The following is a 57671-nucleotide window of genomic DNA, read 5'->3' on the forward strand; positions in this document are numbered from 1 at the left end:
TGCCTTTTTTGAATGGGCCGAAGGGTGGTTGCCAGAAGAGTTTTACCTGTTGTTGTGGGCAACGCCGAACGGTGGACATCGATTCGCAGCCGTGGCCGCAAAACTCAAGGCCGAAGGGGTCAAGGCCGGGGTGCCTGACATTTTTTTTGCGTGGGCGCGGCTTGGATATCATGGCCTGTTCATCGAGATGAAGCGCGTCAAGGGCGGCTCCATATCGCAAGATCAAAAGCGGATGATTGAGATATTGCGGTTTGCCGGGTTCCTCGTTGTGGTCTGCAAGGGGTGTGAGGAGGCCCGGGAAGCCATGCTGAATTACACGATCGGAAACGGGAAGGAGTTCGAAGAGTGACACCCGAAGAAGAATGGCTTGAAAAGAATACTTTTTATTGCCCTGACCTAAAAATCAAACTGATCCCTTCCGCCTGCGATGAGAATAGGAAGAGAAACGAAAATGCTCCTGGTTGGGGAAGCGTAGGCGTGAATACAGGGCGTCCTATTTCAGCGTGTGAAAAATGCACCGAACATGAAGCCCGCAAACTGACTGTGGGCCAGAAGCCAGAGGAGAAAGAGACAATGGCCATTGCAACTTGCAAATGTTGTGGACGGGAACATGCTCGCATTGCCGCAAGGGGGCTATGCAATACTTGCTACAATTATTTCAAAGATGGTGATTTGGAATTGACCCCTGATGGCACATTCAAATGGCTTATCGATGAGCCTGATTATTTTGTTGAGCTCAAGACGGGCAAACCTGTGCCAAAGATTGAAAAGAAAAGAGCGAAAACAGGAACATGCCCATGCTGCAAGCGAGAGGATATCGGCATAGCTTCAATGGGCTTGTGTGCTTCCTGCTACAAATATTTCAACCTTGGCGATCTTGAGAAGAATAACGACGGAACATATACTTGGCAGGTTGATGAACCAAAGTATTTCCGTGAGGCCATGTTGGATCTTGTGTTCCCGCCAAAGGAAGAAGAGCATGTCGAGCCTTGTGAAGTCTACGAGCTCAAGGATGGAAAAGCCGTGCCGATTGAAGAAGATGAAACCACGTCTCAAGAAAGACTGCAGCCAACCTCCGACCTACTCGCCGGGTTCGTCATGCACCAAAATACAGGGAAGCCAGCAGAGAGCCCACAAATTACCATACGCAAAAATGGGGCGTTTGCCTTCTCCCGCTCATCCGCAAAAGAGTTCAGTCTATCCTCATATCAGCACGTTCAGATATACTTCAATTATCAGACCCGCCAGGTGGCTATCGAATTACTTAACAAGAGTTCTGATTCCACGGTGAAGCTCTTCACTACCAATGGAGGAAAAGACTTCCTTTTCGAAGGTATGGCCTTCCTGACTGCCAACAATCTCAAGCACAGTGAATCGAAAAGGTATGAACCAACCGAATTAAAGCCCGGTCTTCTGGTGGTCACGGTTGAAAATATAGAGAAGGTCGCGGCGTAGTGCGGGAAAAAACTCTAGCGACAATACAAGCCCACCTCGACGCGGCCAGGGAGAAACACCCTGTATTCACGCCCGACGGGGATGGGCTTCTTGGAGCCCTGGCAAAAATCTCCGAAGAGCTCGGAGAAGTCTACATGGCCAAGAATGACGATGAAGGGCTAGATAGAATCGTTTCGGAAATTTTTGACCTGATAGCCCCGGCCATCAGAACCGCACAAGGGGAGTACCATGATAATTCGGCCAGTTGAAACGGTCAAAGGGTGGAAGAGAATTGCCAAGCGGTTCGGAAGAGATGAGCGCACCGTGAAAAAATGGCAAAAAGAGGGGGCTCCAATCTTCTTTATCGATGGGTTCTGGATTGCCGAAGTTGCCGAAGTATGGAGTTGGCTGAAAGATCCAGAGTCCTACGCCGCTCAAGCTGTAGCATAAAAAAAAGCCCCCGGTTTTAACCGAGGGCTTACTGTTTTAGCTGCATGTGCAGACTTGAACACCTTTTTTCGGCGTTTGATCGAGCGTTATTCTAACTCCTAGTCCAAGACAGCCAAGCCATCTAAACAGGCGGTCGGTGGTAACTTTGTCGATCTGTCCACGTAAAACCTTTGAAAGAGTTGGTTGGTCTGTTCCACATACTTTCGCGGCTTTTGTTTGAGTGAATTTGTGAAATTTAATTGCGTCTTTAAGAGCCATAACCAGATGTGATTTGTAATGTAGTTCTTCGGCGTTTTCTAAACCGAGGTCTTCAAAAACATTTCCTGAACTTTCTGTAATTGCCATAGTCAGCACCTCCATTCAACTTATCCGCCTTCTGCAAGTCTTGGACTTTTAGGAAGGGGGTTTATCGTTTGTCTGAGTCTAGAGCTTCTGTGTACCGGGCTTTTATTTTAGCAACATCCTTAGGTGGCGTTGCTTTCCCTTTTGATGATTTTTTGTGGAAGGCATGTAAGACATAAATACCTTTTTTGAGCTTGGCGACATACATGGTTCGATACGTTTCTTTGTCGATAGATACCCGTATTTCCATCACACCAGAACCGCCTTCCTTAAACGACACTACGTTCTCTGGTGATCTTCCATTTTGAACTTCAGATAAAGCGGCTCCCATCTCTATGGAGACATCTTTCCCCAATTCTTTAAGGTCTTTTAGGCTACTGCCCACCCAAAACACTTTCCGTTCGTTCAAGCTCATATGGGTAAATTATGGCAAATTGACCATAATGTCAATAGGGTTTTGCAAATTAGTGACCCCTTGTCAACCCCCCGTCAGCATATCGCTACCCCCTCATGAGCATAGCACCAGCGGTTATTGCGCCAAACCGATGTTATCATATGCACTACTAAACGAGGGTCTGTTGTCTGGCCCCGGTCCCGGCTTCACTGGCCACGGCTCGGAGGCTCGTCTTCCATGGTCAGGCCGGATCACTCGTCAAGAAGGGATAGGCAATGGAAACCACGCCGAAGCAAGATGCCCAACACGCACTCAACGAGACGACTATCTATTGCCGTCTCTGCGATGCTGGCATGACCAAGGGCATGGCCCGGCGTGTTTCGAAGTGGTTTGGTCTGATGGTTAACCCATATCTGTACGACGAGAAGGCGAGGGTATGAGCCGTGTCAAAAGGGCTATGTTGCATAGGTATTTTATGGATGAATCCTGCACTCGCGGTGTCCTTACGCTGCCCTGGAATGGCCTCACCATGTATACCCTTGAACGACCATGGCTCGACAACGCTCAGTCCGTATCTTGCATCCCGCCTGGCCTCTATCCGCTCGCTCCCGTCTATTCGAACCACTTCGGAAATATTCTCGCTGTTCAAAACGTCGAAGGGCGGTCGCTTATTCGCGTCCACTCCGGCAACAAGGTTGCCCATTCGAAGGGCTGTATCCTCGTCGGGCAGAGCGCAGGGTTCGTCAAGAAAGTCCCATTCATATTTCAATCAAAAGCAGCATTACGACCGCTCGTCAAAGTTATCACGGCGTCCGGTCTATGCGAGTTGGAGGTAGTCAATGGGGTTTGATCCAACACTTCTCCTTTCCCCCGTCCTGGGTTTGATAGGTGGCGCAATCAGCGCATACCAGACATACAAGACCAAGAAACTTGAGTTCGCGCACGAAAAGGACATGGCGGCGGAAGATCGCAAAACCCGCGTCGTCGAGGCCAAGTGCGAGATAGAAGTCACCCGCGAGAAATTCGACGGCGAGGCATATCTGGAGTCACAGAAGCAGGGCAATCAAAGACTCTTGTCGAGTGAAGCCCTGGAAAAGCTGCTTGAAGGTGGGCGTTGCGCCAGAGCCTTTGGTGGCTTTATTGTTTTCCTCTTCGGCATCGTCGATGTCGTGAATAAAGCCATCCGGCCCGCCATGCTCATTTATATGGGCGTCAAAGCAAACACTCTCCTGGCTCAAGCAATGTTGACCGTTGGTGGAGCATCCATCGCGGCACAGCTTTCGATAGTTGACTACGGGTTCCGCGCAATCTTCTCTCTCTTCTCCACCGCTTTTTGCTGGTTCTTCGCAGATAGAACCACGGCAAAAGCTCTAAACAAAAAACTTTTGGGGTAGTCGTGACTGAAACTCTTTTCGCAAACACCGCTCTCACAGTTTCAGCGACCGTCGGTTCAAGCGGATTCGTTCTATGGCTCCTTAAAAAATTAATCGAAAAACTCTTCGGAGATTTATCGGAGAAGGTGGACGCAACTGCAGCAGATACCAAGGAACAGATAACCCGCGTTCATGAACGTATTGATCGATACGAGGAAGCGCAGCGACTTTGCCAACTCAATCTTCATCAGCACTTCGCATCAAAGAAAGATGTTGAACGGCTGGACATCAAGACGGACCAGAACACCGAACGTTTGGTGGCCGTCGAAACAACCTTGAAGGCAAAATAGAGAAAATTGTCATGCGACAACAGGACAAAAAAATAGACAATTTTTAACCTAAAACCCTGCGGCCACACGAACCCCGGTGGCCGGTCGGCCAGGCATGAGCATTAAGCCCTGGCGTAACGGATAAACGAGCGCGATTTTTAAAAAGGTGCATATGGCGACGACGGCCAGGCACTACCCCGTTTCGGGGTAACGGTCGGATGAACCTCGCAGGCTCGATAAATCGCAGGGCATAGGGACACAAGATCATAGCTCAGAATTTCCCCGTTTGGGGTTTTTACTATGGAGAAAGAAGCGTGAGCAGAACGAGCTACTACAAAACCACGGCAGCGGACTTCAAACTATTCAAGGCAACCTGTCTTGAGTGGGTTGAAAAGTTCAGTCTTGGTCAGTGGCATCATAACTTTGAGCATTGCCATCTCGATGTCGAAGGCCGGTGCGCTCAAGTGGCGTTCACTATCGGTTCAAGGCATACGCTTTTTTCTCTTTCGAAGGTTTGGACGGTCAAGCCAACCAAGCTGGAAATTAAGAAGGCCGCGTTGCACGAAGTAACGCATGTTCTTACAGCACGGCTTTACGATTTTGCTACAGCGCGGTTTGTGAATAAAGACGAGATACTGGAAGAGTTCGAAGCAATTTCAAGGGCGTTGGAACACGCAATTTACGGGCAATAGTTATGGCGAAGAAGAAGGCAACAAAGCTCTCAGAAAAGCAGAAGAAGTTCGTCAGGGAATACCTGGTGGACCTTAATGCAACGCAAGCTGCTGTCCGTGCTGGCTACTCTGAAAAGACCGCTCGAAAGCAAGGCTCTCGCCTGTTGACAAATGTAGACATTCAAAAAGCCATTCAGAGCGGAGTCGTAAAGCGCGAGAAGCGCACCGAGATAGATCAGGATTACGTCATTAACACAATCGTCGAGACGGTCGAGCGATGCAAGCAAGCAAAGCCCGTCATTGGTCGGAATGGCCAGCATCTCAAAGTTGAAAATTCAGATGGCGAAATGGCCCCGGCCTACACGTTCGAACCGAACGCGATTCTCAAAGGAACAAAACAGCTTGGCCAGCATCTTGGCATGTTCACTGAAAGAATTGACCACAATCATAGTGGTTCGGTTGAACTCAAACACGCTTATTCACACATGCTGGCAGAAATCGACGGTAAAACCGCAGACCTGATGAAAGGAAACGAGGCAGAGGATGAGTAGTATTACTCAAGAAGAATTCACAGAGAAATTTCGCTCCCGTTGGTGGCGGCTGAATAATCTCTATTGGATTCAGGATAAGCGCGGTCGCCGCGTGAAGTTCAATCTCAATTGGGGACAGCGTGATTTGCTGGCTCAACTTTGGTTTTTGAACATCATCCTCAAGGCCCGCCAGATTGGTTTTACCACATTTATTTGTATCCTTGGGTTGGATGCTTGCTTGTTCAACTCCAACTTTGAATTTGGTGTCATCGCCCACGCGCTCAAGGAAGCCCAGAAGATTTTCCGCAAGAAGATCAAATATCCCTACGACAATTTGCCCGACTTTGTGAAAGAGGCACACCCGCTTGAAAACAAGACGGGTTCTGAATTCGTCTTTGCCAACGGTTCCAGTATCAGTGTTGGTGTTTCGTATCGTTCTGGCACCGCTCAAATGCTGCTTGTCTCCGAGTTTGGGAAGATATGCGCCAAATATCCACACAAGGCGGAAGAGATTGTTACCGGTGCGTTCCAGGCCGTAGAAGCGGGGCAATACATCTTCATCGAATCCACAGCTGAGGGGCGGCAAGGATATTTCTATGACTACTGTATGGAAGCTCTCAAAGACTTGCTTGAAGGTCGGAAGCTGACAGAACTCGACTTCAAGTTTCACTTCTTCCCTTGGTGGAAGCATCCAACCTATCGCATTGGCGTTGAAGGTGTCGTCTTTACGAAGAAGGATGACGAGTATTTCAATGAGGTTGAGACAGAGTGCAAGACCACTTTGGAGCCCGAACAGCGTGCTTGGTATATCAAAAAGCGTAAGCTTCTCGGTGAGAAGATGAAGCAGGAATACCCGTCTACGCCCAAGGAATCCTTTGAGCAATCCATTCAGGGTGCCTACTTCGCCACTCAATTCCAAGATATCTACAGTGAAGGCCGCATAACCAACGTGCCCGTACTCAAGGGTGTTCCAGTTAACACCTATTGGGACTTGGGCATGAACGACGTTACGGCTATTTGGTTCATTCAGAAGCACGGGCTGACCGTTCGTCTTATTGATTACTACGAGAACAGTGGCGAAGGGCTGGAGCATTACGCGCAAGAGCTCGATAAAATCGCCAAGGAACGCAAGTTTCACTACGGCGAACATTTTGCTCCTCACGATATCGAAGTCAGAGAGCTTGGCACCGGCAAGTCGCGGTTCGAAGTCGGTGGAGAATATGGCATCCATTTCACCACCGTTCCCCGTGTGGAGAAGAAAGCTGACTCCATCGAAGCGGCCCGCAAGCTCTTGCCGACGTGTTGGTTCGATGAGGCTCATACCGGCGATACAGGCGTGCCTCGTTTGGAGAACTATTGCAAAGATTGGAATGATCGGGCCGGGGTTTGGTCTTCCAAGCCTAAACACGACATCAACAGCAATGGCTCAGACGCATTTCAAACATTTGCCCTCGCAGAACAAGAAGCAACCCACGGCGCAATACCTCAGTCTCCCAAGATTGAACGTGTCGGCGCGTGGGCATAACAACAGAAGGTGATTCATGGGCGCACTGAACTACAAGACTCCTGATCAACTCAAACAGGAAGATGACGAGAAAGCACGGCAAGCCGCTGAGAACAGGCAGGCGAGTCCCGCTATCTCCGGGTTGTCTTCTTATGTCGATTTGTGTTGGCAGGCTGCTTTGCAGGCAAAAGCACCTATTGAACGCCGGATGTTCATGTGCTTGCGTGCCAAGCAAGGTCAGTACGAACCGGAGCGGTTGGCAGAGATTGAGAAGCACGGCGGCAGCACGATCTACATGAATATCACGGAAGAGAAGTGCAACGCGGCTGAGTCCTGGCTTGAAGATATCCTTATGCAGCCTGACGCGAACCCTTGGGGTGTTGATCCTACTCCTATTCCTGAGCTTTCCCCTGACAAACAGAAAGAGATTGATCAGGACATTGAACAGCATATCAATGGCATGGTTCAACGACAGATTGCCATGGAAAATCAACAGCACTTTGAGCAAACAGGTCAGAGCCTCGATCTCACCGCTGTAGATATCCAATACAAAATGCAAGAGGCCTATGAAGCACTCAAGGGCAGCATTGAAGAATACCGTTCGTTTGTACTCAAGGAGACAAAGAAGCAGGCCAAGGCCGCTGACGTCGCCATAGAACGCAAGATGGAAGACGAGCTCGAAGAGGCGAGTTGGGAAGATGCTCTACGCGATGCCATACCTGATATTGTTGGTATGCCCGCTGGCTTTGTGAAAGGCCCGATTTTCAAGCGCAAGAAAGAAATGGTGTGGGGCGAAGGACCGGACGGACGCAGTGTCCCGACCGTTGAACACCGTATTGTCAAAGAATTTTACAGCCCTTCGCCGCTCGATATGTATCCGTCTCCCAATTCTAAGGATATTGGCGACGGTTTTCTGTTCGAAGTTCATCGCATGACTCGATTGGACCTCACATCATTGATCGGTGTGCCGGGATACGATGAACAGGCTATTCGTGCTGTACTCACGCAGTATGGTAGCGGCGGGCTCAAGTCCTGGCTCTGGCTGAATAATGACCATGCACGCAATGCTTTGCAGGGACGTCAACACGCAGACCTTGACCCCGAAGGCAAAATTGAAGCTTTGCAGTTTTGGGGCAATGTCCAAGGTAAGCACTTGATTATGTTCGGCGTACCGGCTGAACAGATTCCCGATCCGTTGGAAGAATATGCCGCCGAGCTTTGGAAGATTGGTCCTTACGTCATCAAAGCGGAACTCAACGGAGATCCGCTTGGCCGTCCGCCTTACTACAAGGCCGGTGTTCGTCCTATCAAGGGCTCGTTCTGGTACAAGGGCGTTCCCGAAGTCCTCGAAGACATTCAGGAGATGTGCAACAGCGCAGCGCGTGCCCTGTGCAACAACATGGCCTTAGCTTCCGGCCCCCAGGTCGGTGTTGATATGGGCGCAATTCCGCCCGGTGAGAAGGTAACGGAGATGTACCCGCTCAAGGTTTGGCCATTCAATATGGGCAAGAATCCGGCAAGCGGACGTCAGCCTATTTGGTTCTTCCAACCCAAGCTTTTGGCCGGTGAACTTCTCAATGTTTACGCCAAGTGGTCGGATGAGGCAGACGTTAAGACCGGTATTCCCAAGTACAGCTACGGTGCTTCCTCTTCCGGTGGAGCATTGTCGACCGCTGCAGGCATGTCCATGATGATGACTGCCGCATCTCGCGGCATCAAGCGTATCATTCGTTGCATTGACAAGAACATCATCAAGCCGAGCGTTGTTCGCTTATGGCAATATCTCATGCTGTTTGAGCATGACGAAACGGTCTTGCGTGGTGATATCAAGATCAAGGCAACCGGATCGTCCGCACTTATGGTCAAGGAACAACAAGCCGTCAGACGCAACGAGTTCTTGCAGATCGCCCTTCATCCTTCTGTGCAAAATATCATTGGTCCCACCGGGTTGGCGAACATTCTTCGTCCGACTGTGCAGGGGCTTGATTACGATACTGACAAGATCATCCCCGAAGACGACGAAATCATGAAGCAGATTCAAGAGGCCATGGCTCAACCGGGCGCAATTCCCGGAGAAGGTCAACCCGTTCCCGCCGAGATGGGACAGGGGGTTGACGCGGCTGGTGCGGCTATGGGCGGTGGTGACGCGGCTCTCTTCCAGGGAGGCAACTAGCCATGCCTGGATTCGATAACGACGCACTGACTGAACCTTTCCTTCGCGCAATCATGAGTGCGGGCAGTGGGAACGATGAGCTTGAGAAGGGCTTTCGCGCCTTGGCAGATTGTCACCGCAAAGACTTAGTCTCGGTTCGGGACCATGACGAGATGTTCCGGTTACAGGCCGCAGCCGAAGCCATGGAAGACACCGCTGATCTGTTTGGTGGTGGAGCCTACGAAATCTTGAAGAAGCTCAAGGAAGCGTAATGGGCACTTATACAGGCATACCCCCGACTCCGATGTTGGATCAGATTGAAGTGAACAACAGGCCGTGGAGCCCTACAGGGGCTTTGGTGTTCCAGAAAGATAATAGTGGATGTACTCGTCTTTTGCCTCCTCTTGCCGTGGTCGGCACCGGTCCCGGTTGGGAGTACGAAGCTGAGTCCATTCCTGATGAGTGCGACATTCTCGTTGTCAACCGGGCTGGCTGCGAACTCACATGGCGACCGGTCAAGTGGTGGGCGACCATGCACCCTGAGTTCCTTGCCGATTGGACATTCCAACGGATGGAGAACGGCGGCAACTTGGATATCGAAATCGTCGCACCGTTTCAATCCAAGAACAAAGAACACATGATCCTCAATATTTCCCCGAAAGCCGGAACGTCCGGTCTTTATGGCGTCTTGGTTGGCCTCGTTAATGGCTACCGGGATATTCGATTGTACGGCGTTCCGCTTGAGGGACGCGACGACATGGACGGCGGATTGTCCGTTGTCCACGAACAGTGGGAACGGTTGTTCCCGATACTGACGAAGTATGTAACCGCCCCGTGCCCCGGATGGACGCGACGGTTGTTTCATAAAAAGTGAGGCCCCGAACACGGGTGTGTCCAGAGCCTCGGAGCTCGACAGGCTGATAAGCCTACCGGCGTAGGAACCTACAAGCTTATCAATACCTGTCGAATCCGACAAGCCACATCACACCAGTTCGGAGAACATCAACCCAAACGTGAATACCTTGCACGCTCCAATCGGAATACGTTCAAGGCTCACAGGAGGTTACTGGTATGAGTGACGTAAAATTGCCCAAGCAGGTTGAAGAGCAAGGCAAGCGGGCTGATGAAGCAGCCGAAGCGATGATGGCAGGGAAGACCGACCCGAAGGGCGATGGAACACCGGGCGAACCGGCTCCTGAATCTGAACCGGCAGCGGCTCCCGGACCTGAACCTTCCTCTGAACCGGGAACACCTGAGCCAGAACCGGCTAAGGCTCCCGACGATCTCGCGGCGTTGAGGCATCAACTCGACGTTTTACAGGGCAAATACGACGCTGAGGTTCCGACCCTCAGTAGGGAAAAGCGACGGCTTCAAGGTTTGGTCAATGACCTGACCGGTCAGAACACCGCGCTCCAATCTCAATTGGAGACGGCTCTGGTAGCTGCCAACGCCAACCCCGCAGGCGGAACCGATGTGGCCGAGCCTCACGGCAACATCAATCCCGAAGACATGGCCGATTACGGCGACGAGTTTGTGACCATGGCCAGAGAGAACAATGAACTCAAGGCACAGGTTGAAACCATGTCGAGCAAGTTGGATGAACTGACCGGGCAGGTCGGCAGCGTGGTTCAGACCACTACGCAGACCTCATACGAGAAGTTCACCAATAAGCTCAACGACGAATTGTCAGATTGGGACGCAATCAACAATGATCCTGATTTCATATCCTACTTGGATGATGAAGGGACGTTGACGGTTTTCCAAGCGCACGCACAGAACCACGACGTCGCAAAGACGGTCAAGTTCATGCGTCGATTCGTAGCCGAATCAGGCAAGTCTTACGGGACTGACCCGATGCCCCCGGCGTCTCCCGCCGCTCCCGCACCGACTCCGGTACTGGCACAGGCTCCCACGCCTCAGCCGTCCGTTGAGCCGAGTTCGCAGGGCGCACTTGACGTTGATCCCCAACAGCAAGGTTTGAATTACACCACTTCGCAAGTGAAAGAGTTCTATCAAAAGTTCGCTCTCGCTGGTGCTGGTGGTGCTTTCAGACCGTTCAATGTTGGGAGTCTTGTCGTCAATACCAAGGCGGACGCTGACAGAATAGATTCTGACATCACCCTCGCGGGGATGCAGGGCCGAGTCCTTGAAGGATAAGACCCAAGTCTCTCCATAAGGGGGAGGAGTTATTGATATGATTAGTATGTTTAGTGGCGTTCCCACTCACAGTGGAAACCTTACCCCGGCAGAAGTATACGCGGGCAAATTGCTGCGTAAGTTCTACGAAACAACCGTATTCGCTGCGATTGCATCGACCGACTACGAAGGTGAAATCACCAAGGGGGGAGATAAGATTATCATCCGCACAACCCCTGACATCATCATCCGTGATTATGTCATCGGGCAGCCTCTCAATTACGAGAACCCGGAACCCGGCACTGTTGAACTGTCCATCGATCAGGCCAAGTATTACGCGGTCAAGATCAACAAGGTGCAGCAGAAGCAGGCCGACATTGCCTTTGCCGACGATTGGGCCAAGGACGGTTCCTCGCAGATGAAAATTGCCATCGACGCCAACGGTCTTGCCTCCATGGTCGGTGGCGCAGCCGCAGACAACAAAGGTGTTACCGCAGGCAAGGACTCCGGTTCTGTCAATCTCGGTGCAGCCGGTGCCCCTGTTACCATTACTTCGACTAACGTGGTCACGAAGATTGTTGAAATGGGCCAGGTTCTCGCAGAGCAGAGCGTGGACGAAGACGGTTTGAGTTTGGTTATCCCCGCGTGGATGTCCACCAAGCTCAAGACGTCCGATCTCAAGGACGCTTCAATGACCGGTGACGGCGAGTCCGTTATGCGTAACGGTCGCCTGGGACGCATCGACAACTTCACTATCTACCGTTCCAACCAGTTGACTACTGTCACTGACGCTGCCGCCAGTAACAAGAAATGCACCTACGTGTACGCGCTCCACAAGGCTGCCGTGGCTTTCGCCTCGCAGCTTGTCGAGAACGAGACTTTGCCTAACCCGAACGACTTCGGTTCGCTCATGCGTGGTCTGCAGGTCTTCGGTCGCAAGGTCATCAACCCGGTCGCATTGGCCGAAGGTTACTTCACCCCCGGCGCGTAGCCTAAACCAATAACAAGGAGGGGTGAAATTCCCCTCCCTTTTTTACAAGGATACAATATGAGCAACCCCAAGATGCTTATCAAAGACGGCACTCTTTACCCGCACAACGACACTTTCGCGGCAATGGATGGCTTTGAAGTGGCCACCGCCGAACAGGTGGCAGCACATTCCGCCAAGGTGGAGAAGGTCAAGGGTGCAGAAATGCAGGCCGCAGCCTTTGAAGGTGAACCGGGCGAAGATGGCGAAATCACCGTTGACGATATTCTGACCGCCGCTGAGAGCGAGATTACTGATCTGGAAGGCAAGCTCGTCGTTGCTAATCAGACCATTGCCGAACGTGACCAGACCATCGTTGACCTGAACGTCAAGATCACCAGACTTGAGACTGAAATGGCTCAGGTCAAGACTCCCAATGTCGAAAGTGGTTCCGGTGGTGACGGCAATACAACTGGTGATAACACCCTCGCCGATCCCCTGGAAAACATGTCGCATGACGAACTTGATACTCATGCCTCCGGTCTTGGCATGAACCCTTTCCCGGCCAACAAAAACAAGGCCGAAAAAATCGCCGCTATCAACACGCATCAGGCCGAATAGAAGGGCTTAGACTATGAAAGCGAAAGAGATTTTCCTACTCGTCTCGGCAAAATTGCAGGATCTCGGGATTGCGACCGGCGAACGCTGGCCGTGGAACCCCGTCGCGGGCAAGGCTTCTTTGGTGGACTTCCTGAACAACGGGCTCAGACAAATTGCCTTGAACCGTCCTGATTCAACGTCCACCACCGAATCCGTCAAACTCACCGATGGCGTTGACCAGACTATCCCTGATCCTGCCGTTCATGACGGGGCGAGTAGGAAAGCTCTTAGTTTGATTGAAGTCCTGTGCAACATGGGCACTGATGGCACGACCCCAGGCGACCAAATTTATCAGGTCACAATGGGCGACATCAAAGACACCGACGACGGTACGCTTGGAACTGAGGTCGATAACTACGCATATGATGTGAAGCGCAATGCCTCAATCTACCGCGTATATCCCGGCGTTGAAACCGGGGAGAGCGTCTACGTCAAACTCACATACTCGGCTGAACCTATCCCCATTGCTACGGATGACGACGATATCACCATTCCAGAAACATTCTCTGGACCGCTTATGCATTGGATTCTCTACGAAATATTCGTAGGCGATAATTCCGACGCAAATTTCAACAAGGCACAGCATCACCTTGTTTCGTTCTACCAAGCTCTCGGCGTGAAGCTGAAAGCCGACTTGTTCTTCCCTGTCGAAATCAAAGAGGAAGGGGAATAATCCATGGCTATTTGGAAAGCATTTTTGCCGTTGATCCTACCGGAAGCCCCTGGTTGTCCCAAGGCTCTTGCCGTGAACAAGGTTCGCAGCGCGGCAATCGATTTTTGCAAGGAAACGAATATCTGGCACGAATACATTGACCCGTTGTTCTGGCCTGCTGGTGTGAAAACCGCAGACATTGACCCGCCGCAGCATACCCGGATCGCGCAAATCCTTTCCATAGAAGTGGGCGGGGCTCCACTCGTTACAGGGCAATTTTCCGCGACCAATGACATTGTTACACTCACTGTGACACCACTTTACGACACAATCGGGGCACTGAATGTTGCGCTCAAGCCATCTCTTACCAGCACTGAAATCGCAGATAGTATGTTTGAGGATTGGGGCGAGATTATTGCACAAGGTGCACTTGCCAAGCTTATGGCCATGAAAGGCAAGAAGTGGTCGAACATTCCCGGTGCTGAACTGAATTACAAGCTGTACCGAAGCGGAATTGTAGACGCCAAAACACATGTCGCTAAAAGTGGCACTTCTCAATCTCTTCAAGTCGAACTGAGGAGGGTCTAGTATGTCCGTGCCCACCGTAAACGTCACTGTTCAGGTCAACGACTCCGCTGGTGATCCGGTCAGTGATGCCCACGTTGTTGCCAAGCTGAAAACAGCCGAGAAGTATAACGGGTTTGTGATTCCGACATATGTTGAAGGTGAGACAGACGCTACCGGTTCGGTTGTCTTGGCGATGTTCCCCAATGAGCTCGGAACCGAGGGCAGCGAATACCGTGTGAAGATTATCAGCCCTATTACAGGCAAGAGCCTTATTTCATACGTCACGATCCCGAACGCCGATTGTAATCTGGCCGATGTTGCCGACCTTCCGCCGTATGACAAGCGGTCCATTTCTGTTGTGATGCAAGCTGACATCGACCAGAACTCCACAGATATTTCCACCAATGCTGATGGGATTGCCGCCAATGCCGCAGCTATTACAGCCGGTGCAGACGCGCAGACGGCCCACGAAGCAGACGTAGCAAACCCACACGGCGTCACCAAAACGCAAGTCGGGCTTGGTAACGTATTGGACGTCGAACAGGTTCCGGCCAGTGAGAAGGGCGTAGCAAACGGCGTGGCCGGACTCGACGCGGGCGGCAAGGTTCCAGTGTCTCAGCTTCCTGAAACAGTTGTTGGGGCCATGGAGTACAAAGGGACGTTTGTTCCGGCTTCTGGCTATCCTGCATCGCCTGACAAGGGAGATTATTACGCCGCCTCTGCTGATGGCTCGGTCAATACTACTGACTATGCCGTAGGAGATTGGGCGGTTTTCAACGGAGCGACATGGGATAAGCTCGACCGCACTGTGCAGCTTGCGACGACCGAGATTCCCGGTGAAGTGGAACTCGCCACGGCTGCCGAAGCTATCGCACACACTTTGAGCGATAAAGCCGTCACCCCGGCTGGCTTGCTGGATATTTACACCAAACTGCAAGGCATATTGACAGACAAGTGGCTGTTCGATTCGCTCCGTTTTTTGAACGAGTCGGGCGCGGACCTGATTTCCGGCGCGATGGTTGGGAGTGAGGGGCCGTGGAATACTACATTTATTGGCAGTCTTCCATTTGTCAGCGCGTACAATACAACTCGGACAATCGGCCCTACCAGAGTATGGGTGTTGAGTGATGGGGGCAGCGTGGATGCGTGGCCTAGTGATGCGTATGACCGCGAGACACTGGCAGTAGATAAAAAAATGTTTGCGATTACTAGCAACGGAGTATTCCCCCTTGCCGTGGTGGTAGCGAGTGGCGGCAGCGTCTATGTTGAACTGACGCCAAAAGTAGGGCAAATAATCCCCGACCCAACGGGTGATGTGATGGTTGTTGTTGGAGAAGAGGACACCGCCAACAAAACCCCCGGCCCGATTACGCGGCCTGAAACATTCATCGGCAACGATGTTGACACTCCTGCCGAGATGTACGCCGCGCTTAATGCAAGACGGGATGATAGTGCAAAGTTGAATGCCACACAGAATAAAATAGCAGAGCCGTTTGACTTTACAACAACGTGGGCTGCACAGAATTGTACCATTACAACGACTAGTGAAGTAGCTGCACCGAACAACAGTAAGCCTGTGTCTATAGGAACCGCAGTTACCGCAGACCCGCAGGCTCGTTATACTCTTACTGGTTTAGCTTCTGACATCTACACTGCCTCGATCTGGTTAAGAGGTAAGGGGTCTTCTATTGGAAAGCAGGCATCAATAGCTATTTATGATGGTGGTTATAAATTCTCTGATCCAGTGACTCTAAGTGCTGAATGGCAACGTATATCCGCAACTATGCTAACTGCGGGTATACCGACTCTTGTTCGCGTTGACTTTATTGACTCGGCATCTACTGGAGAAGAGGCTTACTTGTGGGGAGCGGAGCTTGTCCAAGGCTCTACCCCTACCACCATCACTATCGACAACTCAACGCCACTGACCGACGTTGCCCCTGACCCGTACCTACTTGAAGATGGCGCTATCGCCGGTAGAGTGCTTAGTGGTGAGGCTACCGTACTTAACGGCGTAGCCACAGCAGACTATGATGCCACAGGTGCATTGTCATATATCATGTATGAGGCTTTGCCCACATCTGTATCTATCATGGCTGTTGTCAATGTCACCGCGCTTACAGGCACTCCATATATCCGCGAATGGAATGGTATAGACGCTAAACATACCCCACTAACATTAGGTAAAAATACAATCATCATACCCGCAGGAGTAGATGGAGGGTATGTGTATGTTGGTGCTGACGCTGTAGGCGAAAAAGTATCTTATGACCGTATCCACATCTACGAAATCGCAGATATCCCCGGCGTGTTGGACATTGGCTACAAAAGCGATCAAGGTTGGCAGAGTCAGTTGGGCGATGGGGTCCGCAAGACTTTTAAACTTGATCGTCCGGCCAAGGCCGCGCCGAGTGGGGTCTATCGGTTCAATGGCACAACCTACGTCGAGGAAACCGGTTGGACTTTTGATGCTACGGCCAACTCTATCACGTTGACCACAGCTCTTGGCGTTTCCGAAACTCTCAAAATTGTATATACCCACGAAGCCTTAGTACCACGACCCGCTCCGACTCTTGAGGCCGTGGCACGTACTGGAGTCGTCCACTATACGCAGAGCGCAGGCAACGCCGACTTTGTGTCATGGCTGACTGGCAACGTGCCGACTGGCGCAACGGTTGCTATCGACTCGTCGGTGGTCAAGTCCTACCGCGAGGGTAGCGTGGGCCAGTTGGTCGACACCGTTAAGCACGACGCCATTGACCCCACCGCAAGCGGACATGGGGTTATCTGGACTGATGAGTTGGTAGAGTCGGGTGGTGAATATTATGTCCAAATCCATTACGTGGAGGTGGTCGACCTTGCACAGCACAGTGGAGGTATTCCTGTCGTTGACTACGTAGTAACCACCGCGGATAACGACACTCCTCCCAATATCCTTGAAAACGGCACGAAGCATGTTCCTACCGGCGTAGCCGTGCCGGGGGCGTAGAAATGATTATCTACACCAACTCCCGCCGTCTGGTCCCTGAGCAATTCGCGGGTCGTGCAATCGGCCCGGTCGCCTTCATTCTGAAAAAGTGCCGTGATGATACCGGTCTTCGCGCGCATGAGCAGAAGCACATAGACGATTTTAATGCTGCACCTTGGAAAACCTTCTGGTCTTGGCTGAGGGGAGATAAAAAGTGGAAGCTGAGAAGTGAAGTCCGAGCCTATGCGGTTCAATGTCTTGACGAGTCCAAGCCAATCTCCGTCTACAAGGCCGCAGCATTTATTGCCACGCGGTACGGACTCGATATCTCTGAACAGGATGCTTACCTGTTGCTGGCACAGCAAATAGGCAAGATCGAAAGGGGGCTTGCCTGATGCCCGCACCTATTGTGGTCCCTGCCTTTTTTGCAACGAAGCCGCGCATTTCTCCCAAACACTTGGAAGCGGTCAACGCCCAAGTCTCTCAGAATTGCAATACCAAACGCGGGATTCTTTCCCCGCTTATGGACTTGGAAGCTCAGAACCCAAACCCGATTTCGAAAGCGGGTGCTATTCGCTCGATCTACAAACTCAAGGACGGGACTTGGCTGTACTGGTCGAGCGTGGTGGATGTGGTTGAAGCTGCCGTCAACGATGCTGATAGCCGTATCCACTTCACTGGAGACAGCTACCCGAAGCAAACTGACGCAACTTTGGCAACGAGTGGGGCGGCTGACACCTACCCGACCGAGACAAAGCGGCTTGGTCTTCCGAAGCCTTCCGCGCCTTTGAATGTACAACTTTCCCCGGCCAGTGTCGCGGAAGACGCAGAAATTGAACGGTCCACCTCCTACGTTTACACCTACGTCACTTCATGGGGTGAGGAATCAGAGCCTTCCGACCCGACCGGAGTCTTTGAGGTCAAAACGGGACAATCTTGCGTCCTGACGAACTTTACCCCTCCGACCTTGGCCGGGGTGTCTATTTCTCATTATCGTGTCTACAGATTGAATTCTGGTGATTCTTCTGCCGAGTTTCAGCTTGTGCCGTACTCCTCTTCGGCTGACGACATCCCTGCGAGCGATACGAGTTTCACCGACAACGTTGCCGATTCTGATTTGAGTTCCGAGGTTCTGCCTACTGAGAATTGGAACAAACTGCCGGATGATGCTTTTGGCTTGATGCACACAGGCAACGGGCTGTTTTTCGCGTTTAAGGACAAGGAAGTTTATCCTTCAGAGTCGTATATCCCATATGCTTACCCTTGGAATTTTCGTCTTTCTGTACCCCACGACATCGTGACCGGCGGCTACTTCAATCAAACGGTTGTGGTGCTGACCACGGGCCATGCTCATTTAATTGGCGGTCTTGATCCCGAATCCCTGTCCATGGACAAGGTGTCTTACAATCAGGCTTGTATTTCCAAACGGTCGGTGGCCAACTCTCCAGGCGGCGTAATTTATGCCTCGCCTGATGGGTTGGTTATGATTGGTCCTGAAGGTCAAACGGTTTTGACTCGCAGCGTCTACACCAAGAAGCAATGGCGGGATTTGCCGACTTCTTCATTGATCGGGTTCTATCAAGACGGTCAGTATATCGGATTCTTCGAAGGGACCGGAAACGGCATTATCTTCGACTTTGAATCGCAGGACATCGGCAATATTTCCCTTGTGGGGAAAAAGGTCTACGGCGGCTATGTCGATACCGAAGACGACGCGCTGTACCTCCTGACCTACGACGACACGGATTACCGGATCGAGAAGTGGGAAGGCGCGGCCACGGCCATGACCTACACATGGAAGAGCAAGGATTTCTTCTATTCGACCGCGCTGAACCTGGGCGCAGCCCGAATCATGGGTAAGCAGGCCGTCGGTGATCCGGTTTACTTCAAGGTGTACCGCAATGGTGTTCACCAAGAAACCAAGATCATAACCAATGACGAACCGTTCCGTCTGACCAACGGCGTGAAGGGATACGATTGGGAGTTTCAGGTAGAAGGCACGGCGAAAGTGTTTGAAGTCCGTATGGCCGCAAGTATCACGGAGTTGCAGTATGCCGGTTAGAGGCAAGCAATCTCCAAACCTTCCGGCTGTTCCTGCCGGAGTGGACGCTTCAACCAAAGCGTTCCTTACTGCCGTCAAAGAAACAATTGAAACCATGCAGGGCAAGCGCAGGAATACCGCGCTCAAGGCCGTGGTGACGTTTGAAGACTTGCAGAAGATGGGGCTCAAGGTCAGTCAAAAGGGTGTCGGTACGGACGCGGAGTACGACTTCTCTCGCATTGTTCGTGGTGACAGTGTGCCAAACCCGCCGCGTGATCTGGCTGTTACGTCCATGGTCGTGTCCAACAAACTGACTTGGACCAATCCGTCATACAACAGCGACTTGAGCCACGTTGAAATATACTGCGCGTTTGGCTCGCAGAGTATCAGCGACGCAATCCGAGTCGGTATCTACTCGTTCCCGAGCAAAGAGAATTACAAGGCGATCGGGGAGTTCATTCATTCCGGCCTGAATACCAAAGCTTCACATACTTACTGGCTCAGAACACAGAACTGGCCCGGTAATCATTCGCCATGGGAACCGAACAACGGCGGGCGAGTCGTCCCTGCCGATTCCTCGGCCACGATCAACGATTTGTTGTCCTCGCTGACTGACGACAACAAATACGACACTATTCATCGAGTCATTGCCGACTCGTTTCAGGTGTTGCAGCCGAGCGCAGGGCTTGAAAGTCCGGTTCCGGTCTTTGTGGTCGGTACGGTGGACGGTCAGACCGCTATCGGCGTCAACGGTGATATGTTTGTGGATGGCGCGATCCTGACCAAGCATTTGGATGGCAACATTATCAACGGTGCATTTCTGTCTGCCTCTGCTCAGATTGAGCTTGGGGTAGATGGGCTTTTTCGTTTTATGGAAGGGGCCAAAATTTTTGGCGGTGACGGGAATTTCCTGCTTGATACTACTGGTGGCGTTACCCGCTTAATGATGGGGCCGAATGGAGCTCTCGATGTCAACGGGAACGTAGCAGTCGGCAAGGATTATATGCTTATGACCGGCAGCGATATCACCTATTATCGTTGGTTTGGCGGCGCACACCGGGAATACAAGTCTCTAAAAAGGATGGAGCAGGGGTGGGTGTCAAACGGAGTATGGCTGACGTTGCCCGGTTATTGGGTTACGCCGCCCAAGATCCAACTTTCTCCACGGAATTTAAAGACGTTCGATAAGGACAACAACACAGTTCACCAATCGTTAAACATGGAAGTTACTGACATTGAAGAGGTCAGCGGCACCCCTAATGTCTACAGATTTATGAGCAATGCTCGGCTTGTCATCGCAGCCGGGACTGTTGATTTTGATGTGTTGCTTTCTAAATCAGAAGATCAGGATGGAGTTGCTGCACAAACAGCTTCATATACGACACCCCCTTATTGTTCGGCGTGTACCATTGACTATGAGTTTAAGGCGAATAAGCCAACCGATACCGTCGGCATATGGCATAAAAGAACCGCAATTTTGAGTGTCTATGTGGATGGTGTTGTGGAAGATACGAGGTCTATAACAACCTCTTCAACTGGATATTATCCCGGTAGCATTTCCATTTCGGGGCTTACGGCCTCGGCCACAGGTCACTCGGTTTATCTTAAATTGTCAGCAACGGACGACGGGGCGAACACGTTTCCAGCGTCTATGTCATATGACACGCAAGAGGCTTCTTCCCTTAATAACACCCTCTCCGGCGTATGGATCGGGCAGTCTGTTCATAGTGACTCTTTTAGTATCCCGGCAGCTTCTACCCCCTCGGATGGGGCTTGGGAGCTATATCAAATAGATATCTCGGGCAACCTGACGAATACCCACACCGTAACAAATGACTTTGTTGCGAAAGTTTCAATTGGTGGAGTGACCGTGACTTGTTTGGGGGCTGCTGGAACGGCAACTTTTAGTGGGACAGGGACAACCTCGCTAACGTCTTCACCTACATCAGGGTCACTATCCCACAGTACAAACAGCTATATGACTAATACCGCCACGCTGAATAGCGTTGGCTATACTGCGTATTGGCGCAAAGGCACTGACGCGCTTTTGACCAAAGTAGAATTTACTTCCATTTCCGTAACTTTAACCGGGGCGAATACCCTGGCAGAGGGCACGGTCAATTACATGGCGATCAGTGAGGAATAATTAACATGACAGGAAAAGACCAACAGATTGCAGCCGAACAGCGTGAAAGGTGGCTTGGCATTCTTAAGGGTGATCTCGGAGCCGTTCAGTTTGTCAATGACATCGGTTTCATTTCCCATGTTTGGGATGATCTCGTAGATGGCGACTCCCCAACCGTTGACAATGTAAATAAAGCCTTTTGGCTTGCTCTGGTCGGTTTGAAAGAAAACCCGTTCTATCAGCGTCATCGTGCGGAATTGGTTCCGCTCATGCGGTCATATATTAACTGCTGGCTTGATTCGAACATCATGGAACGAGGGAACGACCACGCCAAAAGCGTGGCATTTGTTCTCCGCGACATGGTGTCTGACATCGTTTGTCAGTGCGCATATCTAGTCGGCGGATATGATTGGATGCGTCAAGTCTCGCCACAAATCAGGGAAGTCGTTTTTGATGAACCCCTGAACAACTTTTTGGAGGAAAGAGCATGAGTCTTGGAGGCGACAGCGGTGGGAGCTCCACCAGTTACCAGATTGATCCGGAGTCTTCGCGACGTCTTGCGGCAGTATCAGAACGCCAACAGGACCAATCCGAAAAGATGTTCAACCTCTACGAAGAATCTTTTTTGCCTTATGAAAAGGATATGATTGCCTATAATCAGGCGCTTTTGCCCTTTTCTCAGGAACTTTCTCAAAAACAACTTGAATCAGAAAGTAATCTTCTGCCCTTACGTGAAGAGGCTACGGCCATGGGGTTGCAGGAGATGATGGATGACATTGAGTTGAATAAACCACTCAAAGAACGTCAAGTCCAAGAGCAACTGCGTGATTTGGACGCAAGCGCTCCTGTTCGTGACCAGTTCTTTGCTGAAGCAGCCAAAGGGCCGGATTACGAGGGGGCCATGGGCAGGGCAACCGCAAATGTTGCGAGCGCATATAAAGACGCTGACGCGATAACACGGCGGTCCATATCTCGAATGGGCGCAAATCCGAATTCAGGTCGAACCGAAGGACGTTTGACGGCCATGGGCCTTGGACGTGCAAAAGATACCGCCTTTGGAAAGGAACAGGCCCATATCAATGAAGACGATAAGTCTTTTAACAAAATGACTACGGCCATGCAGATGCGTGCGCCGACCACAGGTGTCAATACTGGTGTGGCCGCAAGTGGCGTGACCGGTCAGACCGGCGCTCAACGTCAAGTTGGTAACTACAGTCTCCAAAATCCGGCGAACCTTGGCTCGCAATTGCTTGCCGGGGCTGGTTCGACCGCAGCCGCAGGGCGCATTACCGGTCAGACCACAACAACCAAAGGCAACGGGTTTTCTGACTTCTTGGGCAAAGCAGGAGGCACCGCGGCAGGCGTTGGCATGACTGCCATGATGATGAGCTCAAAGCGGTGGAAACAGGATATTAGGCCGATTGAATATGGGCCGGATGCAATTGATTCACTGAAGCCTGTTCATTTCGCCTACAAGAAGGCACCTGGTGAGGATCGAATTGGTTTCATTGCAGAAGACCTCGACAAGACTGTGCCTGAAGTCGTCGCTTATGGCGAAGATGGACTGCCGCTTGGCATTCGAATCGGTGAGTTGATGCCGTTGCTGGTGTCTTCGATTCAAGACCTGAGAAAACGGGTTGAAACCATGGAGGTACAATAGCATGGGTTTCTGGGACGGTGCGACTCAAGGATTAGATAAGGGTACGGCCATGGGCTTTAAGAAAGCCGAAATAAACGAAAGCAACCGGCGTTTCGATGAGAATATGGCTATGGCAAATAAACGTCTCGGCATGGATGAAAAGCGCCTTGCCATGGCTGAAAATGCCGACAACAGAGCGGCGGAGAGTCATGAAGAAGACATGTGGGCCAAAGGCGTTGCCAAGAAACAATACGAAGGTGCACGGGCGTTGGCTCAGACGGGCGGCGATCCTGTGAAAATGGCCCAAGTTATGAGCGACTATGCTCCTGATGGGAATCAGTACCAAGCCTCAGTGGACAAGAAAGGCAATGTCGTCTTCCAGGGGTTCTCATATGATGACAAGGGGGCAATGGTTCCGAGCGGCACCAATCTGTCTTTCAAAGATAGCGATTCCGCAGTTGCAGGGTTGTGGGGAGTGGTTGGCGATCCGAAGCAATTTCTCACTTACGCTCTGGCAAACAAGGATCGGGAAGATAAATTCCAAGACTTCAAGAGCCGTTTTGCTGTTCAGCAGGAAGGTGCAATGCAGGTTGTTAATGCAAAACACGAGAACAACTTAAACACGCCGACGCCCGTTTCTAAAGATGTTGGAGGCAAAGTGGTCTTTGGCTCGCAGGATAAACGGACAGGTGCTTTTACAGAAGCCAGTGCCATGGGGAAAACCATGACTCCGACTCAGCAGGCCGTAGCGAATGCGAAGGGTGTTGAGACGACTGCCAAGCAAATTAAGAGCTTTGAATCAAGCCTTCAGCATGTTGCCAAGCAACTTGTAGGAACCGGCAATTCTGGATTGGCTGAACTAGGCATTTTGCTTAATGGCGGTAGCATAGAAGACCTTACCCCTCAACAGCAACAGGGAATTATTCAGAAGGTCAGCGGCCTTTATCAATCCGGCAACGAATTGGAAAAGAAACTGGCTGGTCAGTATTTGCAGTTGACGAGTATGTGGCAAAAGGCCCGTTTCCCTCAGACAAAACCCCAAAGGGCAGGCGGCCCGACCATGGTAAAGACCAACACCTCTTCCCCTGCAAGTTGGAAAAATTGGGAGTAGTATAACATGGCATTGCATCCGACCGTTCAGGAATGGAATGAAGATTACGAATATCTAGCGTTGCCGGATGAGAAGAAGGCTTCTGTCGTGGGCAATTTCTTTGACAACGAATTGGCGGACGATGAATTCCGAGCCCTTGAACCGGCGAAGCAGGCAACGATTCGAGATAATTTCTTGTCTGCTCATGTGGGTGGGTATGAGCCTGCACCGTCTGGTAATATTGGAGCAATGGGAATGCCCACTATCCAGACGGCACCAGAGCGCTCTTTTATGCAAGAGGTAGGGGCTTTCTTCAATCCGCTTACCGATGAAGACAAGGCTCAAGCTGCCGTTGCTTTAGTCAACGCTGAAGCTGAAGGCGTTAGGCCGTATCAGAAGCTCGGTCCGAATCGTAATGCTTTTACTGACGTTGGTATGTCAGCGCTTCGCGGTGTTGTGGCTGATGGTCCTGAAACTTTCCTTCGGGCTGGTCGAACTATTGGCATAGACACGGATGCAGCCATTGAAAACATTAAGGCTTTTCGCGAGAACTATTTCCCTCAATCTTTTCAGGCTCTCAATAACCCTGTACGTCGGGATGTGACTGAAGGCGTGGCGTCCATTGGACCGAGTATTGAAGCCGGTTTACCGGGAGCGGCGGTAGGGCTTATGGGCGGTTTGCCCGGTGCCATTGGCGGCTTTGCAGCTTCAGGCGGCACGGTGTTCGGTTTGGCTGAATATGATCGGTTCATGGAGGAAGCGAAGACCGTTGGCATTGATCCGGCTGACGTGAAACAAGAAGCCATTATGGCGGCTGTTGCCGAAGGTGGACTTGAAGGCGTTTCCAATCTGTTGGACTTGGCGTTGATGAAAGTCGGGAAACCTGTAACCAAGGCTGTGACCAATCGTCTCGGATTGTTTGCTAAAAACTATATAAAGGTCCTTGGTTCAGAGCTTCCTACGGAAATGACGCAGGCCGCTTCTGGTGCAGCTATTCGCAACGAAGCCGGGTTTCCGAACCAAGACCCGATGCAAGCCGCAAAAGACTCTATTGGTCCAACTGTCGTTGCCACGCTTGGTTTTGCTGGCATGGGTTCTGTGCGTTCCGCTCGACCACACACGGCTATGGACTTGATGAAGTCGGAAGAATCTTCCGTTCAGCCTGTTGATGCTCATGGAAACTCACTCCCGTTTGATCCGGCCTTAGCTTCAGTTTCTTCGTTTGATGAAGCATATAAGGGGGAAGGTCGACTTGATGCCGCAGAGAACGGACTCAGCGAGGATGAGTACAAAGAGATCGGAAAGGAAAGACGGGAACACCCGCAACGCAACGTCACAACTTACACAACTCCCAAGTATTACTCCGAGAAAGAGGTTAATAAGCGATACTCTGAAGGCCGGATGAGCGCCATGGATTTGCTTTCGCCTTTCAGTGAGACACTGGATGAGCCAGTTACTCCTCACGTCACGCCGCAAATGTCCCCGGCAGCACAGAACGAACTCCCGGTTGGTGGGGCAATGGCTCTTCCCCCTGGTGGTCCTGTTATCATCCCTCAACCGACACAACAGACCGGATATGGTCCTATTCCGCAGGAACAAGGCCGTACGGCTATGGCCATGCCACAAGGCCAGCCCCCGGCGGCCTTGCCGGAAGGCTCCCGGCCTATTGCAATGGGCTTGGCTCAGTCCGAACCAATTCCGAGTCGTTCTTCTCAAGATTTTGAAATGGTTTCCAACGAGGGCGAGAATTACCGGCCTGATTTTGAAATAGTTCATGGTGGAGTGCCTGCTGTGCGAACGGCTATGGACCTTGCGCCGGCGCAAGCGCAGCCCCTTATTATCAATAAAGCAAACGAGGCTGCAACTTCCCCGATCAATGCTATTACCATCTATGACCTTAACGGTGGGGAGCACCAGGGCGTAGTCGAGGCAGAAAGCGACGATACTCTTCGTGTCGTGCTGGAAGATGGCCACGTCGAGCTTATTAACAAAGAAGATGGCAACGGCGATTCGGGTTATTCCTTGAAAGGGAAGAAAGAACGCTATTCTTTTGATTATACTCTTGCCTCCGCTGGCTATGAGATTCAAGGGCAAAAGGTTGGAGAGCTATCCGACGAAGCTCTTGAAGAGCTTAGAGGCAAGATGGAAGCCGATGAAGATCGAGCCGCATTAGGCGTCGCAGAGGGTGCAGGGGTCGCCTACCAGACCGACCTTCGTGCCGTTATAACGGAACAGGCTCGTAGGCAGTCCGTTGAAACGAAGGCGAACGAAGCCGCGACCTCCGAGCAGAATGACACCCCGCAGCCGACTGAGGCTCAGATTGAAAAAGGAAATTACAAGCTCGGCCATGTTAAAGCCATAGGCCTTGATATCTCCATTGAGAATCCGGCAGGCTCCGAGCGTTCCGGTACGGACAAGGATGGAAAGCCTTGGTCTGTGCAGATGCAGCACCATTACGGCTATATCAAGGGAACCGTGGGTAAAGACAAGGACCATCTGGACGTCTTCCTGAAAGACGGTGTTGAGTCTGAAGACATGGGTTCCAAGCCCGTCTTTGTGGTGGATCAGAAGAATGAAGACGGTTCCTTCGATGAACATAAAATTCTTATGGGATTTGACAACGCGCAGGATGCCGAAGCGGGCTACTTGTCCAATTACGAGCAGGGTTGGCAAGGGCTCGGTGCAATCACTGAGATGAGCCCGATTGAGTTCAGACGGTGGACCAAGAAGAAGCGCAAGACCAAGATGCCCGTTGCATATGTTGTTTCCGAAACCAAGCAGAAACAGTCCGTTTTAGAGCAAAAGAGTGCTGACTCGGCAACAGGACAGCCTGAAAAGGATGGCGTCAACATCAAATCCGACGGCAAGCCCTACAGCAAAAAAGCAATCAACTTGGTTGTTGCTGGCAAAATTAAGAGGGGCCAAAACGTCGAAACTGTACAGCTTGACGATGAAGGTAAGCAATGGGGCTGGCGCGAGGTTGTGGACAATGAGGCCCAAATTGAAATCCGTAAACGACTTATAAAAGCCGTGCCTGACGGTGATTATGCTGGTATGATGGACCATGCAGACACGTTGATTGATGATGAAAACTTTTCCGTTGATGACGTTTATGAAGTCATCACTCAAATAGACGACGAGGTACAAAATGACCAAGGAAGCCAGAAGCCAGAAGGTCAAAGAGAACGTGGACAAGATGGTCGAGTGGGCCAAGACAGTGACCCCGGAAGAGGAGGAAGCAGCCTTGAAAGCAACCCGCAAGTTGCCGAAGAAGGATCGCGTTCGGGCTCTGAATCTGATGGCGAAAGCGAAGAAGGTCGCCGCCTTAGAGAAGGGCAAAAACTCCTAGAGACTGATGCCGATCAGGGCGGTGGATTTTACGACACCGATAATATTTATCCTCCATTCCTCTACGGGTTGTCTGATGAAGAGTACGACGCCCATATCACGGAACTTGATGAACGCACCCGCATCGCAGAAGAGGCGGAGTACAACAAATCCCTCACCAATGAGGACGTTGATAGCAAGATCATTGCCTATCTAAAAGATGTCGGCCTAAATGGAAAATCTCTCCAGACTTGGCCCGGTCTCCAAAATATTATCCGTAAAAAATTTGGTCCTGGCATTTTTAAATCGAAAGCCAAGGGAGCAAGTGATATTGATCAAGCTGCCCAGGAGCTTAACGGCATGGGGCTGTTTGACGGCGACGCTGACGCGCTGGCCGAGTACCTAAAAGAAGCTAAGGGGATAAAGGAAAACCGTGAAGGATACGGTTTTGACTCTCGTCTAGAGCCCAAGAAGAAAGAGCCGAAGGCCAAGCCCGAATCCACGTCAGAAAAGGCTTCTAAAAAAAAGGCCATGGGAAAAGACGCTCCCATTGAAGATCTGGGTGAAAAAATAGGCGGCGCCCGCAAGGATACAGCCCAACCCACCGGATCTCGTCCAAAGAAAGAAAAGGACGCTCGTTCCGCATGGCGTAAACGCTATTTTGCCATGGAAAACCTTATGGAAAAGGGAACGTGGCAACTGGTTGACGGGCGGACTCGTCATGTTCGTTTTTTGTCCCGCGAAAAGTTCTCCTCACAAAAAGAAGCCGAAGAAATGCTTCCTCTGGCCGTGGTCGGTATCAAACATTCACCTCGCATGGCTGAAAAAGGCAAGTGGGACATCATTCGCAAAGTGTCCAAATACAAGCGCGTTGTCATCAAGGACGGCTTCAAAAGCCGTGAAGAAGCTCTCAAGTATATGGTTGATAACGCTGTAGACATCATTGAGACGAATACCCGGATTGGCGAAGAAATCCTCGTCAAGCCAGAGAACGTTTACCGTTCTGGCGTGAAGCGCAGAACCGGAGACGTCGAACCGCAGGCTTTCATGGACGACTTTGGTTTTCGTGCTGTTGAATTCGGGAACTGGAATAATCAGACCGAAAGACAAGAAATTCTGAATCATGCCTATGACGGCCTGATGGACCTGGCTGACGTTATCGGCGTTCCACCCAAGGCGTTATCCTTGAATGGTGATTTGGCTCTCGCCTTTGGTGCGAGAGGGCAGGGGCTCAGTGCGGCAAAGGCCCACTACGAAGGGCATTATGGCGTTGTCAATCTGACCAAAATGAAAGGGGCCGGTTCTCTAGCTCATGAGTGGTTCCATGGATTCGACCATTACCTTGGCCGTCTTGATGGCAAGGCGTCTTCCAAGATCATCAAGAACAATAAGGGGCATAAGATCTTTGATGCAAAGCCTCCGAGTAAAGATTACGCAAGTCACGGTTTCCGCTATAAGTCCGACGCCCGAGAAGAGGTGAGGAAGGCATACACGAAGCTCATCAACACGATGATGTCCAAGGCCGAACAGTATGTCGAAGATACCGAGAGGGCCGAGAGATTTGTTGGTATGTCGCGTGATAACTTGAGGACCAAGTTGGAGGCCATCCGTAACAATATAGCAAAGGAAAGGTCTTGGGGGCGAAAGAAGCGTGCCGCAACTGAGGAAGAGCTCATGGAGTTCGATTCGCTGGTTGAAAAACTTTTGGATGGCAACAACCTTGAGTTGGTGTCCATGGAGAACAAGACGAGTAAGGGCAAGAGTCTTTCCCGCTTCGGCTCATGGCGTGAAACCAACGGCACTCTTGACGCGATGAACGATATCCTTTTGGCCGTGACAGGGCGCAGTGGCTTTAATTCAAAGCGAGAAGCGACCTTGAATGGTGTTGCCAAATTTATGCGGACATATGCCGATAGGATCAAGATACTTGACGATGCGAGAGGCGGCGACAAGAAGATAAAAAAAGTCCCGACTGATTACCTTATGGAGTCCAAAAAAATCGACGAAGGTCGTCCTTCTGACTACTGGACTACGAATCATGAAATGGCGGCTCGTGCTTTTTCGGCCTTTGTTGAAGACAAGATTGCACAGGAGGGGAATGAAAGTTATTTTCTGTCCTACGGGTCTGACAATGTATTTTATCAGTTGAATGAAATCCGTCCATTTCCAGAAGGGAAAGAACGGGAGGCTATGAATAAAGCTTTTAAAGAGTTGTTTGAGAGCCTTGAAACAAAAGAGACGTCCAAAGGAATTGCACTCTTTTCTCGCGCAGACAAACCGCGTCGGGGCATGAAAAAGGCGATGCTCCAAGGCGGAGCGGTTCGCAAACTGCAAAGACAAGCGGAGAATGCTTTGCCTCTTGAAGTTGTCCAATCAGAAAATGATTTGCCAGCTTTTATTAGAGTGCAGGCACAGAGGAGCGATGATTATACCGAGGGCGTCTATGACCCATTTTCCGGCAAGGTTTATTTTGTCGCTGACAATATCCCGTCAGTTCGTCGTGCTGCCGCCCTTTGGATGCATGAACAGGGCGTTCATAACGGGTTGAAAGGGTTGTTTGGGAGACGCGAATATCATCAAATCATGATGTCCGTTTATGACAAAATCGAATCTCGACACCCTCTTATTGCAAAGCTCAAGATGAAACCTGTTTTGGCTGAGATTGCCAGAAGTGAAGGTTTTGATCTTTCAACAACAGAAGGGCAGCTTGCAGCCGCCGAAGAATATGTTGCTCAATGTGCTGAAAAAATTAAGGCCGGACGTGCGTTAACGCGTCAAGAAAAAGGTGCTTGGCGTAAATTTGTTGAAAAGTTCCTCGAATGGCTTCGTAGTGTAGGAGTGAATTTTAAACTCACCGATCGAGAAATTGCATGGATAGCAGAAGATGCCGTTCAATTTACCGTACACGGAGAGCCGGGTATTCGGTTTCGCCATGAGCCTGCAATGGCATTTTCTCGCAAAGAAAATACTGAGCCAGACTTCAGCGAGATTAAATTCTCACGCGGCACCTATCGTCAGTCGGCACTTATTCAGCAACTCCAACGCATGAATGGCGGCACCATGCCGAGCGGTGGCAATGCCGCTGTAAGGGCAATGACAGCCAAGCCTAGCCAGATTGCCAAGGATGCAGCAAAGAAAGGCAAGTCCGGTCTTCATAACCGGATCAATACCGGTGACCTTTCCGTATTGCAGGAAGTCGCGAGCTTGCCTCACTGGATTGCCAAACGGTTTCCGGCCTTTGATGCTATCTACCGTCGTCAGTTGACCCGTATGGACGAAAGAGCGGCAGTTCTCAAAGAGTCGTTGGAAGAGGTTGAAGATTTCTTTACTGACCTGAGCAAAGAAGACCATGCCGCGCTTCGTGATATGATTTGGGAGATAGACGGCGAGAAACTGCCGGGTATGAATCTCGACAAGTTTATTCCGGTTCAGGATGCCAAAGGGCGCGACACCTATGAAAACGGGCGGATCGTCCTTGAAATGAATCCTCGCTATTATCGGATGTTTGAGCGTTGGTTGGATAAACAGCCTGTTTCTGAGAAGGTAAAGAAGGCAATGAGCGCCCTTCGTGAATCCCTCGACCGCGACTTCCTGCGGGCATATGACGCAATGCGCGAGATGGCCGAAATTGACGAAGACACAATCAAGGCGTTTCGTTCGAATATCAATCATGTCCACAACTATTTTCCACACAAACGATACGGCGGGTATTATGTCCAAGCCGTCGGAGACAACTACGTCGGTCAGACCGATGAAGGTAAGTGGGCGGTTTTCAATGCAACTGACGACATCGTTTCCAAAGAGTTTGCCAATGAAGCTACGGCTCGTAAGCATTGGACAAAGAACAAACGCAGCGCCGTTCACCGGGAACACTTTGACGCTTCGACAAAGGGACTCGCCGGTCGCAAGGCTGAAAAGAAAATGGCTGAATTGAAAGTCGATTATCCCGACAATGTAGACTGGTCTACAGGGAAGAACGAACGTCTGCCCGATGAACTCTATGAATTTGGTATCGACACCAATGCCATGGAGCAAATTGTGGTGGCGGCGGCTGACAAGATAGAAAACAAGGAGATGGCCAAGGAAATCAAAGGCAAGTTGGCCGAAGCCGTGTCCGACACCATGAAATCACGCGGTTGGTCGGCTGCAACCATCGGACGCAAGGGTGTTCCTGGTCATGAGAAGGAAGATATTCAAGGAATCATCTATGACTACAAGGCCGGTCTTTCCGGTTGGCTGACCAAGATTCAGGCAAGTCGGGACTTTACTTCCTTGCTTGGTCAGGTTGACGCCAAACAGCACCCGAAAGAATATGTTTACGCAACGAACTACGTCCAGAATATGCTCAGAAATGCGGACAAGATTGACCGTGCTGTCGGTAATATCAAGGCCATAGCTTTTCTCTGGTACTTGGGTTTCAACCTCAAGACGGCCGCGCTCAACCTGACGCAGAATGTTATCGTGGGTATTCCTCGATTCAGCATGGACGTGAAAAGCGGTGGTTTCAAATATTGGAAGGCTGCCGGAGCCACACTCACCGAGCAACTGACCGGCAGAGCTACGGGCGGAAAAGTAAAGACCTTGCCCAAGGACGAATCGCGTCTTCTTGACGATCTGTACCGCGAGGACGTTATTACCGAAGGTTTCCTCAATGAGATTCGCGGGCGTGTTCAAGGTGTTTCGGTCGCGGCAATTGGTAATAAGGTTTTGAAATGGGCAGGAATGCCTATGGCCATTGCCGAGCGTTTCAACCGGGCTTCTCTGGCTCTGGCCGCATACCGTGCAGCCCGAGACGGCAAGATCACAAATGAAGCGGTTCTGGCAGAGCTCGGCGCCAAGCTTGGAGTAGGATTGCCCTATGAAAAAGCCAAGGCGTATGCTGAGGATGTAGTAAGAGACTCCCACTTCGTCTACGGAAAGACCAATCTTCCGCAGCCACTCCGTAACTCGACCATAGGCCGTGGTACAAATCCGGCGTATACTTTCCGAACCTTCTCTCACAACATTCTGTCTATTTGGAATTGGATGCTGTGGAATCAAGGGGCAGAAGGCAAAAAGGCTTTTGCCAAGTCGATGATGGGAACCATGGCTATTGGCGGTTTCACGGCTCTACCTTTCTATGCCACCCTTATGCACCTGTTCCAGTGGGCAACCGGTGACGATGATGATTGGACGGAAGAGATTCGGAAAGAGCTTCCTGAAGGTGACATGCTACGTGATGTGGTAACCTATGGGCTTCCTGCCGGTGCCGGGTTCTCTCTCGGCGGTTCGGTAGGACTTGAAACACCTATACTTTCCAGAGTCGAACCGGGCGCCACAATCGAAGAAAGTGTGGCCGACAACTTAGGCGACATCTTCGGTATTCCGTGGGATATGTTTTTCCGCAAACCTTCCCGTGTAGTAAAAGCACTCAGGGCGGGTGATGAATGGCGAGCCTTCGAAGAAGCCGCGCCGACCATCATCAAGAATGGCATGTCCGGGTATCGTTTGTGGAAAGATGGGCACCGTTCCATGACAGGCAAGCCGATCAATGAACCCGGCAAATTCGGCCCGCGTAAGCTGACAGAGGCTGAAGCTCTTGGGAAGATGGCCGGATTCCAACCGATCTCCAGCACCAAATCATACGATCAATACCGAGGACGGAAGGTTTCGAAACAAGTCAGAAGCAATAAGGCAGGCGAATTTGCAAATAATTACGTCATGGCCCTGCGGAAAGGCGACAAAGACAAAGCCCGCAGCGTTTTGACTGCATGGCAGGAATGGAACAAAGAAGCCCGTAACGACAAGAAGCCGTGGATGGTGATTACTCGCCGCGACATGACCGCCAGAATCAAGGCCAGAGCGAAGGGCAACGGAGTGAGCCCGAGAGACGCGCTTCGGATACTGGAACAGAGAAAGGCATACTAAAAGGCGAAGCCCCCGACCAACCAAGGCCGGGGGCTTCTTACAATGAGAGAGGGGTGTCTAGAAATTATATCTCAATCCAAGCCCAAGCCGATGAGCCCGGTATTCACCTTTTAAGTCTTGGTAATCAAGTTTTTGTAGTCCCATGACGAACTTGTAATCCAGCCCCAAAGATACGTTGTCAGTGAGATTGTAGCCTACACCAAGGATAGGCTGGACAAGTGGGATGCTGCATGACTTGCTGACCTTATCGCCACCACCTTCAATCGTTCCCTTGGACCATCCATAGCCTGCACCGAGTCCGAGGTATGAGAACCAAGGAGTTTTGTTTTCGAACTCCCATAGGGCATTGACCATGAGTGCTTTCATATTGATAGAACCGTCTACGTCTATGCTGCCGCCATTGCCTTTTACCTTATCTAGATCGCTTTTGAAATAGTTAAGCTCACCTTCAAGACGGAATCCGCTTGCCCATTTGTAACCAGCGGTGCCAGCGACTCCGTATCCGAAGTCTTTGAATTGCATCTTTGCATCAGCTGATTTTAAAATTGCATCGGTTAGACCATCATTTGAACTCAGGTCGGTATCCATCAAGTATTGACCGGCAATAATGAGTCCGACGTATGGCCGATCCTGCTTGTGTCCACCGGCCAGAGCAAGGGATGAGAAGAGGAATAGGAAAAGGCAAACGAGCAAAAGGCGTTTCATGATACCCCCGACGATTTTATCCCCTTCCCTCAAAGAGGCATACCTTTATAATCAAACAAATGATTAAGTGACAACTTATTTTCGGTATTTGGGGAATAATTGTTTAGGGCAGGGTATGAAAATTGATTGTCTGGAGGAATGGCAAAGAGGGGATTTGTTTGGAGGAACAAAGGACGTTTCGCAGTATCCAAAAGATACTGTAGGGGTGCCGCGTAGGGGTGCCGTAAAAGAAAAGGGACTTACGGTATTTCCGTAAGTCCCTGATTTGTCTGGTCGGGATGAGAGGATTCGAACCTCCGGTCTCTGCGTCCCGAACGCAGCGCTCTACCAGACTGAGCCACATCCCGCTGTCGAGAGAGGGATTTAGCCCGTCGCTGATAAAAAGGCAAGATAAAATTTACATGTTTTTTCAAGGTTGTGGACAAAGACTATAAAGCTGCCTAAGATTGGAGATTGAATGACAAAATAATTCCCGTGCGTCGGGAGTTGGCGGGTGACAGGAATTACTGTCGAATGGATGTCGGCAGGGTAGACGCTAAGGAGTGGTATACGTGATCAAAGTTCTCGTCGTGGATGATTCTGCCTTCATGAGAAAGGCCATCAGCACGATGCTCGACAAGGACCCGGGTATCACCGTGGTCGGTGTGGCGCGTAATGGACAGGAAGGCCTGGACATGGTGCGCGAGCTGAATCCCGATGTGGTCACCATGGACATCGAAATGCCGAAGATGGACGGTCTGACCGCTCTTCGTCACATCATGATGGAATCGCCCCGCCCCGTGCTTATGGTCAGTTCGCTGACGACCGAGGGAGCCGAGGCTACCCTGAAGGCCATGGAGCTCGGTGCGGTTGATTTTATTCCCAAACAACTTTCCAAAGTTTCTCTGGATATCATTAAGATTGAAAAAGATCTTATTGAGCGGGTTAAGACTGTGGCCATGCGCAAAATGCGTCACGTGGCTCGTCCGTCCGCCCGGAAAAAGCCGGCGACCAAGGTCAGGCCTCGTGCTCACGGGCGTCCTGTCCGTGATGTCGTGGCTATTGGTGTTTCCACTGGTGGGCCGCCAGTCGTGCAGAAAATTTTATCTTCGCTTCCGGCTGATTTCCCGGCGGGTATCGTTATTGCTCAGCATATGCCTGCGGCTTTTACCGGTCCCTTTGCCGAGCGTCTGAACGGTGTCAGTGAAATTACTGTCAAGGAAGCTGAAACCGGTGATGTTTTCCGGCCGGGATATGCGTATGTGGCTCCTGGCGGTCGGCACATCGTATTGGATCAGAAGGTCAGCCGTATTGATGTGGTTGTTACTGATCAGCCCAGCGATGCATTGTATAAGCCTTCGGCTAATGTTCTCATCAGTTCTGTGGCTCAGGCTGTCGGCAAGCGTGGACTTGGCGTTATCCTGACGGGTATGGGGAATGACGGACGCGAAGGGATACGAGATCTCAAAGGTCGGGGGGGGCGTGCTTTGGCACAGAGTGATTCCACCTGTGTTGTTTATGGCATGCCTAAATCCATTGTAGATGAAAATTTGGCGGATGAGGTCGTTGATCTGGACGATATGGCCGAGTCCATCATGGCGAATTTGTATAAATAGGTTTTGTTGAGTGAGTCTCAAAATCTGTATGGGGGACTGGTATCATGGTGGAGTGCTCTGAATATCTTGTACTTTTGGGCAGTGACAACAAAGAGGTTGTCCGAGAAAGTGCTTTTAAGGCAGGCGAAAAAAATTGTGTCGAAGCTGTGCCCAAGCTGGCTGAACTGCTTCAGACAAATCATCTGGGTATTCAGGAGGCCGTGGATAGCTCCTTGCGAAAAATCGGTGGTAAGGAAGTCGTACAGGCGGTGATTCCGCTTCTGCGTTCTGATGACGCTCCGGTTCGTAATTTGGCCATGGACATCCTGCGTGAAGTTGGCAATCAGGATATTTCGTCCTTGATTGCATTGGTTCTGGATGAGGATGCGGATATCAGGATTTTCGTTTCGGACATTCTTGGCTCTACCAAAAGCCTTTTGGCTGTTGATCCCCTTTGCAATGCTTTACTGAAAGACCCTGAGGTCAATGTTCGGTATCAGGCCGCAGTGAGTCTCGGCGAGCTCGGTATGACCGAAGCTATTCCCAGTCTCAACCAGGCCATCGGCGACGAGGAGTGGGTGCAGTATTCCGTGATTGAAGCCTTGACGAAAATCGGCCATGCCAGCTCGGTAGACGCTCTGGTTAAAGCATTGGATTCCGCCTCTGATCTCGTTGCATCCATGATTATCGATGCGCTTGGTGAGCTTGGTAATGTCAAGGCGGTGACCATGCTGCTTAAACGTATGAATGATTCCCCCACCGCTTTGCGGAACAAGATAGTTAAGGCCGTGGTGAAGATTCTCGGCGGAAAATCTCTGACTTTGTTGAGTGACGACGAAAGAGAGCGGTTTAGGCAGTATTTGCTTGTGGCTCTTCGAGATGAAGATGTGGAAATTCAGGATGCCGCGATTCAGGGATTGGCCTATGTGGGAGGCGAAGAAGCTTCCAAGGGAATTTTACAAATTGCCGGGGCGTTGGATCAGGATCTTGAACAGGATCGGTTGCAGGTCATCATCGCGTTTCTGGCCGAAATCGGTTTGACTGAGGCTCTCAAGGTTGGTTTGCTTGGAGAAGACCAAGGCGAGGCAAAAGTTGCGGTTCAGGTTTTGTCACAAATTGCACCAGATGAATGTGTGGAGCAAAATAGTATCTGTCGGGTCCTTATGGATGCATTTTGGCAGGTAGGCTTGCCTTTGCAACGGCAGATCGTGAGTGTTGTTGCCAACAGAGGGCGGTCGCAGTCCAAGGACTTTTTTATCAAGGTTTTGAATGAGCATGCAGATGGTACTGTTTTGAAGAGTGCCGTGTATTTGCTTGGCGAAAAACTTCAGCTGGTTGAAGTTATTGATAATATTTTTCCTTTGTTGAACCATCAATACGATGATGTGAAGGAAGCCGCTCTGGACGCGTGTATCGCCATTGGAACTCCTGATGTGCAGGAACGTTTCAGGGATATGTTTACTAGCGAAAATCCTGTCCATCGTCTTATGGCCGTATACGCCTTGGGGAAATTTAGTTCAGTGGATAATCTGGCGATTCTTCAACAGGCAGTGGAAGACGAGGAGTCGGATATTCGGCGGGTGGCTGTTGAAGCTCTGGCCTCGTTTCCAGACAATAAGGACACATGGTTGCCGTTGGTGCTGCAAAGACTCAACGACGAGAGTAAGGATGTCCGTCTGACGGTTGTTGAAATTTTAGGTCAGCATTACGGTGAAGATACGATGCCGCACCTTGTCGATGCTTTGAACGATGAAGACGATTGGGTTAAGATTCGTGCCATGGATGCACTGGGCGAGCATTCCTCGCAGGAGGCCGCTCCTTTGATGGTTGACATGCTGGAGGATTCAAATCGGTTTGTGGTTATGAAGGCCATAGAAGCCCTGGGTAACATCGGTGGCTCAAAGGCGTTTGCCGCTTTGTTGCAAGTGACCAATAGTGATGAGTACGAATTGGTGAGTGCTGCAGAGGAAGCCATAGCCAGAATACAGGAAGCGCAGGAGTAGGGGAACTTCATGTCGTCGTTGTTTTCCAAAACGATTTCTCTTGGGAAGGATCTTTCGATCACGGACCAGGAATTCACGAATTTGCGTGACTACATTTATGCCGAATGCGGTATCTATGTGGCCGATAATCGGAAATATCTGATTGAAAATAGGCTGGGAAACAGGCTTAAAAAACTGAACCTCAAAAATTTTGATGAATATTATAATTTGCTCCGGTTTGATGCGTGCCGGTCGGCAGAAATTAAGAGGCTCTTTGAGGTTATTACGACCAATGAGACCAGTTTTTATCGTAATCCACCGCAAATCAAGGTCTTTCAGAGGGAGATTTTGAGTGATGTTATTGCCGGATGTCGTCGTAATGGGAAAAAACTTCGTATCTGGTCGGCTGGATGTTCTACGGGTGAAGAGCCATATACTATTTCCATGATCGCTCATGAGATTCTCAGGAGTGAAATTGGGGCGTGGGATATCCGAATTACGGCAAATGATCTTTCGGAGCGAGTGTTGGAGTCCGCTCGTAGGGGCGTGTACAACGACTATACACTCAGGACCACTCCGCAGGAGATCGTATCCAGATATTTTGATTCTGATGAAGGCCAGAATAAAATTAAATCTGAGGTAAAGCGGTTGGTCAGTTTTGGGCAAATTAATCTCAAGGATCGTATGCAACTCAAGCGGGTTGAACGGTCTCAGATCGTTTTTTGTCGAAACGTGATTATTTATTTTGATGATGCAATGAAAAAGCATGTTATCAATGCCTTTTATGATAATTTGCTTCCTGGCGGTTATTTGATTATCGGGCATTCTGAGTCGCTGCATAATATTTCGCGCTCATTCAAGCCTATTCATTATCCTGGAGCCATCATCTACAAGAAGGAAGAGTAGAATGAATCAGTCTGTATATGGAATTGGTAATTGGGGAGTGCCCGTGATATTTAGGGGGAGTAATGGCTAAACATATTCTGATAGTGGACGATTCTAAGACTGTACGGAATCTTGTGGCGTTTATCATGAAGAAAGAAGGCTTCAAGGTAACCACGGCGGAAGATGGGTTGGATGGCTTGGAAAAACTGTATAGTTTGACCGAGGTCGATCTTATTGTTTCGGATGTCAACATGCCCCGGATGGACGGTTTGACTTTTATCAAGACAGTCAGGGAGCAGGCGGCGTATCGGGATATTCCTATTGTCGTTCTTTCCACGGAAGGTCAGGACAGAGATGTTCAGACTGGCTTGACCGTGGGGGCAAATCTGTACATGGTCAAACCGGCGCAGCCTGAAAAACTTGTCAGAAACGTCAAGATGCTGCTGGGCTAGGACTTTTTGCAAATGGCGATGTGACGCAAACGCAACCAAGACGGTATGAACCTTTTCACCAGTACGAGTGATATGGGAATCTGCTGTTAGAGGTATTTCGATGAGCCAGGACTTTCTTGATCCGGAGATCTTGACCGACTTTTTTGTTGAAGCGAAAGAGCACTTGGAAACCATTGAGCCTAACTTGCTGGAGCTTGAAAAAAGCCCTGACAATCTTGGTTTGCTGAATGAGATTTTTAGGCCCATGCACTCTCTCAAAGGGGCATCGGGTTTTCTTGGTTTGAACAAGATCAATGGTTTGGCTCATAAAGCCGAGAATATTCTCGATGAGCTTCGTCAAGGGTCCATGAAGGTTACCAGTGGGATCATGGATTTGATTCTATCTGCGACTGATGCCTTGAGAACCATGGTGGATAATCTGGAGACCAGCGGCGTGGAAGGAGATGTTGATACAGCTCCTATTATTGCCCGGATTGAAGCTACCTTGGTTGGAGATATGGAAGCAGCTTCAGTTGCCCCAGAACCAGAGCCTGAATGTGCGCCTGTTGTCGAAGCTGAAGTCGTGATTGAACCTGAACCCGTGGCGGAGGAACCTGTTGAAATGGTCGCAGAAATAACATTCGATCCCCAGCCGGACCCTGACTTTGATGCCACTCCTTATGGTCTGACAACTGTTGGTGAAGGTCATTTGGCTGATTTCCTTGAAGAAGCACATGAAATTGTTGAGAACCTCAATCGGTGTCTCCTTTCTTTGGAAGGCGAACCCGATGGTAGTGAAGAGCTTATCAACGATACGTTTAGATATTTTCATAATTTGAAAGGGAATAGTGGAATCATCGGATTCAAGGAATTGAATTCTTTGACCCATGAAGCGGAAACGTTGTTGAACAAAGTCCGTAAGGGTGAGATTGCTTCCAGCCAAGGGTTGATGGATCTTTTGTTGGCAAGCGTGGATCTTATTGAAGCTTTGGTCGGTAAAGTGGACGTTGAAACCAATAAGGTCGAACCACTTGATACCAGCGTGATGGCGCAAGTGCTGCAAAGAGTGACGGAAGACGGTGATGTTCTTGCTGTGCAAGGACTTTTTCCCGGTTCCAAATCTGCTCTGGTCACCGAAGAAGCTGCTGCCCCGGCAGCGGCGGACGCTTCTTCTGATGAAGACGCTTCTGTTTCCGCAGGAGATTATGATCCCGAAGATGTGGCTCTGTTTGTTCAGACTATTAATCAGCAGTTGGAATCAGCTGCGGTTGCCCTTGGGTTACTTCGTAAGGATGCCGGTCAGACGGACATCGTGGACGGGCTGTTCAGGACGTTTCAAACTATCCAGAATTCCACCGGTTACATGGGGCTGGATGAGATCAAGGAGTATTCTTCCCGTACTGTTGGGTTGATCGATCAGGGGCGAAAGACCGATATGGATTTCACCTTGATGTTGGATATTCTTGATCAGGAATTCGCTATTCTCAAGGATATGATTTTAAAAGCTTTGGAAATGTTGACCGGAAGTCCTGCTGAGGACCCCACGGTGAATATGGGCAAACCTGCTTCAATCAAAACTGAGAAGGTCGCTCCGAAGGTCGAGCCAGCACCTGCACCAGCTCCGGTACCTGAACCGCCTGTGCAGAAGGCGGCAGCCGTTTCGAAGCCGGCCCCAGTTGCCAAGCCTGCGCCTACGTCAGCGCCTGCGACCAAAGTGCCGGCTGGCAGAAAAAGTGGTGCTGTTAATCCGCCTCCTGTGAGACCCAAGGTATCGAGCACAATTCGTGTTGATCATCATAAACTTGATCATTTAATGAATGTTATTGGTGAGTTGATTATCAACAGGAATAGGTATGCCATGCTTGCTCGCGCTCTTGAGGAAGGGCAGGAAGAGGTGCATGTTGTTGCTCAGCAGTTGACTGAGACGACCTATGCAATGGCCCGTATTTCAGACGATCTTCAGGATACCATCATGAAGGTCCGCATGGTACCTGTGCAGACTGTTTTTTCCCGTTTTCCACGTCTTGTGCGTGACTTGAGCCGTAAGTCCGGCAAGCAGGTCGAATTGATTATGGAAGGCGAAGAGACTGAATTCGACAAGTCTGTAGTGGAGGAGATCGGTGATCCGTTGGTTCATCTCGTCCGAAACGCGGTTGATCATGGCCTTGAAGACGAAGCTGAGCGTGTCCAATTGGGGAAGAAGCCCAAAGGACATGTCTGGTTGCGTGCGTATCATAAGGGCAATTCCGTTGCCATTGAGGTTGAAGACGACGGACGAGGCATGGACCCGGAAAAGTTGAAGGCCGTCGCTATTCGCAAGGGAGTTATCACTCCTGAAGAGGCCAATGTCATGGATGACCGTGAGGCCTTGGATCTTATTTTTGCTCCCGGTTTTTCTTCCGCTGAGAAGGTGACGGATATTTCCGGCCGAGGTGTGGGAATGGATGTGGTCAAGACCAACATCAAGAATCTCAAAGGGAGCGTAAATACCCAGTCCGAAGTGGGCAAAGGGACCAAGCTGACCCTGACCCTGCCGTTGACTCTGGCAATCATCGATGCGCTCATGGTCCAGGTGGCTGGCGACACGTTTGCTATCCCGTTGGACGCTGTCTCCGAGACCACCAAGATCGAGGTAGAAAAGTTGTCCGATGTGAACAACCGGAAGGCTGTCACGTTGCGTGGCGAGGTTTTGGGCTTGGTTGAATTGGCCGAATTGCTCGATTTGCCGCAGTCCATGGATGACCGGGACGTTTTGCCCATGGTCGTTATTCAAGACAACGACAGACGCCTTGGATTGGTTGTGGATCGTCTTTTGGAACGGCAGGAAATCGTTATCAAGCCGTTGGGACAGTATCTCAACAATTTTAATTTGAAAGGACTTTCTGGTGCGACCATTATGGGTGATGGTTCTGTGGTTCTGATTTTGGACCCGCACGAGATCTACAGCATTTCTACTCAGCTTGGACGCAAGCAGGAACCGCTGACAGTGTCCGGGGCTTTGACCAGCACGAAATAGCGGTTTATACAATAAATATTGAAAAGGCCGGGAAGCATATGCTTCCCGGCCTTTTTTCGTCAAATGAAGTGTGCTGTCTAGAGCATGGTCAGCAAGTTGATGGCCACGGTGACGTTCAAGGTGTGCATGAGCCAGAACAGGAATACGGCCAAGAATGTCAATCCTTTGAGCCTGAGAGGTGATTCGCTTCGGCCGATGAGAATCCAGACAAATGCACAGATGGCTCCAAGTGCAATGGAGCCTCCCCAGACAAAGGCCAGTGGAGTACCCATGACGAGCGTTTTGTAGGATGCAGGCAGGTTGGCGAAAAGCCATCCCTGACAACCAAGAAATCCGAGCATTGGAAGGGTGGCCCAGCGGGTGGCCAGTTTTAAGGAAAAATTGTAATAGTCGCGGCCAAAATCGTCCTTGTTGCGTCGAAGTACCAGATAGGAGGCACTCAAGGCTGCGGCTGCGGACATGGTCAACAGGGCATACATGACGGACATGGGTAAAATCATGGCCGTGGCTGCAAGAATTGTTTCATTTGTGGGAGTGCCATGGGACAGTGTCCAGGCAATTTTGGCCGGGATAGCCAAGGCCACACAAGTCAGTGCTGCCAATGAGGCAATCATGCCCAGAGACATGTGCAGTCCCTTGGCATTTCGCATCTTTTTCCACATCGTGAAATAGATGAGGCTGAAGAAAGCGAAAATGCCAAATGCTGCGAATGTGTTCAACAGGGGGGATTCCATGGTGAACAGGGCGTGGATGTATTGCGGAAATTTTGTCAGTGCCACGGCGTATGCAGCACCATCCACAACAAGCAGAAGGATGAGTAGGATAAGTCCCATTGCTCCTATTTGTTGGCCGTATTTATCGAAAAAAACACGTTTTTTTGTTTTCGCTGACATCTCGCCGAGAACAGCGATAGCCGGACTACCTATGGCGCCCATGCCGAGCAGGCTGAAAAAGGCCGGGGCCAGCAGGAATGCGATCATGGTCAGGGTTTCTTGTGTACTCATGATTGATTGGAACTCCGATTTTCTGTGCATTGCCCACCATATGTGTGCGGACTTTTTCTGCCTGAAAAACGTATGGCATGCAAGGTTTGCATTAAATGGCGATTATCGCACGGTATTCATCGATTCCTTGCAAAAAATCCTTGTATCGCCTATTTCGTAGAGAACGTTTAATCGTGTGAATGCGGAGAAACCATTGATGAAAACACTGAAGCTCGTTTTGCTCGTTCTGCTTGGCCTGTTGCTTGTTAGTTGTGCAACCACCAAGAAAGACGCGGCCACTGTCTCGGCAAGTACAGAATGGCGTATTAAAAGTCTTGAAGAGAGCTTTTTGAATATTCGTGAACAGCAACGACGTATGGCGGACGAAAATGCCTTGGCTCAGGATAAGATCGATCAGCGGTTGGCTTCTCTTGAAACAGAAATTGCGGGTTTGAGAACCGGCGGTGTTGTGGAATCTCCCGCTGAAAGTACGCAGGGATCACCTAGTGATAATGGTTGGGTGACAGATTTGAAGCCTGAGGATGACGGTTGGGTTGACGGACAGAAAGCTCCTGCGATATCCAAGGCTCAGAGCAATGAGGACAAACCTTGGGCTGAAGTTCCTCAACCGCCAGCAGTTATCCCGGCGCCTGAAGTCATTCAGCGATCCGCAGCCAAGACTCCGGTAACGTCTAAGCCTGTGAAGAGTCCTTCGGGAGCCAAAGGGTTGTATGATGCAGGATTGTCTCAGTATAATGCCGAGCAGTTTGATGCTTCTCGAGTAACATTCGATCAGTTCCTCAAGAAATATCCGAACAATGATTTGGCTGCCAACGCCCTGTATTGGAAGGGCGAGACGTATTATTCTCAAAAGGATTACGCACAGGCCATCTTGACGTTCAAGGAAGTGACTGGTCGTTTTCCCAAGCATCATAAGTCCGCATCAGCTCTGCTTAAAATTGGCATGTCTTATGATAAGGTCGGAGATTCTGATAACTCCATTTTCTATCTCCGCGCCTTGGTAGAGGATTTTCCGAAATCTGCTGCGGCCACCCTTGGTCGCAAGGAACTTGTCCGTTTGGGAGGTTAACCAATTGGTTTGATCCGTGGTTGGCTGATTGCATCGGATTTTGTCGTCGTACCAAGGGACCTGTTTTCATGGACCTGCGCAAGGAACATTTCGCCTGTTTGGCATTAAAGCACACGCCTCGCCTTGGTCCCAAGGTGTGGCGTGAGTTGTTTGTTCATTACGATAGCGCCTTTGATGCCGTGCAGGATGCTGCTTCTTGGCCGGTCCTTTCACTCGCCAATAAGGGTATTGCTCAGAAATGCGTGAATGAGGTCTGGCGGGAAAAAGCCGAGGATGAATACCGGGCGACTCAACAGGCGGGCATGGATGTCGTGACGTGGTTTGATTCACGTTTCCCCGAGAGGTTGAAGAACATCTCAGATCCACCTGCCATGCTTTATGTGTCTGGAGATACGACACTTTTCAATAATCCAGGTGTTGGGGTGGTCGGAGCCAGAGAATGTACGCGACTTGGCTTGGATACCGCCGGACGCATCAGTGCACAGCTTTCAAAAATCGGCATTACCGTAATCTCGGGGCTTGCGCTAGGTATTGACCGGCAGGCCCATCTTGGCGGCCTCAAAGGTATTGGTAGTACCATCGCCGTGCTTGGTTGCGGATTGGACATAGATTATCCCATGGATAATATCGATGTCAGGCGCGAACTCGACAGGAGTGGGTTGGTGGTGACGGAATTCGGGCCGGGCGTCAGGCCGAGAGCCGGGCATTTCCCGGTGCGTAATCGGATTATCAGCGGATTGTCTCTTGGCGTACTTGTGGCTGAAGCAGCGCATAACAGCGGAAGTTTGATCACTGCTCGTTTGGCTGGAGAGCAGGGCAAGGATGTCTTTGCCGTGCCAGGTCCCATTGGGCAACCAACCTTCACTGGATGTCATCGACTTATCAAGCAGGGGGCAGCTCTTGTGGAGTCCGCATCCGATATTGTTGAAATTTTACGATACGATTTTGCTCGTGAGTTGGAGTTGGTTCCGGATCCAGCCCCGGTTGCAAGTGAGGATGGCGTTGAGGCGCACCGGGCCAAAATTAGGGAAAAGAGTGCGTCGAAAAAAACGAAGGATGAAAGTAAAATTCCCACTCCTTCGTCGCGCAAGCGGCCATCGCAAGCAGACAGGGAGGCCATGGAACTAACTGAAGATGAGAAGAAGGTGTTGGATCTTCTGGATGAGACCGATAAAATTCATATAGATAGACTTGGCCGGGAGCTGTGTTTTGATTCGGCTACGATCAGCAAGATTTTGCTTATTTTGGAGATGCGGGGCGCTGTTCAGCAATTGCCTGGAATGTGGTATGTCGTGCGTGAATCATAACCTGTGGGTATAGTATGGACTGGAAACTGCTCGCCACGACCTTTGGTACATTATTTGTTGCGGAACTTGGTGACAAGACGCAGCTCGCTTGCATGCTTATGACCGCCAAGACACAGAAGCCGTGGACCGTATTTCTCGGCTCGTCTATCGCTTTGGTCCTTGTTAGCTTTCTGGGGGTTATGTTTGCTCAGTTTGTGTGCCAATACATCTCGCCGCATATTATCAAAAAAGTTGCTGCGGTTTCCTTTATGGTAATGGGATGCCTGATTTTCTTTGACAAGATATGACATATCAGGCTTGAATATTTGTACTCGACTTGATTTATTCGTGTAAATACGTGCTCTGAACCGGGAAAATAATGCAGAAAATACCGATTAACCTCGCCGCCCCTGGCATGAAATTAGCTAAACCTGTCCTTAAAGAAGGGGGCATGACTATAATGGCTGAGGGGATGGAATTGACGGACAGTCTTATTTCTCGATTGGGAAATATGAAGATTGAGCGTATTACAGTGCAGGGGCATCCCGTGGATATGGGCGGTGCTGGCGCTGGTACTAAGTGGGCAGAGCGTTTGGAACGTCTGGATGTCTTGTTTAGAAGCCATACCGAGGATAAGTGGATGACTCGTGTTAAAGTTCGCATGGGGCAGTATTTTCAGATTAAGGCAGCGGCTCAGGAAGCGAAAATGCAGGCTATGAAGGATATCGAATCCTCTGATGAAGATGAGATTGAGAACGATGAGAGCGAGGTTTAGAGCATGGATGAAAATTTGAAAACCAGTATTCGCGGTGAAATTCTTCAGGTAAAGGACTTGCCTACTTTGCCACATGTTCTGAACAAAGTTACGACTCTTGTGGAAGACCCAGATGCCTCCAGTGAGGCCATTGCCAAGGTTATTTCTACGGATCAGGTTTTGTCCGCCAAAGTTTTGAAGATGGTCAATTCACCCATTTATGGTTTTCCTGGTCGAATAAGTTCTATTCAACATGCGTTGGTCCTGCTTGGATTCAATGTGGTGCGCGGTATTATTATTTCCACATCAGTTTTTGACATGATGGTTCAGGCTATGAAGGGGTTGTGGGAGCATAGTCTCGGATGTGCAACGGCCTGTAATATTATTGCCCGTCGTGCTGGTTTTGAAGATCCCGAAGAGTACGCCGTGGCAGGACTTCTGCACGATCTTGGAAAGGTAGTGACTGCCGTTCAGCTTCCTGATTTGCATGCATCTATCCTTGATACAGTACAGGCCAAGGAAATAACGTATTTTCAAGCCGAAAAGGATGTTCTCGGATTCGGGCATGATCGTATCAACGCATGGCTTGCCCGTCATTGGGGCTTGCCACCGAATATTCGTGAGGCCATGAGCCGTCACCATGCTCCACAATTGGCTGAATTTTATAAACCCATGTCTTGCGTGGTGCATCTGGGTGATTTTTTGGTCAGGCTATTTGAGTTTGGGAATTCTGGCGATGACCAAACAGCCTATCTACGCCCTGAGGCGCTTATTGAACTCAAGTTCAAGATGTCTGATCTTGATAAGGTTATGGACGAGATGTCCGACCAACTCCTTGAAGTTTCTGATCTCACTTTATAATTTCGTGAAGCTCTGCTAGTCTCTCTCCATGAGTCAAACTCTTGAAAAATCTCTTTTTCAGCGCAAACAGACCGGTTTTTTGCTGACACCCGACACAGCTCTTGCCGAAATGTTGCAGAAACTATGGTCGTCTGAAGTGCTTGAATTTACGGTTTTCGATCAAGGCGGCAAGGCTATTGAGCATCTGTTCAACGAACCGCCGGATCTTTTGGTCGTGGATAATCGTCTTTCGGACATTTCTGGTCGAGAGATCGCTAATCTGGTCAAAAGTGAAAATGTGTATCGGCAGTTGCCGGTGGTCGTGTGCGTGGATCCTATCGATGTTGAAGAACCGTGGAATTGGAATGTTATTGAGGTAGACGATTTTCTTGTCAGGCCGTTTAACCCGTCCGAGGTGCGCGATCGCATCAATTTGACTTTGTGTCGGGCTATGCGCGCTCTTGATGCAAACCCGCTGTCCAAGTTGCCGGGGAATACCTCGATTATCCAACGGATTCAGCGGTTGATCGACAATGGTGAAGAGTTTGCTTTGGCCTATTGTGACCTTGATTATTTTAAGTCATACAATGATAAGTATGGATTCGCACGGGGTGATGAGATCCTGATGATGTCGGCTCGGCTTATTGTGAATACAATCCGTAGTTATCAGGGCGTGCAAAGTTTCGTGGGGCACGTTGGTGGCGACGACTTTGTATTTATCCTGCCGCCAGATAAGGTGGAAGGAGCGTGTAAGCGCATCATCGCGGCCTTTGACGATATTGTTCCGCATTTTTATGATCCTGAAGATCGGCAGCGGGGGAATATTACCTCGGTGGATCGAGAAGGGAATACCAAGGTTTTCCCGTTGATGGCTATTTCTTTGGCTGTGGTTGTTAATACGGATGGGCGGATTCAGCATTACGGTGAAGTTTCGTCTATTGCTATGGATTTGAAGAAAAAGGCCAAGGAAGATCCCAAGAGTAGCTATGTCATCGACCAACGAAAAGCGTAATCAACAAGGCGAAATCGTTCAGGGGTTTCTCGCCTTTCTCGCCGTGGAGAAGGGATATTCCAATGCCACGATCCGATCATATGGGACCGATCTTGAACAATTTCAAGTTCACCTCAAGACAAAAAAACGTACGTTGGAGAAGCCGGAGCGGGTGACTCGCGATCATGTGCGTGGTTTTTTGGCAGAGTTGCATCGACGTCAACTTTCCAAAGCGTCCATGGGGCGGAAGTTGTCGAGCCTGCGTGCCTATTTCAAATATCTTTTACGGCATAAACAGATCGTCAAGGACCCCATGGCGGGCATCCGCAATCCCAAGCAGGAAAAACGGCATCCACAATTACTCAATGTGGATCAGGCCGTATCCATGATGGAGGCGGCTGTTGAGCCTGACCCGGAAGGTCTGCGGGATATAGCTTTGGCGGAAGTGCTTTATGGTTCCGGTTTGCGTATCAGTGAGGCTATTGGGCTGGATATGAATGACGTGGATTCGGATGTCATTCGAGTGGTGGGTAAGGGGAATAAGGAACGGATTGTCCCTTTGTCCGATGCCGCGATCAAGCGTATTCGTCGATATATGGAACAGCGACATGCCTTTATAAAGGACGATTATTCCGAGCAGGCATTGTTTTTGAGTGTGCGTGCAGGAAAACGGCTGGACCGGCGGCAGGCCAATCGGGTTATTGCCAAGCTTGGTAAGCTGGCAGGCCTGCCCAAGGATGTTCATCCGCACATGTTGCGGCATAGTTTCGCTACTCATATGCTTGAAGCCGGGGCAGATCTTCGTAGTGTTCAGGAGCTTTTGGGACATGAAAATCTGACCACGACTCAACGGTACACACATCTGGACATGCAGCACATCATGCAGGTATACGATTCTGCGCATCCGAGAGCGGGTGTGAATGAGACTAAGAAAAAAAACAACGATACGGAGTAGATAATGGAAAATCCCATGGTTCTTCTGGAAACCCCGGAAGGCGAAATACTTATTGAGCTTTTCCCGGACAAGGCCCCCAAGACCGTTGAGAATTTCTTGCAGTACGTGGATGACGAGTTTTATGATGGAACTCTGTTCCATCGTGTCATCAAGGGATTCATGATTCAGACTGGTGGTCTGACCTTTTCCATGGAAGAAAAGGAGACTCGTGACCCCATCGAGAACGAGGCAACCAACGGACTGAAGAACGTCGAAGGGGCAGTGGCCATGGGCCGTTTGCCCGAACCGCATAGTGCGACTAGTCAGTTTTATATAAATGTTTTAGACAATGCTGATCTCGACCATACGGGCGATGATGATGAAATTTTCGGTTATTGCGTGTTTGGTGAGGTGATCGATGGCATGGATGTAGCTGTTAAGATCAGCAAGGCGAAGACCAAGAGCTATCAGGGTTTTGACGATGTTCCGGTGGATCCGGTTTCCGTTATCACGGCCCGTCGGTTTGAATAATCGGCAGAAATAGGCGTATTAAAAAAGGCGAGACCAAATGGTCTCGCCTTTTTTAATGTTTTGTGAGTTTTTGTTATGAACGGAATTTTTTTTCCGCTTCCTCATATTTTCTTTCTGCTTCTTCCTTGAGACTGTTCATGAGTTCTTTCACGGTAACGATCTTGTCTACTAGGTAGGCGTTGGCGCCGGCAAAGACAAAACCGTGTTTGAGCTTGCCTTTGTAAGCATTTACCAGCGCTTGGGCGATGCAGTACGGGGATTTTTCTTCGGCGCACGAGTGCAGGCATTTGTGCACGCATTTCTTGGGTTTTTTCAACCCACTGGATACGGCGTCGAGGAAACTGTTTTTAAGTGCACGACCTGGCATGCCAACAGGGCTTTTGATGATGGTTACGTCTTCTTTCTTTGCGTTGATGTATGCCTGCTTAAAGGCTTCATCTGCATCGCATTCTTCTGTTGCCACAAAACGGGTACCCATCTGGACGCCTGATGCACCCATTTCAAGGTATTTGGCGATATCTTCGCCGGTATACACTCCGCCTGCAGCGATAACAGGAATGTTTTTGTGGTGAGATTCTTTGTATGGATCTACGACATTCACGACATCAGAAACGATGTTTTCAAGCTGGAACTTCGGATCGTCGATCTGTTCAGCCTTGAAGCCGAGGTGGCCGCCGGCCTTGGGTCCTTCAACCACAAAACCGTCGGGCAGGTAATCAAACCTGTTCAGCCATTTGCGGCACAGAATGGAAGCCGCACGGCCAGAGGAAACGATAGGGACCAGTTTGGTGCGCATGTCGTCCTTCATCTCTTCGGACATTTCGCGAAGATAGCCCGGCAGGTCCAGAGGGAGTCCTGCGCCGGAGATGATAACATCCACTTTTTCGCGGATGGAAGTGCGGACCATGTCACCGTAGTTGGTCAGTGCGCACATGATGTTCACGCCGAGCAGACCATCGGTCATTTTGGCGCGAGCTTTGCGGATTTCATCAATAAGTCCTTGATGGTCGGCCGCTACAGGGTCCGTGGCACGTTTAGGATCACGCATGCCGATCATGGATGTGGCTATGACGCCAACGCCGCCTTCATTGGCAACGGCGCTTGCCAAGCCGGAAAGGGATATGCCGACACCCATGCCGCCCTGAATGATGGGGAGCTTGGCAGTCAGGTCACCGAAAGTAAGATTCGGAAGTTTCATTGGGGTTACCTCATATTTTTCTGAAGATACGCTCGTGTGCTTGATAATGCAAATCAAGTCAAGACAAACTGATGTTTGAATCGACTAATATATTCCTTCAACATGATCTTTAACTGTCAACTCAGCGAAATACATGGAACTTGTAAAAGCTGGTGAAATTGAGTTGAGAATATGTATCGTGTTATTGTGGCGTTTAATGACAAAATCCATGACCAGTTCACAGGTATCTGTATTCACTAATTGTGGGCGTATTCCCATTTTGGATGTGGAAATGAAATCATCGGGTGAGATGTGTTTGACCAGTTTGGCCGTATCATTGAAGAAATATTTAAAGAAATATTTACGAGGTTCTTCCATGGCCACCTGACGGAATTTTTCGTTCCCCATAAACAGGTTCAGGTCCTGAAAGAGAATGGAGAGGAATTCTGCATCTAGTCCTTTGAGGATACCGTAGTTTTCACGTCCGAAAGCGGGTATGGCTGTTGGGCCGACATAGACATCACCATGGACGCTTCGGGTAAAGTGTATGCCAAGGAATGGGTTTTTGATGTTGGGCACTGGGTATATGGAACCATTAATTTGGTCGGCGGCTGGCTTTTTTAGCTTGTGGTAGATGCCTTTGAACGGGAGCAGGCGATAATTTGGGGCGACACCGAATGCGTGAGCAACCCTGTCACTGTAAGCCCCCGCAGCGTTGATGAAGAGGGAATATTTGATTGGGCCTTCCGAGGTCAGAACGCTGTCGTATCCTTTATCAAGGAAGCGGGTGTTGAAAAAGAATCGTACCTTGCCGCTTGTATCAAGTTCATGATGCATGGCAGTGAGGATTTTTTTGGAGTCCACAACAGCGGTGAAGGGGGAGTGCAGAGCGCGCTCAACTGTTTTCGCATTGGGTTCCAGTTCGGCTAGTTGCGTCTTGTCGATCATTTCGACAGTGCAGCCGTTGGCTGTGGCGCGTCGCTCCAGTTCGTCCAGTGTGTCCAATTCGGTTTCTGTTCGGGCAACAATGACTTTGCCGGATTTGAAGAGAGGTAGGCCGTTTTCTTCGCAATAAGCTTGCATGCGACGGTTGCCTTCCAGACACATCTGCGCCTTTAATGTGCCGGGATCATAATAGATGCCGGCATGGAGTACGCCACTGTTACGACCTGAGGCGTGCATGCCGGGGGCCGGTTCCTTGTCAAAAATGATGATGTCATCGAAGCCGGCCTTGATGAGTTCGCGGGCTATAGTTAGGCCGAGTATGCCCGCTCCGCAGATGACAGTATGTGCTGAGAACATGATTATTTCTTGGCGAGCAGAGCCAGACCGCTCTTGGGTTCTTTTTTGCGCAGCATATCCGTGTTCAGGATTTCCATGATAATCACTTCGCCGACCAGCCAGACGTCAAGGCCGGGCCGGATGCAGCCGGTGTGAGTTTTGCCGTCACGGCCAAGAGCTGCATGCATGTGCAGAACGGGTTTTCCGTCCTCATCGGGAAAGAGCGTCCCGAGCGCAGCTACTTCATGTGCGTCACTGATGGGGTATAATATGGGATCAATGATCGATGCATCACCGTCTTTGGGGCCGACTACGATGTTGCCGCCGTCAATGCCGCCAATCATGGTACACATGGCTGTTTTGATGTCGTGTTCTTTTGCAAATTGTTCGATGCAGTTAGGGACACGTTCATCCTCTTCCAGTCGCAGGGTGAACACGCGACCAATGGTTCCTTCGCTGTATTGCATGCCGTTAATCCTTGGTTTGTCCTATTTACCGCATGGCCCTTTGAAGTCGCACCATGTACAGGCTGTTCCTGGATTGGGGGTGAAGTGTGTCGCCAGAAGCATATGTCTGATCAAAGTGTGAATCAATGCAGGAATCTGTTCATTTACACTTTCTTCACGTTCTTCTTCAGTCCATTTGGGGCCGAATAAAAGTTGTTCTTTGCCATCCGAAGCAAGCATTATCAATCCTGCGTCGTGTGGCGTTTGCCGTTCGCATTGAGCATACAGATGGAGATAGGCGGGCATTTGAACACTGCGAATAGCTGTTGTCATATCCGGCAGGAGTGATACATCCACCACGTTAGGGCCGAATGTCTGTATGCGATCCCAAAGCTCCATATCTTCCCACATTTTCTTTTTTGGCAGGTGGCCTTGTCCTGTTTTGTAGTCGAGGATGACGATATCTTCTTCGCGTTGTTCTATGCGGTCGATTTGTCCTGCCAGCGGGATGGTCAGTCCATCCAGTTCAACAGTCGTTGAGAGTGATTTTTCCAATCCGAGCAACGTAGCTGTTCTCTGTGAAGTCAGGAATTCCGTCAGCCTGAATCGGCCTGTTTTCTTCAATGCCATGCGGGTGTCCAGCGGCAAGCGGGAAAAGAGGTCGTGGGAATTGAAGACGTTATCAAATTCCGCAATGAGTGGTGTCGGATCAAGTTTGGATAATTCAGTGAGAACGTTCATGTACGGAGTGAAAAATTCTTTGAGTACCTCATGAATCATGGAGCCGAATTCGCTGCGGTCGCCGTCTTCATTAACGGTGTCCAGAGGGCGCATGTTGCTGAGGTAGCTATAAAAGAATCGTTTTGGACAAGTCATGTACTGGTCCAATCGTGAGGGCGAGAGCCCTTTGGAGCAGAGCTTTTCGACCAGAGCGTCATGGATAGTGTCTGTCACCGGAATGGCGGCTGGAGCACCGGGGATTGAACTGGTGGGAAACGTCACGGCTTTGATGAGGTCATCTCCGGTTTCCACAAGGTGTTTGTTCTTTTTTTCCTGCTCCCAGAGCAATTGTTCCACAAACCGACTGCGTACGGATTTGGAATCCAGCAGACCGGGTTGGATTCCACTTTGATAATAGATAACGGCTTCGTCGGCTCCCATGAGCAGACGGTAAAAGTTATAACCGGAGACATTGTCTCGTTCTCGCGAATCAGGCAGACCGAGCAGCTTTCTGAGCGGGTCCGGTAAAAGCGGATCATAGGGATTGGTGCCGGGAAGACGTTCTTCCACTGCGTCGAGAATGTAGAGTCGTTTGAAGTGCAACAAGCGTGTTTCCAAGACACCGAGGACTTGTAGTCCTGCGAGCGGGTCCGGCTCAAAGGAGACACGTTCAAGGGAAATCATGCGTCGCAAGAATGCGTGACGTGTCGTTCGGCTGAATGGGATGGTGCTTGCTTCTGCGCTTTTTAGTTGCGGAATGACCGAGTTCGTCAATCGAAACAGACATTCGGCGTCCATGAGATAGGTATGCCAGAGCCTTTCTCCATGGGAATGCAGGAGTGCGGCCAGTCCGGCCAGTGCATCGCCGAGGTCAGCCAGACTTTCCACTGGTTCGAAGTCAGTCAGGCAGTGATTAAGTATTTCCAGACGCAAAGGTTCAGCGATCTTTTTGTCGACATCCGAGAGAGTTTCGTCTCCATACGGAGGCTCCCATTCCATGGGGTCGAGATATTTTTCACCTTGGCGCATGGTGGATTCCCACAAATGGAAAATCCTTCGCAACGGCTTCTCTTCGGGGCCGAGCAGGCGCAGGTAGGGATGTCGAATAAGGGCGATCAGGTCTTTCCAATAGTACCGCCCATCCTCGCGTCTGTTTTCCTGCAAGGTCAGCAGAGTTTCTACCAATCGGGCCAGTGAAGTCCGTTCTAGTGGATATCCCATGGAAATGTTGGGTTCCACATCCGGCAAGCCGTGCAGGACTGGAAGTAATGCGCCTTCGTCGGGCAGGATTACTGCGGTTTCGTCCAATGTGGCGGCTGCGTCCATGTCATCTGTCAGGCCTGCCAATTGAGAATGGCGGTCATATCCTTCACAGAAATGGATCTTCGGTGTTGTGGCCGCTGTATCGAAATCCGAGGGGATGATGGCGGTGGTGTGCCATCGTGTCAGCCATGCCGAATGCTCGGCAGCAGCCCAGTGGGGTGTTTCCCGTAAAGCCAGAGCTGGATCACCATGGATTATCGGATGTAGAATGTCCGCTTCCCACAGTCGCTTGAAAAAAGTGTCTTCGGCACCACTTAGTGCATAGAACCCAGCGGCAATGATGTGTTTTCCTTGTACTGCATCAAGAATCCTGTCCGGGTTTTCGGTGATAAAACGTGCGTCCAAGCCTGAGGTGGTCCAACCTTTTGCCATCAGTCGGGTGGTGTACTCGGCGTGAATGGCGCTGAGTTGTTCCAACAGGCCCGCGGCATAGGCTGAAACTTCGCCTTCCATGTAGCCAAGATCATCTGGTTCGATTTCCTGACGCATGAGGTCGTCCATGAGCTTGACTAGACGCATGCCCCAAGGGAGGAATTGTTCATGGTCCAGTTTTGGCAATTGAGACAGGAGGGAGCCTTCGGTCGTTCTCAGATCATTGACTACGGCGCGCAGCGTTTCCACAAGATCAAGCTGGTTGGCGTGGATGGGCGGAGTCGAAGCCAATGTGCGATGCAGGCCAGTCACGAAGTCCGCGATAGATGTCATGTGCGGCATGAACATGGGGCGCGGTAAGGCTGGGTGGTCAGCAAGTAACGCTTTGACGTGTCGGCGAGGTCTGTTGTGTGGGAAAAGTACGATTGTATTACGCAGGTCGCCGCGTTCAATCAGTAATTCGGTCACAGCAGGCATGAAATCTACATGCCATGGGATGAGGGTAATGTGTCGCATTATGCCTCCACCTCGACTTCAACGATTTTCTTGAGATCAAGATAGACGAGAAATCCTTGAGGTTCAGGGATGTCAGGCATTGATGAAAGAATGTCCATATATTCTCGGACCTGTTTATGGTTTTTCGGTGTGGGCTGACCTGTCTTGAAATCTACAATCACTGTTTCGTCGCCGAGGTAGAGCAGGTCAATTCGTTTGAATTTACTGTTGGCATCCATGATTTCCGGCTCACGCAGACCGTGTTTGAGCCAGTGTTTGAACCGTTCATCTGATAAGGCCCAGAGTGTCATGGCTCGGAGTTCCTCGGTCAGGGTCGTTTGTTCCGTTTCCGGGAGTGTGCCGATTTCCGGGAAATCTTCGGTTGCCAGACGCATGGCTCGTTCCGTGTCCGCCCTATCGTTGTCGGTCACAGTCAGATGTTCCAGAACTCGATGGGCTACTTCGCCACGCATGCGTTCATTGAAGAAATAATCGTCCAGATTATGGCGGTAGACGCGCAGTCTGGGGAGCCATTCCATGAGTCGGCTTTCCGTGTCTGACCGAGGAAGTTCACAGGGCAAAATTGGTTTTTGGGGTTCGGAAGGACGTGTTTCCGTTGGAGTCACGCCGTACTCGAAAGTCCCGTCATCATCGAGATCAAGAAAAAGATTCATGGTCGCCAATGCCGGTGATGTTGCAGGCTTTTCCGCAAAGAATCCATAGAGTTCCTCACGGGATCTGGTCCAAGCTACGTACAACAGATTGAGCTGTTCTCGGACAGCACGGCCAAGGCTCTCATGATACGGCTGACCAAGTCCTTTTTTCATGGGGACAAGCAACTGATGTTTTTCGAACGATTGAATGGAAAAATCTTGATCTGGTTTGACCGACCAGTGATGGAACGGAACAATGACGACCGGGAATTCTAACCCTTTTGATTTGTGGATGGTCATGATGCGCACGGCGTCGATATTTTCGGGAAGAGGAACTTTTTCCTCGCCTGATTTGTCATTCCAATATTCAAGAAATGCGGTTAGCGAACCATAGCCGTTTTCTTCGGCCAGATGGACAACTTCAAGGAAGCGGCGGACGTAGAGTTCGGATTCAGGGTGTCGTTCCAATACACGAAAGATACGGATGGCCTCGCGGGTTAGGTCATAGGGTGTCATCAACCCGGACTGGTTATAGAACGGTTCGATGAATCGTCGCCAAAGTTCAGGATAGTCCTCGCGGAATTGAACACCGAGTGGTTTCTTTTTGGGGATGATGAGCCAGTTGAGCAGCTCGTCACTGTCCAGTTCGACCTCTGCCTGAAAAAGTTCGCTTCCGCCTATAAAGGTCAGGAAGGCGAGGTCGTCACGTGGATAATCGAGAAAACCGAGCAATCCGGCCAACTGCCGTACCACAGGGTGTCGGTCCAGTTGTAGGGAATTTTCCGTGATCACCGGGATATTCTTTTGTACTAACAGGTCACAGACAAGCGCAGCGTGTCCGTGTGAACGGACCAGTATACCGATATCCTTGAAATTACGACGGGCGGTCAGGTCGTCCATGAGCGCATCAAGTGCTTCAAGGGTGTTTTCTTCGACTTCACTGTTCTTACTACCCGCAAGTTGTGTCATGCGAACGTAGCCCTGTGTCTCTGCTGTTTTGGAGGGCAGGGATTGGGCGCAATCAGCAAAGCTGCGGGTCAGGTCCATGGAAAATTGTGCCTTGAATGATTCGTCTGCGTCTTGAAACAGTGTGTCCGCCAATTCGCCGGTTTGGTCCATGGTTTCCAGATTGCGGAAGAATAGGTTGTTGAATTCCACCACGTTTCTAAAACTGCGCCAATTGTCGGGTAAGGTATCTGCCGAGGTTTCACTGGCAATGGGAGCTATGTCGGGTTGGGTCATGACTTCGTCGAACAGAGTTGAGTCTCCGCCCCGCCAGCCGTAGATGGCCTGTTTGACATCTCCTACAAAATACAGACTTCCGCCTTTGGCGAGACACTCTTGAGTGAGCGGGGTGATAGCCTGCCATTGGTCACGGCTTGTGTCCTGAAATTCGTCTACGAGTAGGTGGTGCAGCCTGCAACCGAGACGGCAATATGCCTCGGAAACACCCGCTTCACCGGAAAGCAGGCGGTTGACGTGACCGGCCAGACTGGAGCCGAGAATCATACCGCGCTGTTTTTGTAATTCGTTGAGACCATTGGTTAGCCTCTCGGCGATTTCAATGGCAGGGGCCAAAAAGTATGCGCCTGACAACATCGCGTGGTTGGCACGGTATTTGGTCCATATTTTTTGCAGATAGGCATAGTGCGCTTCGGCCTGATCATCGACCATGGGTTTGCCTTTGGCCAGAACGCAATCCGTAAAAGTCTCCTTGTGAATCAGTTTGGAATCCTGTGGTGGATCGAAAAGCTCAAGAGCATCGCATTTGGCGAGAAATTTGAGAAAATTCTTGTTGGCTGGCAGGCCCGTGTTGTTCAAATACACGGTCATGTCGTTGATCGACTGTTTGAAGGCGGCGAATTCGGTAGTAAGAAGGTCTTTTATGGTCGCTTGATCGGTGAGCAGAGGCTCGGGAATTGACCGTAGATGATCGGTTAGTTC

48 protein-coding genes and 1 tRNA gene (2 of these 49 only partly in view) are annotated in these 57671 nt (G+C 50.4%); 39 read left to right on the forward strand and 10 right to left on the reverse strand.

Going from position 1 to position 57671, the window contains the following annotated elements; translation table 11 throughout:
* The 3 genes from SYK_RS01370 to SYK_RS01380 all read left to right on the forward strand — a co-directional run.
* Window positions 1-349: the 3' portion of a VRR-NUC domain-containing protein gene (locus SYK_RS01370; RefSeq protein ID WP_281761839.1), read on the forward strand. Its footprint begins 152 nt before the window's first position; the window shows 349 of its 501 coding nt (coding positions 153-501); its start codon lies beyond the left edge, outside the window; it ends in the stop codon at window positions 347-349.
* On the forward strand, window positions 346-1455 hold the full coding sequence (locus SYK_RS01375; RefSeq protein WP_281761840.1) for a hypothetical protein: 1110 nt from the start codon (window positions 346-348) through the stop codon (window positions 1453-1455). The genes SYK_RS01370 and SYK_RS01375 overlap by 4 nt, the downstream gene beginning before the upstream one ends.
* Window positions 1456-1683: 228 nt before the next feature.
* Window positions 1684-1884 (forward strand): hypothetical protein, encoded by a 201-nt coding sequence (locus tag SYK_RS01380; protein ID WP_281761841.1) that lies wholly within the window; start codon window positions 1684-1686, stop codon window positions 1882-1884.
* Window positions 1885-1920: 36 nt separating this feature from the next.
* On the opposite strand, the gene SYK_RS01385 is transcribed toward SYK_RS01380, so the two are convergent.
* Entirely contained in the window at window positions 1921-2229 is a 309-nt protein-coding gene (locus SYK_RS01385) for a helix-turn-helix domain-containing protein (RefSeq protein WP_281761842.1), read from the reverse strand.
* Window positions 2230-2290: 61 nt separating this feature from the next.
* Entirely contained in the window at window positions 2291-2641 is a 351-nt protein-coding gene (locus SYK_RS01390; protein WP_281761843.1) for a type II toxin-antitoxin system RelE/ParE family toxin, read from the reverse strand.
* A 254-nt stretch (window positions 2642-2895) separates the two neighbouring features.
* Here SYK_RS01390 and SYK_RS01395 point away from each other — a divergent pair, with 254 nt between their 5' ends.
* The 23 genes from SYK_RS01395 (at window position 2896) to SYK_RS01505 (ending at window position 33258) form a co-directional block, all read left to right on the forward strand.
* The gene (locus SYK_RS01395; protein ID WP_281761844.1) at window positions 2896-3060 is read left to right on the forward strand and encodes a hypothetical protein; all 165 of its coding nucleotides are present in this window, start codon (window positions 2896-2898) and stop codon (window positions 3058-3060) included.
* On the forward strand, window positions 3057-3470 hold the full coding sequence (locus SYK_RS01400) for a DUF5675 family protein (protein ID WP_281761845.1): 414 nt from the start codon (window positions 3057-3059) through the stop codon (window positions 3468-3470). Before SYK_RS01395 ends, SYK_RS01400 begins: the two co-directional genes overlap by 4 nt.
* Entirely contained in the window at window positions 3460-4014 is a 555-nt protein-coding gene (locus tag SYK_RS01405) for a hypothetical protein (protein WP_281761846.1), read from the forward strand. Before SYK_RS01400 ends, SYK_RS01405 begins: the two co-directional genes overlap by 11 nt.
* 2 nt (window positions 4015-4016) lie before the next feature.
* Window positions 4017-4343, forward strand: coding sequence for a hypothetical protein (locus SYK_RS01410; protein ID WP_281761847.1), 327 nt, complete (start codon window positions 4017-4019; stop codon window positions 4341-4343).
* A gap of 293 nt (window positions 4344-4636) precedes the next feature.
* Entirely contained in the window at window positions 4637-5014 is a 378-nt protein-coding gene (locus SYK_RS01415) for a hypothetical protein (protein WP_281761848.1), read from the forward strand.
* A 2-nt stretch (window positions 5015-5016) separates the two neighbouring features.
* Window positions 5017-5544 (forward strand): terminase small subunit, encoded by a 528-nt coding sequence (locus SYK_RS01420; protein WP_281761849.1) that lies wholly within the window; start codon window positions 5017-5019, stop codon window positions 5542-5544.
* Complete coding sequence (locus SYK_RS01425) at window positions 5537-7048, forward strand: terminase large subunit (RefSeq protein ID WP_281761850.1); 1512 nt, start codon at window positions 5537-5539, stop codon at window positions 7046-7048. The genes SYK_RS01420 and SYK_RS01425 overlap by 8 nt, the downstream gene beginning before the upstream one ends.
* A 16-nt stretch (window positions 7049-7064) precedes the next feature.
* Window positions 7065-9200: a portal protein gene (locus SYK_RS01430; protein WP_281761851.1), complete on the forward strand. Its 2136-nt coding sequence runs from the start codon at window positions 7065-7067 to the stop codon at window positions 9198-9200.
* Between the two features lie 2 nt (window positions 9201-9202).
* Entirely contained in the window at window positions 9203-9451 is a 249-nt protein-coding gene (locus SYK_RS01435; protein WP_281761852.1) for a hypothetical protein, read from the forward strand.
* Window positions 9451-10053, forward strand: a complete 603-nt coding sequence (locus SYK_RS01440; RefSeq protein ID WP_281761853.1) for a hypothetical protein — start codon at window positions 9451-9453, stop codon at window positions 10051-10053. Before SYK_RS01435 ends, SYK_RS01440 begins: the two co-directional genes overlap by 1 nt.
* A gap of 197 nt (window positions 10054-10250) precedes the next feature.
* On the forward strand, window positions 10251-11336 hold the full coding sequence (locus SYK_RS01445; protein WP_281761854.1) for a hypothetical protein: 1086 nt from the start codon (window positions 10251-10253) through the stop codon (window positions 11334-11336).
* A 37-nt stretch (window positions 11337-11373) separates the two neighbouring features.
* Window positions 11374-12306 carry a hypothetical protein gene (locus SYK_RS01450; protein WP_281761855.1) on the forward strand — a complete coding sequence of 311 codons (933 nt, stop codon included), beginning with the start codon at window positions 11374-11376 and terminating at the stop codon, window positions 12304-12306.
* Between the two features lie 57 nt (window positions 12307-12363).
* Window positions 12364-12903, forward strand: coding sequence for a hypothetical protein (locus SYK_RS01455; RefSeq protein WP_281761856.1), 540 nt, complete (start codon window positions 12364-12366; stop codon window positions 12901-12903).
* 13 nt (window positions 12904-12916) lie between these two features.
* A complete protein-coding gene (locus SYK_RS01460; RefSeq protein ID WP_281761857.1) occupies window positions 12917-13615 on the forward strand; it encodes a phage adaptor protein in 699 nt (232 codons plus the stop codon).
* Window positions 13616-13618: 3 nt separating this feature from the next.
* The gene (locus tag SYK_RS01465) at window positions 13619-14182 is read left to right on the forward strand and encodes a hypothetical protein (protein ID WP_281761858.1); all 564 of its coding nucleotides are present in this window, start codon (window positions 13619-13621) and stop codon (window positions 14180-14182) included.
* Between the two features lies 1 nt (window position 14183).
* Window positions 14184-17150, forward strand: coding sequence for a phage head spike fiber domain-containing protein (locus SYK_RS01470; protein ID WP_281761859.1), 2967 nt, complete (start codon window positions 14184-14186; stop codon window positions 17148-17150).
* Between the two features lie 2 nt (window positions 17151-17152).
* On the forward strand, window positions 17153-17524 hold the full coding sequence (locus SYK_RS01475) for a hypothetical protein (protein ID WP_281761860.1): 372 nt from the start codon (window positions 17153-17155) through the stop codon (window positions 17522-17524).
* Window positions 17524-19191, forward strand: a complete 1668-nt coding sequence (locus SYK_RS01480; RefSeq protein WP_281761861.1) for a hypothetical protein — start codon at window positions 17524-17526, stop codon at window positions 19189-19191. The genes SYK_RS01475 and SYK_RS01480 overlap by 1 nt, the downstream gene beginning before the upstream one ends.
* On the forward strand, window positions 19181-21316 hold the full coding sequence (locus SYK_RS01485) for a phage tail protein (RefSeq protein ID WP_281761862.1): 2136 nt from the start codon (window positions 19181-19183) through the stop codon (window positions 21314-21316). The genes SYK_RS01480 and SYK_RS01485 overlap by 11 nt, the downstream gene beginning before the upstream one ends.
* Window positions 21317-21321: 5 nt before the next feature.
* Window positions 21322-21786 carry a hypothetical protein gene (locus SYK_RS01490; RefSeq protein ID WP_281761863.1) on the forward strand — a complete coding sequence of 155 codons (465 nt, stop codon included), beginning with the start codon at window positions 21322-21324 and terminating at the stop codon, window positions 21784-21786.
* On the forward strand, window positions 21783-22955 hold the full coding sequence (locus SYK_RS01495) for a tail fiber domain-containing protein (RefSeq protein ID WP_281761864.1): 1173 nt from the start codon (window positions 21783-21785) through the stop codon (window positions 22953-22955). The genes SYK_RS01490 and SYK_RS01495 overlap by 4 nt, the downstream gene beginning before the upstream one ends.
* A gap of 1 nt (window position 22956) precedes the next feature.
* Window positions 22957-24045 (forward strand): hypothetical protein, encoded by a 1089-nt coding sequence (locus SYK_RS01500; RefSeq protein ID WP_281761865.1) that lies wholly within the window; start codon window positions 22957-22959, stop codon window positions 24043-24045.
* A gap of 6 nt (window positions 24046-24051) precedes the next feature.
* Window positions 24052-33258 (forward strand): PLxRFG domain-containing protein, encoded by a 9207-nt coding sequence (locus tag SYK_RS01505; RefSeq protein ID WP_281761866.1) that lies wholly within the window; start codon window positions 24052-24054, stop codon window positions 33256-33258.
* A gap of 57 nt (window positions 33259-33315) precedes the next feature.
* Here SYK_RS01505 and SYK_RS01510 read toward each other — a convergent pair whose 3' ends face one another.
* Window positions 33316-33963 carry an outer membrane protein gene (locus tag SYK_RS01510; protein WP_281761867.1) on the reverse strand — a complete coding sequence of 216 codons (648 nt, stop codon included), beginning with the start codon at window positions 33961-33963 and terminating at the stop codon, window positions 33316-33318.
* 270 nt (window positions 33964-34233) lie between these two features.
* Window positions 34234-34310: transfer RNA gene (locus SYK_RS01515), tRNA-Pro, on the reverse strand.
* A 204-nt stretch (window positions 34311-34514) separates the two neighbouring features.
* Here SYK_RS01515 and SYK_RS01520 point away from each other — a divergent pair.
* The 5 genes from SYK_RS01520 (at window position 34515) to SYK_RS01540 (ending at window position 41851) form a co-directional block, all read left to right on the forward strand.
* Window positions 34515-35558, forward strand: a complete 1044-nt coding sequence (locus SYK_RS01520) for a protein-glutamate methylesterase/protein-glutamine glutaminase (RefSeq protein ID WP_281761868.1) — start codon at window positions 34515-34517, stop codon at window positions 35556-35558.
* A gap of 44 nt (window positions 35559-35602) precedes the next feature.
* Window positions 35603-37540, forward strand: a complete 1938-nt coding sequence (locus tag SYK_RS01525) for a HEAT repeat domain-containing protein (RefSeq protein ID WP_281761869.1) — start codon at window positions 35603-35605, stop codon at window positions 37538-37540.
* A 9-nt stretch (window positions 37541-37549) separates the two neighbouring features.
* Window positions 37550-38425: a CheR family methyltransferase gene (locus SYK_RS01530; RefSeq protein ID WP_281761870.1), complete on the forward strand. Its 876-nt coding sequence runs from the start codon at window positions 37550-37552 to the stop codon at window positions 38423-38425.
* Between the two features lie 62 nt (window positions 38426-38487).
* Window positions 38488-38856, forward strand: coding sequence for a response regulator (locus SYK_RS01535; protein ID WP_281761871.1), 369 nt, complete (start codon window positions 38488-38490; stop codon window positions 38854-38856).
* A 100-nt stretch (window positions 38857-38956) separates the two neighbouring features.
* Window positions 38957-41851, forward strand: coding sequence for a chemotaxis protein CheA (locus SYK_RS01540; protein ID WP_281761872.1), 2895 nt, complete (start codon window positions 38957-38959; stop codon window positions 41849-41851).
* 77 nt (window positions 41852-41928) lie between these two features.
* Here the strand turns inward: SYK_RS01540 and SYK_RS01545 are convergent, their stop codons facing one another.
* Window positions 41929-42855, reverse strand: a complete 927-nt coding sequence (locus tag SYK_RS01545) for a hypothetical protein (RefSeq protein WP_281761873.1) — start codon at window positions 42853-42855, stop codon at window positions 41929-41931.
* 196 nt (window positions 42856-43051) lie between these two features.
* On the opposite strand from SYK_RS01545, the gene ybgF reads away from it, so the two are divergent.
* The 8 genes from ybgF to SYK_RS01585 all read left to right on the forward strand — a co-directional run bounded on the left by ybgF (window position 43052) and on the right by SYK_RS01585 (window position 49260).
* Window positions 43052-43924, forward strand: a complete 873-nt coding sequence (gene ybgF, locus SYK_RS01550) for a tol-pal system protein YbgF (protein ID WP_281761874.1) — start codon at window positions 43052-43054, stop codon at window positions 43922-43924.
* A gap of 20 nt (window positions 43925-43944) precedes the next feature.
* Complete coding sequence (gene dprA / locus SYK_RS01555) at window positions 43945-45231, forward strand: DNA-processing protein DprA (protein WP_281761875.1); 1287 nt, start codon at window positions 43945-43947, stop codon at window positions 45229-45231.
* Between the two features lie 14 nt (window positions 45232-45245).
* Entirely contained in the window at window positions 45246-45518 is a 273-nt protein-coding gene (locus SYK_RS01560; RefSeq protein WP_281761876.1) for a TMEM165/GDT1 family protein, read from the forward strand.
* A 107-nt stretch (window positions 45519-45625) separates the two neighbouring features.
* Entirely contained in the window at window positions 45626-45985 is a 360-nt protein-coding gene (locus SYK_RS01565) for a hypothetical protein (protein WP_281761877.1), read from the forward strand.
* A gap of 3 nt (window positions 45986-45988) precedes the next feature.
* Entirely contained in the window at window positions 45989-46825 is an 837-nt protein-coding gene (locus SYK_RS01570) for an HDOD domain-containing protein (protein WP_281761878.1), read from the forward strand.
* A gap of 28 nt (window positions 46826-46853) precedes the next feature.
* Entirely contained in the window at window positions 46854-47816 is a 963-nt protein-coding gene (locus SYK_RS01575; protein ID WP_281761879.1) for a GGDEF domain-containing response regulator, read from the forward strand.
* Entirely contained in the window at window positions 47791-48750 is a 960-nt protein-coding gene (gene xerC, locus SYK_RS01580; RefSeq protein WP_281761880.1) for a tyrosine recombinase XerC, read from the forward strand. Before SYK_RS01575 ends, xerC begins: the two co-directional genes overlap by 26 nt.
* A gap of 3 nt (window positions 48751-48753) precedes the next feature.
* Entirely contained in the window at window positions 48754-49260 is a 507-nt protein-coding gene (locus tag SYK_RS01585; RefSeq protein ID WP_281761881.1) for a peptidylprolyl isomerase, read from the forward strand.
* 73 nt (window positions 49261-49333) lie between these two features.
* Here SYK_RS01585 and SYK_RS01590 read toward each other — a convergent pair whose 3' ends face one another.
* The 5 genes from SYK_RS01590 to SYK_RS01610 form a co-directional block, all read right to left on the reverse strand.
* Complete coding sequence (locus tag SYK_RS01590) at window positions 49334-50458, reverse strand: NAD(P)H-dependent flavin oxidoreductase (RefSeq protein WP_281761882.1); 1125 nt, start codon at window positions 50456-50458, stop codon at window positions 49334-49336.
* An 84-nt stretch (window positions 50459-50542) separates the two neighbouring features.
* On the reverse strand, window positions 50543-51739 hold the full coding sequence (lhgO, locus tag SYK_RS01595) for an L-2-hydroxyglutarate oxidase (protein ID WP_281761883.1): 1197 nt from the start codon (window positions 51737-51739) through the stop codon (window positions 50543-50545).
* 2 nt (window positions 51740-51741) lie between these two features.
* Window positions 51742-52185, reverse strand: a complete 444-nt coding sequence (locus SYK_RS01600) for a PPC domain-containing DNA-binding protein (RefSeq protein ID WP_281761884.1) — start codon at window positions 52183-52185, stop codon at window positions 51742-51744.
* A gap of 21 nt (window positions 52186-52206) precedes the next feature.
* Window positions 52207-55095 carry a PD-(D/E)XK nuclease family protein gene (locus tag SYK_RS01605; protein WP_281761885.1) on the reverse strand — a complete coding sequence of 963 codons (2889 nt, stop codon included), beginning with the start codon at window positions 55093-55095 and terminating at the stop codon, window positions 52207-52209.
* Window positions 55095-57671: the 3' portion of a UvrD-helicase domain-containing protein gene (locus SYK_RS01610; RefSeq protein ID WP_281761886.1), read on the reverse strand. It continues 570 nt past the right edge of the window; the window shows 2577 of its 3147 coding nt (coding positions 571-3147); its start codon lies beyond the right edge, outside the window — the gene reads right to left on this strand; it ends in the stop codon at window positions 55095-55097. Before SYK_RS01610 ends, SYK_RS01605 begins: the two co-directional genes overlap by 1 nt.

It is taken from the genome of Pseudodesulfovibrio nedwellii, assembly GCF_027923765.1.
Lineage (GTDB): Bacteria > Desulfobacterota > Desulfovibrionia > Desulfovibrionales > Desulfovibrionaceae > Pseudodesulfovibrio > Pseudodesulfovibrio nedwellii.

Excerpts from the sequence above, each read along its gene's own strand:
- SYK_RS01380 (WP_281761841.1), top strand. The coding sequence starts at position 1,684 with ATGATAATTCGGCCAGTTGAAACGGTCAAAGGGTGGAAGAGAATTGCC.
- SYK_RS01385 (WP_281761842.1), bottom strand. The coding sequence starts at position 2,229 with ATGGCAATTACAGAAAGTTCAGGAAATGTTTTTGAAGACCTCGGTTTA.
- SYK_RS01390 (WP_281761843.1), bottom strand. The coding sequence starts at position 2,641 with ATGAGCTTGAACGAACGGAAAGTGTTTTGGGTGGGCAGTAGCCTAAAA.
- SYK_RS01395 (WP_281761844.1), top strand. The coding sequence starts at position 2,896 with ATGGAAACCACGCCGAAGCAAGATGCCCAACACGCACTCAACGAGACG.
- SYK_RS01400 (WP_281761845.1), top strand. The coding sequence starts at position 3,057 with ATGAGCCGTGTCAAAAGGGCTATGTTGCATAGGTATTTTATGGATGAA.
- SYK_RS01405 (WP_281761846.1), top strand. The coding sequence starts at position 3,460 with ATGGGGTTTGATCCAACACTTCTCCTTTCCCCCGTCCTGGGTTTGATA.
- SYK_RS01420 (WP_281761849.1), top strand. The coding sequence starts at position 5,017 with ATGGCGAAGAAGAAGGCAACAAAGCTCTCAGAAAAGCAGAAGAAGTTC.
- SYK_RS01425 (WP_281761850.1), top strand. The coding sequence starts at position 5,537 with ATGAGTAGTATTACTCAAGAAGAATTCACAGAGAAATTTCGCTCCCGT.
- SYK_RS01430 (WP_281761851.1), top strand. The coding sequence starts at position 7,065 with ATGGGCGCACTGAACTACAAGACTCCTGATCAACTCAAACAGGAAGAT.
- SYK_RS01435 (WP_281761852.1), top strand. The coding sequence starts at position 9,203 with ATGCCTGGATTCGATAACGACGCACTGACTGAACCTTTCCTTCGCGCA.
- SYK_RS01440 (WP_281761853.1), top strand. The coding sequence starts at position 9,451 with ATGGGCACTTATACAGGCATACCCCCGACTCCGATGTTGGATCAGATT.
- SYK_RS01445 (WP_281761854.1), top strand. The coding sequence starts at position 10,251 with ATGAGTGACGTAAAATTGCCCAAGCAGGTTGAAGAGCAAGGCAAGCGG.
- SYK_RS01450 (WP_281761855.1), top strand. The coding sequence starts at position 11,374 with ATGATTAGTATGTTTAGTGGCGTTCCCACTCACAGTGGAAACCTTACC.
- SYK_RS01455 (WP_281761856.1), top strand. The coding sequence starts at position 12,364 with ATGAGCAACCCCAAGATGCTTATCAAAGACGGCACTCTTTACCCGCAC.
- SYK_RS01460 (WP_281761857.1), top strand. The coding sequence starts at position 12,917 with ATGAAAGCGAAAGAGATTTTCCTACTCGTCTCGGCAAAATTGCAGGAT.
- SYK_RS01465 (WP_281761858.1), top strand. The coding sequence starts at position 13,619 with ATGGCTATTTGGAAAGCATTTTTGCCGTTGATCCTACCGGAAGCCCCT.
- SYK_RS01470 (WP_281761859.1), top strand. The coding sequence starts at position 14,184 with ATGTCCGTGCCCACCGTAAACGTCACTGTTCAGGTCAACGACTCCGCT.
- SYK_RS01475 (WP_281761860.1), top strand. The coding sequence starts at position 17,153 with ATGATTATCTACACCAACTCCCGCCGTCTGGTCCCTGAGCAATTCGCG.
- SYK_RS01480 (WP_281761861.1), top strand. The coding sequence starts at position 17,524 with ATGCCCGCACCTATTGTGGTCCCTGCCTTTTTTGCAACGAAGCCGCGC.
- SYK_RS01485 (WP_281761862.1), top strand. The coding sequence starts at position 19,181 with ATGCCGGTTAGAGGCAAGCAATCTCCAAACCTTCCGGCTGTTCCTGCC.
- SYK_RS01490 (WP_281761863.1), top strand. The coding sequence starts at position 21,322 with ATGACAGGAAAAGACCAACAGATTGCAGCCGAACAGCGTGAAAGGTGG.
- SYK_RS01495 (WP_281761864.1), top strand. The coding sequence starts at position 21,783 with ATGAGTCTTGGAGGCGACAGCGGTGGGAGCTCCACCAGTTACCAGATT.
- SYK_RS01500 (WP_281761865.1), top strand. The coding sequence starts at position 22,957 with ATGGGTTTCTGGGACGGTGCGACTCAAGGATTAGATAAGGGTACGGCC.
- SYK_RS01505 (WP_281761866.1), top strand. The coding sequence starts at position 24,052 with ATGGCATTGCATCCGACCGTTCAGGAATGGAATGAAGATTACGAATAT.
- SYK_RS01510 (WP_281761867.1), bottom strand. The coding sequence starts at position 33,963 with ATGAAACGCCTTTTGCTCGTTTGCCTTTTCCTATTCCTCTTCTCATCC.
- SYK_RS01525 (WP_281761869.1), top strand. The coding sequence starts at position 35,603 with ATGGTGGAGTGCTCTGAATATCTTGTACTTTTGGGCAGTGACAACAAA.
- SYK_RS01530 (WP_281761870.1), top strand. The coding sequence starts at position 37,550 with ATGTCGTCGTTGTTTTCCAAAACGATTTCTCTTGGGAAGGATCTTTCG.
- SYK_RS01535 (WP_281761871.1), top strand. The coding sequence starts at position 38,488 with ATGGCTAAACATATTCTGATAGTGGACGATTCTAAGACTGTACGGAAT.
- SYK_RS01540 (WP_281761872.1), top strand. The coding sequence starts at position 38,957 with ATGAGCCAGGACTTTCTTGATCCGGAGATCTTGACCGACTTTTTTGTT.
- SYK_RS01545 (WP_281761873.1), bottom strand. The coding sequence starts at position 42,855 with ATGAGTACACAAGAAACCCTGACCATGATCGCATTCCTGCTGGCCCCG.
- ybgF (WP_281761874.1), top strand. The coding sequence starts at position 43,052 with ATGAAAACACTGAAGCTCGTTTTGCTCGTTCTGCTTGGCCTGTTGCTT.
- SYK_RS01560 (WP_281761876.1), top strand. The coding sequence starts at position 45,246 with ATGGACTGGAAACTGCTCGCCACGACCTTTGGTACATTATTTGTTGCG.
- SYK_RS01565 (WP_281761877.1), top strand. The coding sequence starts at position 45,626 with ATGAAATTAGCTAAACCTGTCCTTAAAGAAGGGGGCATGACTATAATG.
- SYK_RS01570 (WP_281761878.1), top strand. The coding sequence starts at position 45,989 with ATGGATGAAAATTTGAAAACCAGTATTCGCGGTGAAATTCTTCAGGTA.
- SYK_RS01575 (WP_281761879.1), top strand. The coding sequence starts at position 46,854 with ATGAGTCAAACTCTTGAAAAATCTCTTTTTCAGCGCAAACAGACCGGT.
- xerC (WP_281761880.1), top strand. The coding sequence starts at position 47,791 with ATGTCATCGACCAACGAAAAGCGTAATCAACAAGGCGAAATCGTTCAG.
- SYK_RS01585 (WP_281761881.1), top strand. The coding sequence starts at position 48,754 with ATGGAAAATCCCATGGTTCTTCTGGAAACCCCGGAAGGCGAAATACTT.
- SYK_RS01590 (WP_281761882.1), bottom strand. The coding sequence starts at position 50,458 with ATGAAACTTCCGAATCTTACTTTCGGTGACCTGACTGCCAAGCTCCCC.
- lhgO (WP_281761883.1), bottom strand. The coding sequence starts at position 51,739 with ATGTTCTCAGCACATACTGTCATCTGCGGAGCGGGCATACTCGGCCTA.
- SYK_RS01600 (WP_281761884.1), bottom strand. The coding sequence starts at position 52,185 with ATGCAATACAGCGAAGGAACCATTGGTCGCGTGTTCACCCTGCGACTG.
- SYK_RS01605 (WP_281761885.1), bottom strand. The coding sequence starts at position 55,095 with ATGCGACACATTACCCTCATCCCATGGCATGTAGATTTCATGCCTGCT.